Source organism: Hyphomonas beringensis, assembly GCF_000682755.1.
GTDB lineage: Bacteria > Pseudomonadota > Alphaproteobacteria > Caulobacterales > Hyphomonadaceae > Hyphomonas > Hyphomonas beringensis.
On sequence record NZ_AWFF01000013.1, the window covers coordinates 1 to 55,412 of the forward strand.

The 55,412-nt window shown below is 57.4% G+C and carries 58 protein-coding genes and 1 tRNA gene (1 of these 59 running past the window's edge); 21 read left to right on the forward strand and 38 right to left on the reverse strand.

Going from position 1 to position 55,412, the window contains the following annotated elements; genetic code table 11:
* The 4 genes from HY29_RS01990 to HY29_RS02005 all read right to left on the reverse strand — a co-directional run.
* Positions 1-2,258, reverse strand: a 2,258-nt coding sequence (locus HY29_RS01990; RefSeq protein ID WP_051601051.1) for a sensor histidine kinase, incomplete at its 3' end; no start/stop codon positions are given.
* Between the two features lie 108 nt (positions 2,259-2,366).
* Positions 2,367-3,743 (reverse strand): sigma-54-dependent Fis family transcriptional regulator, encoded by a 1,377-nt coding sequence (locus HY29_RS01995; RefSeq protein WP_034791190.1) that lies wholly within the window; start codon positions 3,741-3,743, stop codon positions 2,367-2,369.
* A 4-nt stretch (positions 3,744-3,747) separates the two neighbouring features.
* Positions 3,748-4,809: a two-component system sensor histidine kinase NtrB gene (locus HY29_RS02000; RefSeq protein ID WP_034791213.1), complete on the reverse strand. Its 1,062-nt coding sequence runs from the start codon at positions 4,807-4,809 to the stop codon at positions 3,748-3,750.
* Positions 4,809-5,798 carry a tRNA dihydrouridine synthase gene (locus HY29_RS02005; RefSeq protein WP_051601052.1) on the reverse strand — a complete coding sequence of 330 codons (990 nt, stop codon included), beginning with the start codon at positions 5,796-5,798 and terminating at the stop codon, positions 4,809-4,811. The genes HY29_RS02000 and HY29_RS02005 overlap by 1 nt, the downstream gene beginning before the upstream one ends.
* A gap of 117 nt (positions 5,799-5,915) precedes the next feature.
* On the opposite strand from HY29_RS02005, the gene HY29_RS02010 reads away from it, so the two are divergent.
* Both HY29_RS02010 and HY29_RS02015 read left to right on the forward strand, forming a co-directional pair.
* The gene (locus HY29_RS02010; protein ID WP_034791215.1) at positions 5,916-7,052 is read left to right on the forward strand and encodes a bifunctional 2-C-methyl-D-erythritol 4-phosphate cytidylyltransferase/2-C-methyl-D-erythritol 2,4-cyclodiphosphate synthase; all 1,137 of its coding nucleotides are present in this window, start codon (positions 5,916-5,918) and stop codon (positions 7,050-7,052) included.
* Positions 7,053-7,120: 68 nt separating this feature from the next.
* A complete protein-coding gene (locus tag HY29_RS02015) occupies positions 7,121-7,612 on the forward strand; it encodes a CinA family protein (RefSeq protein ID WP_034791217.1) in 492 nt (163 codons plus the stop codon).
* Here HY29_RS02015 and HY29_RS02020 read toward each other — a convergent pair.
* Entirely contained in the window at positions 7,605-8,066 is a 462-nt protein-coding gene (locus HY29_RS02020) for a type II toxin-antitoxin system RatA family toxin (RefSeq protein WP_034791219.1), read from the reverse strand. The two genes, HY29_RS02015 and HY29_RS02020, sit on opposite strands and share 8 nt — an antisense overlap.
* Before the next feature lie 2 nt (positions 8,067-8,068).
* Positions 8,069-9,043 (reverse strand): lipoyl synthase, encoded by a 975-nt coding sequence (gene lipA, locus HY29_RS02025; RefSeq protein ID WP_034791221.1) that lies wholly within the window; start codon positions 9,041-9,043, stop codon positions 8,069-8,071.
* A 150-nt stretch (positions 9,044-9,193) separates the two neighbouring features.
* Between lipA and HY29_RS02030 the strand changes: the two genes are divergently transcribed.
* Positions 9,194-10,771 carry an AMP-binding protein gene (locus HY29_RS02030; protein WP_051601053.1) on the forward strand — a complete coding sequence of 526 codons (1,578 nt, stop codon included), beginning with the start codon at positions 9,194-9,196 and terminating at the stop codon, positions 10,769-10,771.
* Here HY29_RS02030 and HY29_RS02035 read toward each other — a convergent pair.
* Positions 10,768-11,106, reverse strand: a complete 339-nt coding sequence (locus HY29_RS02035; protein ID WP_034791223.1) for a winged helix-turn-helix transcriptional regulator — start codon at positions 11,104-11,106, stop codon at positions 10,768-10,770. The genes HY29_RS02030 and HY29_RS02035 overlap by 4 nt on opposite strands.
* Positions 11,107-11,166: 60 nt before the next feature.
* Between HY29_RS02035 and HY29_RS02040 the strand changes: the two genes are divergently transcribed.
* On the forward strand, positions 11,167-11,772 hold the full coding sequence (locus tag HY29_RS02040) for a 2-hydroxychromene-2-carboxylate isomerase (protein WP_034791225.1): 606 nt from the start codon (positions 11,167-11,169) through the stop codon (positions 11,770-11,772).
* Here the strand turns inward: HY29_RS02040 and HY29_RS02045 are convergent.
* Complete coding sequence (locus HY29_RS02045; protein ID WP_034791227.1) at positions 11,763-12,761, reverse strand: adenosine kinase; 999 nt, start codon at positions 12,759-12,761, stop codon at positions 11,763-11,765. The genes HY29_RS02040 and HY29_RS02045 overlap by 10 nt on opposite strands.
* Positions 12,762-12,843: 82 nt before the next feature.
* On the opposite strand from HY29_RS02045, the gene HY29_RS02050 reads away from it, so the two are divergent.
* Positions 12,844-13,728, forward strand: a complete 885-nt coding sequence (locus HY29_RS02050) for an ATP-grasp domain-containing protein (RefSeq protein ID WP_034791229.1) — start codon at positions 12,844-12,846, stop codon at positions 13,726-13,728.
* Here the strand turns inward: HY29_RS02050 and HY29_RS02055 are convergent.
* Both HY29_RS02055 and nth read right to left on the reverse strand, forming a co-directional pair.
* Positions 13,725-14,495: a DUF481 domain-containing protein gene (locus tag HY29_RS02055; RefSeq protein WP_081811183.1), complete on the reverse strand. Its 771-nt coding sequence runs from the start codon at positions 14,493-14,495 to the stop codon at positions 13,725-13,727. The genes HY29_RS02050 and HY29_RS02055 overlap by 4 nt on opposite strands.
* 120 nt (positions 14,496-14,615) lie before the next feature.
* Positions 14,616-15,344, reverse strand: a complete 729-nt coding sequence (gene nth, locus HY29_RS02060; protein WP_034791232.1) for an endonuclease III — start codon at positions 15,342-15,344, stop codon at positions 14,616-14,618.
* 54 nt (positions 15,345-15,398) lie between these two features.
* Between nth and HY29_RS02065 the strand changes: the two genes are divergently transcribed.
* The 4 genes from HY29_RS02065 (at position 15,399) to HY29_RS02080 (ending at position 18,710) form a co-directional block, all read left to right on the forward strand.
* Entirely contained in the window at positions 15,399-15,890 is a 492-nt protein-coding gene (locus HY29_RS02065) for a DUF2244 domain-containing protein (RefSeq protein WP_051601054.1), read from the forward strand.
* A gap of 100 nt (positions 15,891-15,990) precedes the next feature.
* A complete protein-coding gene (locus tag HY29_RS02070) occupies positions 15,991-17,322 on the forward strand; it encodes a cytochrome P450 (protein ID WP_034791234.1) in 1,332 nt (443 codons plus the stop codon).
* A gap of 64 nt (positions 17,323-17,386) precedes the next feature.
* Positions 17,387-18,058, forward strand: a complete 672-nt coding sequence (locus HY29_RS02075) for a nitroreductase (protein ID WP_034791236.1) — start codon at positions 17,387-17,389, stop codon at positions 18,056-18,058.
* Positions 18,059-18,101: 43 nt separating this feature from the next.
* A complete protein-coding gene (locus HY29_RS02080) occupies positions 18,102-18,710 on the forward strand; it encodes a DUF1287 domain-containing protein (protein WP_034791238.1) in 609 nt (202 codons plus the stop codon).
* A gap of 4 nt (positions 18,711-18,714) precedes the next feature.
* Here HY29_RS02080 and scpB read toward each other — a convergent pair whose 3' ends face one another.
* The 5 genes from scpB to HY29_RS02105 form a co-directional block, all read right to left on the reverse strand.
* Entirely contained in the window at positions 18,715-19,737 is a 1,023-nt protein-coding gene (scpB, locus tag HY29_RS18765) for an SMC-Scp complex subunit ScpB (RefSeq protein WP_241765111.1), read from the reverse strand.
* A 10-nt stretch (positions 19,738-19,747) separates the two neighbouring features.
* Positions 19,748-20,581, reverse strand: coding sequence for a segregation and condensation protein A (locus tag HY29_RS02090; RefSeq protein ID WP_034791240.1), 834 nt, complete (start codon positions 20,579-20,581; stop codon positions 19,748-19,750).
* On the reverse strand, positions 20,578-21,615 hold the full coding sequence (gene nagZ / locus HY29_RS02095) for a beta-N-acetylhexosaminidase (protein ID WP_081811185.1): 1,038 nt from the start codon (positions 21,613-21,615) through the stop codon (positions 20,578-20,580). Before nagZ ends, HY29_RS02090 begins: the two co-directional genes overlap by 4 nt.
* Positions 21,615-22,478: an SPOR domain-containing protein gene (locus HY29_RS02100; RefSeq protein ID WP_034791243.1), complete on the reverse strand. Its 864-nt coding sequence runs from the start codon at positions 22,476-22,478 to the stop codon at positions 21,615-21,617. The genes nagZ and HY29_RS02100 overlap by 1 nt, the downstream gene beginning before the upstream one ends.
* Positions 22,479-22,611: 133 nt before the next feature.
* Complete coding sequence (locus tag HY29_RS02105) at positions 22,612-23,784, reverse strand: deoxyguanosinetriphosphate triphosphohydrolase (RefSeq protein ID WP_034791245.1); 1,173 nt, start codon at positions 23,782-23,784, stop codon at positions 22,612-22,614.
* Positions 23,785-23,811: 27 nt separating this feature from the next.
* Between HY29_RS02105 and erpA the strand changes: the two genes are divergently transcribed.
* Together erpA and HY29_RS02115 are read left to right on the forward strand one after the other, a co-directional pair.
* Positions 23,812-24,153: an iron-sulfur cluster insertion protein ErpA gene (erpA, locus tag HY29_RS02110; RefSeq protein ID WP_034791247.1), complete on the forward strand. Its 342-nt coding sequence runs from the start codon at positions 23,812-23,814 to the stop codon at positions 24,151-24,153.
* A gap of 58 nt (positions 24,154-24,211) precedes the next feature.
* Positions 24,212-25,381 (forward strand): epoxide hydrolase family protein, encoded by a 1,170-nt coding sequence (locus HY29_RS02115; RefSeq protein WP_034791249.1) that lies wholly within the window; start codon positions 24,212-24,214, stop codon positions 25,379-25,381.
* Between the two features lie 304 nt (positions 25,382-25,685).
* Here the strand turns inward: HY29_RS02115 and nusB are convergent, their stop codons facing one another.
* The 7 genes from nusB to glyA are packed head-to-tail and all read right to left on the reverse strand — an operon-like array spanning position 25,686 to position 30,795.
* The gene (gene nusB / locus HY29_RS02120) at positions 25,686-26,153 is read right to left on the reverse strand and encodes a transcription antitermination factor NusB (protein WP_051601055.1); all 468 of its coding nucleotides are present in this window, start codon (positions 26,151-26,153) and stop codon (positions 25,686-25,688) included.
* Positions 26,150-26,578, reverse strand: coding sequence for a 6,7-dimethyl-8-ribityllumazine synthase (gene ribH, locus HY29_RS02125; protein ID WP_034791253.1), 429 nt, complete (start codon positions 26,576-26,578; stop codon positions 26,150-26,152). The genes nusB and ribH overlap by 4 nt, the downstream gene beginning before the upstream one ends.
* Positions 26,578-27,705, reverse strand: a complete 1,128-nt coding sequence (gene ribB / locus HY29_RS02130; protein ID WP_034791256.1) for a 3,4-dihydroxy-2-butanone-4-phosphate synthase — start codon at positions 27,703-27,705, stop codon at positions 26,578-26,580. The genes ribH and ribB overlap by 1 nt, the downstream gene beginning before the upstream one ends.
* A gap of 10 nt (positions 27,706-27,715) precedes the next feature.
* Positions 27,716-28,336, reverse strand: coding sequence for a riboflavin synthase (locus tag HY29_RS02135; RefSeq protein WP_034791258.1), 621 nt, complete (start codon positions 28,334-28,336; stop codon positions 27,716-27,718).
* Between the two features lie 24 nt (positions 28,337-28,360).
* A complete protein-coding gene (locus HY29_RS02140) occupies positions 28,361-29,008 on the reverse strand; it encodes a RibD family protein (RefSeq protein WP_034791310.1) in 648 nt (215 codons plus the stop codon).
* Entirely contained in the window at positions 29,005-29,481 is a 477-nt protein-coding gene (gene nrdR, locus HY29_RS02145) for a transcriptional regulator NrdR (protein WP_034791312.1), read from the reverse strand. The genes HY29_RS02140 and nrdR overlap by 4 nt, the downstream gene beginning before the upstream one ends.
* Before the next feature lie 6 nt (positions 29,482-29,487).
* Positions 29,488-30,795: a serine hydroxymethyltransferase gene (glyA, locus tag HY29_RS02150; RefSeq protein ID WP_034791314.1), complete on the reverse strand. Its 1,308-nt coding sequence runs from the start codon at positions 30,793-30,795 to the stop codon at positions 29,488-29,490.
* Positions 30,796-31,016: 221 nt separating this feature from the next.
* Between glyA and HY29_RS02155 the strand changes: the two genes are divergently transcribed.
* Positions 31,017-31,433, forward strand: coding sequence for a Ros/MucR family transcriptional regulator (locus HY29_RS02155; RefSeq protein ID WP_034791317.1), 417 nt, complete (start codon positions 31,017-31,019; stop codon positions 31,431-31,433).
* 1 nt (position 31,434) lies between these two features.
* Here HY29_RS02155 and hemA read toward each other — a convergent pair whose 3' ends face one another.
* Both hemA and HY29_RS02165 read right to left on the reverse strand, forming a co-directional pair.
* The gene (gene hemA / locus HY29_RS02160; RefSeq protein WP_034791319.1) at positions 31,435-32,652 is read right to left on the reverse strand and encodes a 5-aminolevulinate synthase; all 1,218 of its coding nucleotides are present in this window, start codon (positions 32,650-32,652) and stop codon (positions 31,435-31,437) included.
* A 105-nt stretch (positions 32,653-32,757) separates the two neighbouring features.
* Positions 32,758-33,549, reverse strand: a complete 792-nt coding sequence (locus HY29_RS02165; protein ID WP_034791322.1) for a class II aldolase/adducin family protein — start codon at positions 33,547-33,549, stop codon at positions 32,758-32,760.
* Positions 33,550-33,717: 168 nt separating this feature from the next.
* Here HY29_RS02165 and HY29_RS02170 point away from each other — a divergent pair, with 168 nt between their 5' ends.
* Together HY29_RS02170 and HY29_RS02175 are read left to right on the forward strand one after the other, a co-directional pair.
* On the forward strand, positions 33,718-34,482 hold the full coding sequence (locus HY29_RS02170; protein WP_034791590.1) for an NAD kinase: 765 nt from the start codon (positions 33,718-33,720) through the stop codon (positions 34,480-34,482).
* 47 nt (positions 34,483-34,529) lie between these two features.
* Complete coding sequence (locus HY29_RS02175; protein ID WP_034791325.1) at positions 34,530-35,138, forward strand: Hpt domain-containing protein; 609 nt, start codon at positions 34,530-34,532, stop codon at positions 35,136-35,138.
* On the opposite strand, the gene HY29_RS02180 is transcribed toward HY29_RS02175, so the two are convergent.
* Together HY29_RS02180 and HY29_RS02185 are read right to left on the reverse strand one after the other, a co-directional pair.
* Positions 35,139-35,978: an alpha/beta fold hydrolase gene (locus HY29_RS02180; protein WP_034791327.1), complete on the reverse strand. Its 840-nt coding sequence runs from the start codon at positions 35,976-35,978 to the stop codon at positions 35,139-35,141.
* Between the two features lie 5 nt (positions 35,979-35,983).
* Positions 35,984-37,672: an alpha/beta fold hydrolase gene (locus HY29_RS02185; RefSeq protein WP_034791330.1), complete on the reverse strand. Its 1,689-nt coding sequence runs from the start codon at positions 37,670-37,672 to the stop codon at positions 35,984-35,986.
* 155 nt (positions 37,673-37,827) lie between these two features.
* Here HY29_RS02185 and HY29_RS02190 point away from each other — a divergent pair, with 155 nt between their 5' ends.
* Positions 37,828-38,460: a TetR/AcrR family transcriptional regulator gene (locus HY29_RS02190; protein WP_051601056.1), complete on the forward strand. Its 633-nt coding sequence runs from the start codon at positions 37,828-37,830 to the stop codon at positions 38,458-38,460.
* Between the two features lie 40 nt (positions 38,461-38,500).
* On the opposite strand, the gene HY29_RS18215 is transcribed toward HY29_RS02190, so the two are convergent.
* A complete protein-coding gene (locus HY29_RS18215) occupies positions 38,501-39,424 on the reverse strand; it encodes a phasin family protein (protein WP_162176661.1) in 924 nt (307 codons plus the stop codon).
* 138 nt (positions 39,425-39,562) lie between these two features.
* Here HY29_RS18215 and HY29_RS02200 point away from each other — a divergent pair, with 138 nt between their 5' ends.
* Positions 39,563-40,267 (forward strand): dienelactone hydrolase family protein, encoded by a 705-nt coding sequence (locus HY29_RS02200; RefSeq protein WP_034791333.1) that lies wholly within the window; start codon positions 39,563-39,565, stop codon positions 40,265-40,267.
* Here the strand turns inward: HY29_RS02200 and phoB are convergent.
* Genes phoB through pstC form a run of 5 tightly spaced genes read right to left on the reverse strand, consistent with a single transcriptional unit; the run spans position 40,264 to position 45,485 of the window.
* Positions 40,264-40,950, reverse strand: a complete 687-nt coding sequence (gene phoB / locus HY29_RS02205; protein ID WP_034791335.1) for a phosphate regulon transcriptional regulator PhoB — start codon at positions 40,948-40,950, stop codon at positions 40,264-40,266. The genes HY29_RS02200 and phoB overlap by 4 nt on opposite strands.
* A gap of 25 nt (positions 40,951-40,975) precedes the next feature.
* A complete protein-coding gene (phoU, locus tag HY29_RS02210; protein ID WP_034791338.1) occupies positions 40,976-41,668 on the reverse strand; it encodes a phosphate signaling complex protein PhoU in 693 nt (230 codons plus the stop codon).
* A 10-nt stretch (positions 41,669-41,678) separates the two neighbouring features.
* Entirely contained in the window at positions 41,679-42,509 is an 831-nt protein-coding gene (gene pstB / locus HY29_RS02215) for a phosphate ABC transporter ATP-binding protein PstB (protein WP_034791340.1), read from the reverse strand.
* Complete coding sequence (gene pstA / locus HY29_RS02220) at positions 42,509-44,077, reverse strand: phosphate ABC transporter permease PstA (RefSeq protein ID WP_034791343.1); 1,569 nt, start codon at positions 44,075-44,077, stop codon at positions 42,509-42,511. The genes pstB and pstA overlap by 1 nt, the downstream gene beginning before the upstream one ends.
* Positions 44,070-45,485 (reverse strand): phosphate ABC transporter permease subunit PstC, encoded by a 1,416-nt coding sequence (gene pstC, locus HY29_RS02225; protein WP_081811186.1) that lies wholly within the window; start codon positions 45,483-45,485, stop codon positions 44,070-44,072. The genes pstA and pstC overlap by 8 nt, the downstream gene beginning before the upstream one ends.
* A 133-nt stretch (positions 45,486-45,618) precedes the next feature.
* Here pstC and hslV point away from each other — a divergent pair, with 133 nt between their 5' ends.
* A complete protein-coding gene (gene hslV / locus HY29_RS02230) occupies positions 45,619-46,173 on the forward strand; it encodes an ATP-dependent protease subunit HslV (protein WP_034791594.1) in 555 nt (184 codons plus the stop codon).
* Positions 46,174-46,229: 56 nt separating this feature from the next.
* Positions 46,230-47,534: an ATP-dependent protease ATPase subunit HslU gene (gene hslU, locus HY29_RS02235; RefSeq protein WP_034791367.1), complete on the forward strand. Its 1,305-nt coding sequence runs from the start codon at positions 46,230-46,232 to the stop codon at positions 47,532-47,534.
* Positions 47,535-47,539: 5 nt separating this feature from the next.
* On the opposite strand, the gene HY29_RS02240 is transcribed toward hslU, so the two are convergent.
* On the reverse strand, positions 47,540-48,343 hold the full coding sequence (locus tag HY29_RS02240; protein WP_034791395.1) for an NUDIX hydrolase: 804 nt from the start codon (positions 48,341-48,343) through the stop codon (positions 47,540-47,542).
* A gap of 230 nt (positions 48,344-48,573) precedes the next feature.
* Here HY29_RS02240 and HY29_RS02245 point away from each other — a divergent pair, with 230 nt between their 5' ends.
* Positions 48,574-49,140, forward strand: coding sequence for an EAL domain-containing protein (locus HY29_RS02245; RefSeq protein WP_241765112.1), 567 nt, complete (start codon positions 48,574-48,576; stop codon positions 49,138-49,140).
* On the opposite strand, the gene spbR is transcribed toward HY29_RS02245, so the two are convergent.
* From spbR to HY29_RS02270, 5 genes are all read right to left on the reverse strand, one after another.
* Positions 49,137-50,303, reverse strand: coding sequence for a SpbR family protein (gene spbR / locus HY29_RS02250; protein ID WP_034791399.1), 1,167 nt, complete (start codon positions 50,301-50,303; stop codon positions 49,137-49,139). The genes HY29_RS02245 and spbR overlap by 4 nt on opposite strands.
* 139 nt (positions 50,304-50,442) lie before the next feature.
* Positions 50,443-51,780 carry a trigger factor gene (gene tig, locus HY29_RS02255; RefSeq protein WP_034791595.1) on the reverse strand — a complete coding sequence of 446 codons (1,338 nt, stop codon included), beginning with the start codon at positions 51,778-51,780 and terminating at the stop codon, positions 50,443-50,445.
* A 180-nt stretch (positions 51,781-51,960) separates the two neighbouring features.
* Positions 51,961-52,045, reverse strand: a tRNA-Leu gene (locus HY29_RS02260).
* 65 nt (positions 52,046-52,110) lie between these two features.
* Entirely contained in the window at positions 52,111-53,553 is a 1,443-nt protein-coding gene (locus HY29_RS02265) for a bifunctional ADP-dependent NAD(P)H-hydrate dehydratase/NAD(P)H-hydrate epimerase (RefSeq protein ID WP_034791402.1), read from the reverse strand.
* Between the two features lie 9 nt (positions 53,554-53,562).
* Entirely contained in the window at positions 53,563-54,102 is a 540-nt protein-coding gene (locus HY29_RS02270) for a histidine phosphatase family protein (RefSeq protein ID WP_034791404.1), read from the reverse strand.
* 467 nt (positions 54,103-54,569) lie between these two features.
* On the opposite strand from HY29_RS02270, the gene HY29_RS02275 reads away from it, so the two are divergent.
* A complete protein-coding gene (locus tag HY29_RS02275; protein WP_034791406.1) occupies positions 54,570-54,908 on the forward strand; it encodes a P-II family nitrogen regulator in 339 nt (112 codons plus the stop codon).
* A 61-nt stretch (positions 54,909-54,969) separates the two neighbouring features.
* Positions 54,970-55,412 carry the beginning of a type I glutamate--ammonia ligase gene (gene glnA, locus HY29_RS02280; RefSeq protein ID WP_034791408.1) on the forward strand. It continues 961 nt past the right edge of the window, so only the first 443 of its 1,404 coding nucleotides appear in the window; it begins with the start codon at positions 54,970-54,972; its stop codon lies off the right edge, out of view.

Below are 55,412 nucleotides of genomic sequence, written 5' to 3' on the forward strand. Positions count from 1 at the left end.
AACCCAGCCGATACCGGCGGGTTCTCATTATTTTTATCTTCTGCCGTAAGCTGAGGGATCTCACTGGAGAGGGTATCATGCGGCAGCCATACCCTCACACGCGCCCCGCGCAGTTCGTCGAGACGATTCTGCAGCGATATAGAGCCACCGTGATCGGCAATAATCCTGTTCACAATCGCGAGCCCCAGCCCTGTACCCTTCTCCCGAGTGGTGACATAGGGCTCCAGCAATCTGTCGCGCGTATCCTCAGGGAATCCTGGACCATTATCCTCAATGGTGATTTCGATACCCGCATCATTCTGATCCAGAGTGACCCGAATGTTGCCCTGAACTTCCATGTCTTCAGGCATGCCCTCAATGGCCTCAGCTGCGTTCTTGAGCAAATTGCCCAAGGCCTGACCGATCAGCCTTTCATCGCCCAGATAGCGGACTTCTTCATCATTGCACTCAAAGCTGACATTGATATCCGGCGTCACAACGCCTTGTGAAAAACTAGTCGCCTGCAACAGCGCCTTCATGTCGAACACATCGGCACTCGGCTTTGGCATCCGCGCAAAGGAAGAGAACTCCTCCACCATGCGGCCAATATCTCCGACCTGACGCAGGATGGTCTCGATACAGCGATCAAACACACCATCATGATCATCAATCTTACTGGCATATCGCCTGCGAATACGCTCCGTAGACAGCATGATTGGCGTTAGCGGATTACGGATCTCGTGAGCAATCCGGCGCGCCACATCGCGCCAGGCAAGTTGGCGCTGAGCATTCACGAGGCGGGTCGTATCGTCAAAGGTTAGAACACAACCGCCAGTCGGGTCTGGTGCCGTTTTCAGGCGGAAGTGCCGGATACTACCATTGCGGTTTATATCAATCGAGGCATCAACAGGCGCACCATGTTCCAGAGTGTCCTTCACATAGCGTACAAAATCCGGAGCCACATCCTGCAGTTTCTCACCCGGCATGATTTCATTGATGCTGAGCAGATCGCCTGCTGAGCGGTTGGCCAGCGTGACTATCATCTCCGGGTCCATCCGGATCACACCCGCGCTGACCTCCGCGAGTAGCGTCTCGACAAACTTGCGCCGGTCTTCCTCAACCTCGCGCGCGCTGATCAAGGCGTGGCGCTGCTCAGACAATTGCTCCGTCATCGCATTAAATGAATGACTAAGCGCGTAGACTTCATCCTTCGGGCCTGTAACTGGCACGCGTACCGTCAAATCCCCATCGCGCACAGCATGCGCCGCTGTTGCAAGCCGCCCAATCGGTCCGGTCACGCGGCCTGCAGCTTCAAGGCCGAGACGTCCCGCCAGCAGCAAGACAAGCGCAGCAATCTGCGCATAGCCGATCGCAAAGATCGTCTGCAGACGTCCGCCTTGCCGTTTGGCATTGTTGTATTGAATGATTTCAGCTTCAGCTTCGCGCAGACGCACAGCGGCGTTACGATCAAAGTTCTTCACTGTGTAGATATAGCCGTCGACGGGCTCAGAAATCTTGATGATGGCCGTCGCGATGCCGCGATTCTCGTAAAGCGTTGTCGCAATCTCTCCCTTGTCTGCCTCCTCAAAGGCAGATGCCGGCGGCGGAATCAAAATCGCATCCTGCACGCTTTCCTGAGCAAGCAGTTCAACACCGTCAGCGCCAAGGATTGCAATGGTGATAAAATCCCGGAAGGCAAGTTCGGAGCGAAGCCCCTCCGCAAAGGTCGCAGACGCTTCTGAGGTCAGCGTCAGCTGGCCATCCTCATCAGACATGCGCGCTTCCACTTCACGTGCGAAATTCTCCACATCGAGTGCCGCAAGACGAAGATCAGCGTCGAAGGTCGTCTCGAAATTGTCGACATAATTACGGAAGATTTCCGCGTTCTTCTCCATCACAGAGTCGACACGCTCACCCAGCCATTTATCGATACCCTGCGTAAAAACAGCTCCCAGGAACACAGCTACAATTGCTGAGGGCACAAGCGCCGAGAAGCCAAACAGCATCACAAAACGACGCGCCAGCCGGCCCCTGCCTTCCCCTTCACTACCGGACTGAATCGACAGGTACTCGCGCACCACAATCGTGGTCAGGACGATGATGACAACGAAATTGAGAGCCAGCAGCCAAGGCGTTGCACCCGCAGTCGGATTATCGGGATCAACACCCGAGATCGCCATAAAGGTCGCAAACACCGCCACAAGCGCAGCGATGATGAAAAGGCCTTCGAAAAGAGCCCAACTTGCCTTTGTAGCTTGCTGACTAAGTGTATTCGACAACTACACACCGCTGGAACATGGCCACCCCGGCCCGTTGCATAAGGGAAACACATGCGTGCCCTCAACGCAACAGTGAGGCATTTAAGCCACACTCAGCTGAGTCGTCAATTAGTCTTCTGCAATGCCGAGTGCGTTGATCTTCGCTCTTAGGGTGTTCCTGTTCATGCCAAGGAGTTGCGCCGCCTTCACCTTGTTGCCCGCCGTAACAGACAGGGCCAAACGGATCAGCGGCCGCTCAACCTGATCAATAACGCTCGAATAGACAGACGAATCGTCTTCTTCGCCACTCGCGATCAGATCGCCCATTATGTAGCGGTGCAACAGGGTCTCGATGTCCTTCTCGAACCCGGCGCTGGAGCCCTTCTGCTCGCTGGCACCAGCTCTCAGCTCCCGCTCCACATCGCGCAAAGTGATCGTCTCATCAGGGCATAGGACAGCCAGACGCAAAACCAAATTCTCCAGCTCGCGGACATTCCCTGGCCAGTCATAGGCGGTAAGCAGATCGAGCGCGGATTTGTCAAAGCTCTTGGCGGCAAGTCCCTGACGCTGCGCGCGGATCAGGAAAGCGCGGGCCAGTTCCGGGATGTCTTCTTTGCGCAGACGCAGCGGCGGCATGGTCAAGCGCACAACGTTCAGCCGATAGTAAAGGTCTTCCCGGAACTTTCCATCATCAACCAATCGGCCAAGGTTTCGGCGCGTGGAGGCAATGATGCGTGCCCCACTGGAATCCCGCATCAGCTTGACCAGCTGCGTCTGCGCTTCTGCCGGCAAGTCGCCAATTTCGTCCAGGTAGAGCGTCCCACCCTTCTGGTGCACCGCGCCCTGCTCACCATTCGCGCCGAACAGCTGGCGATTGATTTCGGATGCTGGCAAAGCTGCCAGGTCCAGCGCGACGAACTTGCCCTCTTTGGCATCCCCCAATTGGTGGATGGCGCGCGCCGCAAGCTCCTTGCCCGTGCCGCTTTCGCCTTCAATCAGGACCGTCAGATCTGTATTCATCACCTTGGCGATGATGCGGTAGACTTCCTGCATTGCATCCGAGCGCCCAATGAGCGGCAACCCCGCATCGCTGATGGCCTTCTGCGATTCAGGATTTATCGAGCGCGCAGAAACCTTTGGCTGAGATTTCAAGGCGCGCTGCACCAGTCCCGATAGCATGTCGATGTCGAACGGCTTCGGCAGATAATCAAAGGCGCCATGCTGGGCGGCAGAGGCCGCGGTCAGGATTGTGTTCTGGCCACTCATCACAATGAAGGGCAGCTCCGGCCGAGCCAGTTTTAAAGACGGGATCAGATCAAAGATCGATGCGTCACCAAGATACACGTCCGTGACAACCACATCGCCTTCCCCATTGCGAACCCAGCGCTCAAGCGCTTCCGGAGAGCTGGTTGCACGCACTTCATATCCGGCTGCCACCAATGTCTGGTTCACGATCAGGCGGATGCTTGCATCATCTTCGGCAAGCAAGACGGTCTTTTCAGCCATGAACTTATTCCTCTGTGCCAAGCGGCAGTAAAACTGCAAAACGTGTAGAGCCCGGGACACTGTCGACCCGGATTTGCCCGCCATGGGCGGTGATGACTTCCTTCACAATCGACAGGCCAAGGCCGCGGGCGCCCGACTTGCTGCTCTGGAAAACTTCGAAAATCGTGCTCTGACGGTGCCGCGGAATGCCGCGACCATTGTCTTCAACAGACACCAGCATGGCTCGGCGCAGGCCAGAGCCAAGACGTGCCTGCCGAAAAGAGAGACCCGCCGCATATGAGGTACGAACCGTGACCTTTCCCGAAGCGCCCTCTTCACTGGCCGCCTCAGCTGCGTTGCGGATCAAGTTCTGGAAAGCCTGCTGAAGGTGGTCTGAATCGCCCATCAATTGCGGAAGGGACGGATCGAAATCCCGCTTGAACTCGACCTGCGATCCCATGGCAGCCTGTTCCGACGCCAAGACGCGATCAAGGACAGCGTGAATGTTGAACGGCTCCATCTGTGGCGCTGAGAACAGCTCAAAGGCCGACAGGCGGTTAACAAGGCGCTCTATACGCCGTGCCTCTTCTTTGATGATCTCCAACAGCTCCGCCTGACCATCGACGCCATGGCGTTCCAGCAACTGCGCCGCGCCAATTATGCCACCCAGCGGGTTCTTCACTTCATGCCCCAGAATGCGCCCAAAGCCGGCCACCCCTGCGGCGGAGTCATTGGCGTCACGCGTAGCGGCCTCGCACAGGGCGATCATGTAGCCATTATCATCTGTTGTCCGCACCCAGATGTCGCAAATCTGGCGGGACAATAGCCCAGGACCACTGACCGGCGTGCCTGGGGCGGCAATGTCCCCTACCGTTCTTTGCACACGGTCCAGCAACTCGAATACAGGCGAGTCATGATAGACAATCTCGCTGAGCGGCTTGCCCTTCATTGCGCGGCGAGAAAGTTGAAGCAGGCTCTCGCAAGCTGCGTTCACCTCAATGATGCGCCGCCGCTCGTCTACAAGCATCAACGCAATCGGAGACAAGTCTCCCAGTCTTGGCGGAGAAAGTGTCGTATTCGTTGCCATCACACAGGCTCCATTTCCCGGGACATTGCATAGGCATCCCGCAGGCCAATCACGAGGTCAGTCACATTATCGATCTGACAGAGACGGGACCGGAGCGCGCGGCGCTCTGATAGTTCCATCGACATGTCCAGCGCATCAATTGCCGCAGAGATATGCTTGCGGACCGTTCGAATACCCAACAGCTCTCCATACAGTTCAACACTGTCAAAAACCTGCTCAATCAGGCTGTCCTGTTGATCCGGTAGCGAAGGGGTCTGGTATGCGCGTCCCTCCAACTGAGCCGCGATCTGACCGGGCAGCCAGGGTTGCCCCATCGCCGCCCGGCCGACCATTACCCCATGCGCGCCGGATTGCTCCAGCGCAGCACGGGCGTCCCCCACGGACGCAATATCTCCATTGACGATCACCGGAACTGACACGGCCTGCACAGTGTCAGACACCCGCTTCCAGTCCGCCTGCCCCTTGTAGAACTGGCACCGTGTCCGGCCGTGCACCGTGATCATCTGAACCCCCAGACGCTCTGCCTCGACGGCAAGTTCTGGCGCATTCAGCATGTCATGATCCCAGCCAAGTCGCATCTTCAGTGTCACTGGTATGCCTTCGGCTCCCTCAAGCGCAGCTGAAATGATGTCCAGCGCCAGTGGAAGATCGCGCATCAGAGCGGAGCCAGACTGCCCGCCTGTCACCTGGCGAGACGGGCAACCCATATTGATGTCGATGACATCGACGCCAGTATCCCGCAGCAATTGTGCACCTGCGAACATGTCTTCGGGGCGACGAGCCGCCAACTGCACGATCCAGGAAGCCTCTCCTTCATGCCGGCAAACACGCCGCACCACGTCAGGACGCGCCGTTGCCAGCATCTCTCCAGCAACCATTTCAGAGACAACTGCACGTGCCCCAAAGCGCACTGCCTGCCGACGCATGGGCGCATCGGTGGCGCCGGACATCGGCGCGAGCCATACTCTGGGTGCTCGAAATTTAATCATTTGACCATCTTTCCATTTTTTCATCTTTTCGCAAGTGCACAATATGCGTGCAGGTGCATTCCGAGCCGCCGATTTGCAGTATAGCCACACGTCCAGTCCTCCCCTAGAAGGCGGCGCATGAGCAACACAATCGCGATCATTGTGGCCGGCGGACAAGGCCGCCGTGCTGAGACAGCCCTGCCAAAGCAATGGCAGATGCTGAATGGAAAGCCCGTTATCAGCTGGTCGATTGAGGCCTTCCTCTCTCACCCCAAAGTCGTTGAAGTGATCGTCGTGACGAGCGCAGACATCCCCAAAAATGTGGATATGAGCGGCGTAAAGGTCGCCAAGGGCGGTGACACCCGCACGCTCTCGGTAAGAAGCGGCCTTAAGGCAATCTCGTCGCCAGCCGATGACACGGCCGTTCTGATACATGACGCAGCTCGCCCAGGCCTTACGCATCAGATCATAGATGATCTACTGTCGGCGCTGGAGATATCTGATGCAGCTGCGCCTGCCCTGCCGGTCCAGGACGCATTGAAGCGTCAGACTGGCGATGCACTGGAGACCGTCTCAAGGGAGGCGCTCTACCGCGTACAAACACCTCAAGCCTTCGCTTATGCCATGATTACCAGGGCACTGGAAACCGCAACAGATCTGGTTGACGACCTCGCCGCCGTCGAAGCTCAGGGAGCGAATGTGACTTTGGTGAAAGGCTCAGACCGTCTACACAAGATCACCTATGCCGAGGACTTTGACATGGTTTCACGCTTGATGGACACACCTCTTGCTCCTGTCAGAATGGGGAGCGGCTTTGATGTTCACGCCTTTGAGCCCGGCGATCATGTCACGCTCTGCGGCGTCAAAATCCCGCACGGTGCTCGCCTCAAGGGACACTCCGATGCGGATGCCGCCTGGCACGCCCTGACCGACGCCATTCTGGGTGCAGTTGCGCTGGGAGATATCGGCGATCACTTCCCGCCCAGTGAGGACCGCTGGAAAGATGCCGATAGCGGCATCTTTCTGAAGGAAGCCCAGCGCCTGGCCCTGGAAGCTGGCTATGCCATTGCCAATTGCGATATCACCATCATCTGCGAAGCCCCGAAAGTGAAACCCCACCGGGAAGCGATGCGATTACGAACGGCTGAATTACTAGAGCTCCCCCTCGACGGGATCAGCGTAAAGGCGACCACGACCGAAGGCCTTGGCTTCACCGGTCGTCGCGAAGGCATCGCCGCCGAGGCCGTTGTTTCTCTCGCCCGCGTGCAAAGCTGACCCCATCCATCGCACATTGGCCAAGTTTGCGTCTTCACGCCAAACAGAACTGCCCCTAACCTGTCGTCATGTTTCCAGATCGCCTCCGCAACCTCGCCATGCTTATCCTCGACGACGCCGAACAGGCGCGTCTTCGCATCTGCACCGCCGAAAGCTGCACAGGAGGCCTGCTTGCTGGCCTGCTGACGGACATACCTGGCAGCTCCGCAGTGTTCGAGAGAGGCTTCGTCACCTACTCAAACCGCGCGAAAGAAGAAATCCTCGGCATCCCTGGAGACATATTGGCAGACTATGGCGCGGTATCTGAGCCAGTCGCCCGCATGATGGCAGAAGGCGCGCTGGAGGCCAGCCGAGCGAACATTGCGGTCGCTATTACGGGCGTTGCTGGCCCTGGCGGCGGCACTCCGATGAAACCGGTGGGTACTGTGCATGTTGCCTGCGCGCGTGAGAACCGAGCCGTTGTGCACGAAATGCTTCAGACGGGTGATATCGGCCGCGAACAGATCCGCCTGGCTGCGATGGAATGCGCGCTGAAGCAGATCCAACTACAAATCAGCTAGCAGGCGATCCGTAGCGACGTCCCGCCTCTGCCATGAAGGCAGAGAGTATCTTGCTGACAGCCAGATCATGATTGGCGGCGGCCAGCATTCCGATGAACGGGTTCTTGAAGTCGTAATCTATGTTGAGCGAAATATCGCTGCCATGCTTGTCGGCGGCAAGGATGCGCCATTGCGCCTTCAGCTTGCGGAAAGGCCCCTTGATAAGGGTCGCCGTTACGACCCCCTCTTCGGGATCGCCCTCAACCCGTGTCGAGAACCGCTCGACGAACCCCTTGAAGCCCACGACAGCATCACCCACGCAATCAAAGCCACCATCCGGCTTACGCACCTCATCGGAGACGCGCATGGCGGTGATCCATTTAATGAAATCCGGATAGCGCCGGATATCCGAGACAAGCTCGAAGGCCTGCTCCCCGCTATAGGGGACACGAACGGATTTCGAAAATTGCGGCATGCCTACTCGGCGGCTGCGAGCTGAGCTTCACGAGCGGCACGCAGCTGGGCGAAATCTTCCCCTGCATGGTGCGAAGACCGGGTCAGCGGAGAAGCCGAAACCATCAGGAAGCCCTTCGCACGCGCAATCTCCTCATACGCCTTGAACTCTTCCGGGGAGACATACCGGTCAATCGCAGCGTGCTTACGCGTCGGCTGCAGGTATTGCCCAATGGTCAGGAAGTCGACACCGGCAGAGCGCATGTCGTCCATTACCTGCATGACTTCCTCTTTCGTCTCACCCAGGCCAACCATCAGGCCGGACTTGGTAAACTGGTTCGGATCGCGGTCCTTGACCTTCTGAAGCAAGCGCAAAGAGTGGAAATACCGCGCACCCGGACGAATCGAGAGGTACAGGCGCGGAACAGTTTCAAGATTGTGGTTGAACACATCCGGCTTGGCGTCGATCACTCGGTTTTCCCAGCCATCCTTACGCAGGAAGTCCGGCGTGAGGATCTCGACCGTTGTCCCTGGAGCGGCAGCGCGAATCGCCTCGATCGTACTGACGAAGTGCATGGCTCCGCCATCTGTCAGGTCATCACGGTCCACCGAGGTGATCACGACGTGCTGAAGCCCCATCTCGGCGACAGCTTCGGCTACACGGCGTGGCTCGTCTTCATCAACGCGGCCAGGCGTCAGCGGCTTGCCTGTGGAGACATTGCAGAAACTGCAGGCGCGGGTGCAGATCTCACCCAAAATCATCATGGTTGCGTGCTTTTTATCCCAGCACTCACCGATATTAGGACAGCCCGCTTCCTCGCAGACTGTGACGAGCCCATTGGACTTCACAATCTGGCGCGTCTCCGCATAGCCTTGAGAAGTCGGCGCCTTCACCCGAATCCATTCGGGTTTGCGCATCACCGGCGTATCAGGCCGGGACTGCTTTTCCGGGTGGCGGTGTTTGCGACCCGTGGGGGTAAGATCAATCAGGTTTGCCATGGCGCGAAGATGGACTTGAGAGACTGTTACATCAAGGGAAATACACTGCAGAGTGTATATGCAAACTTGCAATATAGCTTGCGGCATAGTCCTTAAGTGACAAAATATTACAGAAAGTGAGGCGCCGCCTCGGAGGAAACAAAGGCCAACATGACCGGACACACCATCCCTGCGCCCCTGCCGTACAAGCCATCTCGCACACGTACAGACCTTTTCAACGCGCTGTATCGCGCGAAAAAGGAGTTTGGTGGCGACAAGGCCATCATTATTGACGGCGATGAGCGTGAACTCACCTATAATGAGATCATCCGCGCAGCCTTCGCGCTCGGATCAGCCCTGCGCAAAGGCACAAAGCCTGGCGAATCTGTCGGCATCATGCTGCCAACTGGCGCGGGCGCTGTTATCGCCTTCTTTGCCCTCACGGCCTTTAACCGCATCCCTGCCATGCTCAACTTCACGGCAGGCTCAAAGAACCTCAAGGCCGCCATGCAGGCAGGCCAGGTCAAGCGAATCATTACCGCCCACCGCTTTGTTGAACTCGGTGAGTTGGGTCCATTGATCGACGAACTCTCCAAAGAGTCTGAAATTGTCTATCTGGAGGATGTTCGCGAGAACCTGTCCCTGGGCGACAAGGTAGCCGGTGCAGTCGGCCCTCTACTTCCAAGTCTGGTGCGCAAGCAGTCGCGGTACAAATCCCCCGGTGTTGTGCTGTTTACGTCAGGCACGGAGGGCGAACCCAAGGGTGTTGTTCTCAGCCATGAGAATGTCATTGCGAATGTGGAACAGGTGCGGGCGCATATCGGCCTGGACCCGGACACGGACAAATTGTTCAATCCTCTCCCCACATTTCACTGCTTCGGACTGACCGTGGGCGCTGTTTTACCCCCGATCGCGGGTATCCCTGTTGTGTTCCACCCGTCCCCGCTTCAGCCGCGAGAGATCGTCAAGCGCATCCGCGCCACGGCGTCCACCATCCTGCTCGCCACGGATACATTCATCTCCCAATATGCCCGCGTCGGTGCAGATGGAGACATGAGTTCCATCCGCCTGGCAGTGTGCGGTGCGGAGCGCGTGAAAGACGAGACCCGCGCATTGGTGCGTCGCAAATTCGAGATCGAGATCCTGGAAGGCTATGGCGCGACAGAAGCCTCTCCCGTCGTAGCCGCAAACCAGTGGGAGCGGAACAAGCCTGGCACGGTTGGTCTCCTTATGGCCGACATGGAATCCAAGCTGGTGCCGGTGGACGGAATTGAGCATGGCGGCCGGCTGCACATACGTGGGCCCAACATCATGATGGGCTATCTCCGCCCCTCCAACCCGGGCATTCTTGAGCGCCCTGATGACGGTTGGCACGACACGGGCGATATTGTTGCCATCGATGAAGAAGGCTTTATTCGCATCATGGGGCGCGTAAAGCGTTTTGCAAAGATTGGCGGAGAGATGGTGTCACTTGCCGTCGTGGAAAACTGTGCCAGCGCGATCTGGCCGGACAATCTGCATGCCGCCGTGACCTTGCCGGATCCTCGCAAAGGCGAGCAGATTATCCTTCTCAGCGACAGCCGAGCCTGCAACCGAGATGATATTCTGGCTTGGGCCAAGAACCACGGCGTGCCGGAACTTTCCGTGCCTAAGCGGGTCTACCATGTCGAGGATATCCCTGTTCTGGGAACGGGGAAAGTTGACTATGGCGCAGTGCAGAAAAAGGCCGAAAGCCTTTTGAACGATTAAGCCGACGTCGCCCGGCGTACCGGCATGTGCTTCTTGCCCCAGTCGCGAAGCGTCAGCAGGGCCGGCGCCAATTCCTGCCCCTTGTCTGTCAGCACATAATCATACCGTTTCGGGCTCGTGCTGTAGGCCTTGCGCTCCAGAATTCCGGACTCAACCAGCCTCTTGAGACGGTCCGCCAGAATGTGACGCGTCATGCCACTCGATTCGATGAATTGCTCGAACCGCGACATTCCCAGGAAGCAGTCACGCAAGATCAGCAATGTCCAGCGGTCGCCTACAATGGACAGCGTCCGAGCGACTGGGCACCAATTATCGGAGAGATCAGACCATTTCATGCTGACAAGCCTATCCTGATTTGCCATAGTTCCAAAACGAAACTTACCTTGAGGGTGGACATGTCAGGCAAGCTCGAATTCTTTTTCGACTATATCAGTCCTTTTTCATATGTGGCGAATGCGGCTGTAAAGGAACTCCAGGTAAAGACAGGCACGGAAATCGTGTTTCGTCCCATGTTCCTTGGGGCGGTCATGCGCGAGACAGGTAATCGCCCGCCAGGCATGGTCCCTGCGAAGGGCGCTTATATGCTCAAGGATCTCGCCCGATGCAGCGCGCGCCATGGCGTCACGTTCAGGATGAATCCCCACTTCCCAATGGTCGACACACGAAAGCTCTTGAAGGCAACCTGTGGGATGGCAGCAGACCCAATTCGCCAGCAAGCCTTCATAGACACCTGTTTCCATCACATGTGGGCGGCGGAGCCTGCGCTTAATCCGGCGGACGAAGCTTCAATATCTGCCATGTGCGAGACGGCAGGCATCAGCTTTGATGACGTCACTGCCCTTGCAGAAGATGCAGCCAATGGCACGGCGCTGAAGACCAACACTGCAGAGGCCATTTCACGTGGCGCCTTTGGAGCCCCCACTTTCTTCACGGGTGAAGAGATGTTTTTCGGCCATGACCGCCTGGATTACGCGGTCGAAGCGCTGGCCGATCAGGCGTAAATGCCAGCCTTTTCGGCCAGAGACTTGTAAGGCGTCTCGGGGCGCGGACCGAAATGGCTAATGACCTCCGCCGCAGCGATATGACCGAGATGCGCACAAGTCGCCAGAGGCAGACCGCGTGAGACCCCATACAGGAATCCTGCCGCATACTGATCGCCAGCTCCAGTCGTATCCACGACTTTTTCAACAGGCTCAGCCGATACAACAATCGGCTCTCCGTCTCCGATGACCACGGAACCCTTTTCGCTACGCGTCACAGCGGCAATGGCCGTATCGGCCTGCAGCGCGTCCAGCGCCTTGTCGAAATCATCGGTTTCGTAGAGCGCCAGAAGCTCTTCCTCATTAGCGAACACGATGTCCACATTATTGCGTACCAGCTGCAGGAAGCTTGCCCGGTGACGGTCCACACAGAAACGGTCTGACAGGGTCAGTGCAACCTTGCGGCCTGCCGCCTTGGCGACTTCAGAGGCGAAGATGAAGGCTTCCTTGGCCTCATCCTTGTCGAACAGGTATCCTTCCAGATAGAGAATGCTGCCTGCGCGAACCACCTCTTCATCGACATCCTCTTTAGAAAAAAGAACGGACGCCCCCAGAAATGTATTCATGCTGCGGTGGCCATCATCAGTCACAAAGATGATGCTTCGCGCGGTCGCCGGGCCGGTCTCGAGCGGCTTGGTCGCAAAAGGCACACCGCCTGCCGTCATTTCCCGCGTGAACTGGCTGCCCAGCTCATCCTTGGCGACCTTGCCAATATAGGCCGCCTTTGCGCCAAAGCTGGCTAGGCCAGCAATCGTGTTCGCGCCGCTTCCACCGGATGTGTAGAAAGGTTCAACCGCCGCTTGGGTCAGAGCTTCCGCTCGATCTTCCTCGATCAGGTTCATCGCATTCTTGTGGATGCCCCATTCTTCCAGAAACGCATCTGTCGCGCGGGACAGAACATCGACGATAGCGTTGCCGAGACCAACAACATCATAGCGGGCTTCAGTCATCTAGGTATTCCCCTTCAAGCAGCCTGCCAATTGCCAGACAGACCCGCTGGACGCAACTGGCAGACATGCTAAAGCACGCCACATGAAAATCGCTTATCTCAGTTCGGTCGTCACCCAACCTGGCTCGCCAACCCGCCGCCCCGACGCTTTCGAGCATGACTACATGATGCGGGCGCTGCGCCCGGAATTTGCTGAACGCGGCATGCAGATCGAGGATATCTGCTGGGATAATCCCGATGTCGACTGGACAGAGTTTGCCGCGGCAATGATCGGCACAACCTGGGATTACTGGGACAGACAGGAAGAGTTCCTGACAACACTGGAAACAATCGAGCAGTCAATTCCGCTGTTCAACCCCTCTGCGCTGGTGCGCTGGAACAGCCGGAAATCCTATCTACGCGACCTGGAAGCGAAAGGCGCTCGTCTAATACCAACTCTGTGGATCGATCAGGTTACGGATGAGTCCTTTGCAAACGCCTTCGACCAGTTGGGCAGCAATGATCTTGTCTTCAAACGTCAAATCGGCGCGGGCGCATCAGGCCAGTACCGCCTGTCGCCTTCAGACGCAAAACCTGACATGCCCCATCCGATGATGGTGCAGCCCTTCCTGCCGATGATTCAGGAAGAAGGTGAGCTTAGCTTCATCTTCATTGATGGGGAGCTGTCGCATGCTCTCATCAAGCGCGCAAAGGCGGGCGATTACAGGATCCAATCCGCCTATGGCGGCCAGGAAGAGAAGATTACGCCGAGCGTTTCCGACCTGGAAGCCGCCAAAGAGATCATGCAGACGCTCGACAGCACGCCGCTATATGCACGCGTAGACATGCTGCGGAATACTGATGGCACCCTGTTCCTGATGGAACTCGAAATGATCGAGCCCTATCTCTATCCGGAACAAGGCCCCCAGCTGGGCGGACGACTGGCCAAGGCTGTGGCCAGTCGCCTGAAGGCCCCTGCCGAGCTTTAGTGCCCCAGCTTGTAGACGATTGAAAATTTGGTCGCCGTGTCCGTTGCCTCGAACTCAGGCTGCGGATCGGTATCGTGGCGCACATCAAAGGAAATGCGCGCAGAAAGATGCCCGTTCAGGGCCGCAGTCAGAGCAAGGCTGTTCGTCAGCTGCGTGGATTCTTCGCCATAGACGACACTGCTCTTGTTGGAGAGAGAGACCGCATCATTGAATGCAAGAAAATAGTCGGACTGCGCGACCGCACCTAAGGAACGTTCCGTCATGGCCGGAATGATCAGCGCAGCGCCATTCTGATCTACAGTGATACGGCGCTTCACTTCATCAATTTTCATACCGGGCCCCCCGCGGACCGTCCAATGATGCTCTTCCTTGTCCAAGACATGCCAACCGATACCCCCACCGATGAAGCTGCGGCTATCAAAACCGGTGAACTGGTCAACTTCATAAGACCCGCGGGCGAAGGCAAACATCGTGTCGTTGAAGTCATGGTCCAAATCGGCAGCAACCATGTAGCGGTTACGGCTCTCGATGCCGTCTTCCTCACCATAATCTCCTGAAAGCTGCAGACCAAAAGTCCAGTCACCATCATTGCGATCAACATCTACTCCGAGACCGGCCTGTGTGGTCTCGGTATTGCCGGTTGTCATCCCGGCACTGATGGATGCTTCACCAACCCATCCGTCCTGGTCTCCCTCTGCGAAGGCCGGCGCGCTGGTCAGCGCAGCAATTACGGCGGTGCCAAGGATCATCTTATTGTAGGCGGTCATCAATACGCTCCATATTACACACTGTCGCCCTGTAGGGCGCGCGTGGCAGCTCTTTAGCGAAAAAAAGGCAGACTGAAGGCAACTGTGATTCGGTGTAACAACGCCACACTCGGCCTGATGCTAGCCGCCTTTTGGCCCCAGCGAAGAAACCTTTGCAGGATCAGGGGTCTTCGGCTTGAACTTGCAAAGATCTGAAATCACGCAGTGCCAACATTCAGGCTTTCGTGCCTTGCAGACATAGCGGCCATGCAGAATCAGCCAGTGGTGTGCGCCTTTCTTGAACTCCTCCGGGGTCGCACGTTCAAGCCCGGCTTCCACCTCATCAGGCGTCTTGCCAGGGGCGAGACCCGTTCGGTTGCTGACACGGAAAATATGCGTATCAACCGCGATGGTCGGATGACCGAAAGCCTCATTCATGACGACATTGGCAGTCTTGCGCCCCACGCCTGGCAGGCGGGTGAGTTCATCACGCGTTTCCGGGACTTGCCCGTCAAACTCTTCAATGATCATCCGGCTGAGCGCGATCACGTTTTTGGCCTTGTTGCGCCATAGGCCAATCGTCTTGATGTGCTCGGCAACGCCCTCTTCCCCAAGCGCGAGCATCTTTTCCGGCGTGTCCGCAATCTTGAACAGTTTCGCGGTTGCCTTGTTCACGCCGACATCTGTTGCCTGAGCAGACAGGGCAACTGCCACCACCAGCGTATACGGGTTTACGAAATCCAATTCAGTTCGCGGGTCAGGGCGATCTTCCGCCAGAGCGCTGTACAGTTGCGCAGCCTTTTCCTTGCTGAAAACGCGCGGTGACCGCTTGCGGGATTTGCTTGAGGAGGCAGACGAGGTTTTTTTCATGGCTCCTGTCTATAGTCCCCTTTCCTGCATACAAGAGCGTGATAGATCTGTTCTGTGTCTGACCTGCAGGAAATCATCTATATGGACGCCGTGCTGCGTCCCAACCGCTCGCTCAGCCAGCGCGGCTTTACGATTGTCATGGCGATCGTTGGCGGCGTCAGCTTTCTGACAGGCATGGCCTTTATCTCTATGGGCGCCATCCCTGTGATCGGCTTTTTCGGTCTGGACGCTCTGGCCTTCTATTTCGCCTTTCGCCTGTCCTTTCGCCGCCAGCGTGAAGAAACCCATATCCGCATCAGCGCCCGGGAAATGTGCCTGACTCATACCAAGGCGGATGGTTCGCGTAAGGAGGCCAAACTTCCGACCGCATTTGCTCGCGTGGAGTTGGAAGAGCCCCTCACCCCAAATAGCTGGCTGCGCATCGAATATGGCAAGACAGCCTATGTGATTGGCCGGTTCCTCACCCTTCCAGAACGAAAGTCCCTGGCAAAGGCTCTTAGACGCGCACTTCACGAAGCCCGGTTGGAGCGAAACCCGGCACAATAAAAATGACGCAGGCGTCATGGTTTTTTCATAACAGCCATGCTATATCTATTTCCGTAGTCAGAAATCGACCTCGAAGAAGGTCACTGCCGGAGGAATAGACATGGCTGCCGATACGGCCCAAACAATTGATCACCCCGCCTTGCAGCGCCCTAAAGTCACGGAGCGCGAGCCCCTTCATCCGGGCTATCTGCGCCTTGGTGAGGAAGTTCCGCCTGCAAGCGAACTGGATATGGAAACGCTGGATCTGGTCGACCCTGAAGTCTGGCGCCAAGGGAAATATTGGGACCGCTTCGCACGCCTGCGTAAAGAAGACCCGATCCACTTCACTCCGGATTCCTTTGTCGGCCCATACTGGTCCGTCACCCGCTATGAAGACATCATGGCCGTGGATACAGACCACAAGCGCTTCTCCTCCAGCTGGGAATATGGCGGTATCACGCTCGGCAGCCCACCACCGGATTTTGAACTTCCCATGTTCATCGCCATGGACGAGCCGCGCCACTCCGAACAGCGAAAGACTGTTTCACCGGCCGTAGCCCCGAACATGCTCAAGGAATTCGAGCCGCTGATCCGCGAGCGCACCGCAAAAGTGCTCGACAGCCTTCCGGTTGGCGAACCCTTTGACTGGGTGGATCGCGTTTCCATCGAGCTGACCGGCTTGATGCTGGCAACCCTGTTCGACTTCCCGCAGGAGCGCCGCCGTGAGCTGACCCGCTGGTCTGACATTGTTACAAACATGAACAATCCTGACATTTGTCCTGGGGGTGAAGAGCAGTGGAAGCAAGAGCTTCTGTCATGCCTCACCGTCTTCATGGGCATCTTCCAGGAACGTCAGGCCATCCCGCTGAAGAATGATCTGATCAGCCTTCTGGCGCATGGCGAGAAGACCAAGAACATGACGCCGATGGAATTGCTCGGCAATGTGATCCTGCTAATTGTCGGAGGCAACGATACGACCCGGAACTCGATGACCGCGTCTGTCTATGCTCTCAACTCTTTCCCCGATGAGTACAAAAAGCTGAAGGCAAATCCGTCCCTGATTCCAAACATGGTTTCAGAGACGATCCGCTGGCAGACCCCACTCGCCCACATGCGCCGCACTGCGGTTGAGGATGTCGAACTGGGCGGCAAGCTCATCAAGAAGGGCGACCAGGTCGCCATGTGGTATGTCTCAGGCAACCGCGATGAGGAATTCTGGGACCGCCCGAACGACTACATCATTGATCGCTCGAATGCCCGCCGGCACCTCTCCTTCGGCTTCGGCATTCACCGCTGCGTCGGCAACCGTCTGGGCGAGCTGCAGCTGCAGATCCTGTGGGAAGAGCTGATGAAGCGCTTTGAGCATATTGAAGTTCTTGACGAGCCATCCCGCACCTCTGGTGGCTTCGTCAAAGGCTACACCTGGATGCCAGTGATCCTGCACGGCAAATAAGGCTTTGGCTAACGCAGCGCCAAGACGATAAACCTCCTGTCAGAGCATGACAGGAGGTTTTTTCATGGATGTCACTCAGGCTGTCGACCAGCGCATTTCCACGCGCGCCTACTTGCCGGATGCCCTGCCTGAAGCGGAAGTCCGCGAATGGCTGGAACAGGCACAGCGATCCCCATCCGGCGGCAATCTTCAGCCATGGCGAACAATAGCCGTGACCGGTCAGGCCCAGGATGACGTGATTGCCATGGCGGCGCCGATCCTCGCAGCAGATCCGCGCGGCCAAAAGACAGACTATCCCATCTACCCCAAGGATCTCTGGGACCCCTACGAGGCCCGTCGACGCCAAGTTGGTGAGATGATGTACGAGACACTGGAAATCCCCCGCGAAGACCGCGCGGCCCGAATTGCCTGGTTCTCCAACAATTTCCGGTTCTTTGGCGCGCCGCTGGCCCTGTTCATCGTGATTGATGAGCGTATGGGCCACGGCCAGTGGGGCCATACCGGCATGTATCTGCAAACGCTGGCGCTGCTAGCGGAAGAACGCGGCTGGGGCACGTGCATGCAGGAGTGTTGGGGTGTCCTGCGCCCTGCCTTGAAGGACCATTTCAAGCTCGCGCCTTCGGAAATGGTCTGGTGTGGCATGGCTGTGGGCAAGCCTGACCCTGAACATCCGGTCAATCAATTGCGCAGCACCCGCGCGCCCCTCTCAGAAGTGGTAGAGTTCCACGGTTTCTGATTTCCGCCGCAAAACGGACAAATCTGCGTGGCGTGCTGGCTTGATGCTGACACGCCGCTCAACTCTTTTTGGCTGCCTTGCCCTGCCTTTGGCGCCCAGTGTTCTAGGCGAGAAAAGCCTGCCCTGGCCAATACGACTTGTCTTGGCGGCGCGCCAGCAGATCGGCGTCACACTCACCTACGATCCCGCCTATGCCAGCCTCGCCTATCCGATGGGCGATGTACCCCGCGACAGAGGGGTCTGTACGGATGTGATCATTCGTGCCTATCGCGACGCCTTCGATGTGGATCTTCAGGCCATTGTTCATGAGGACATGAAGACCGCCTTCGCTGAATATCCAGCCAATTGGGGGCTCAGCCGTCCCGACCGGAATATTGACCACCGTCGTGTCCCAAATCTGGAGCGCTATTTCGAACGTAGAGGCTTGGATAAACCCTTGCCAGCAAGTCCTTCAGGTTGGGAAGCCGGTGATCTTTATACGATGCGATACAATGGCCGACTGCCCCATATTGGAATCGTCTCTGACAGAAAAACACGCATGGGCAAACCGCTCGTCATTCACAATATGGGCTGGGGCACATCAGAAGATGACATCATAGGGCGGTTCGAACAGGAACGGCGTTTCCGGTACGAACCAGATAGCCAGATTTAGCGATTTATTCGTCGTCGCCCCATTCATCCATTTTTTGCTCAGGGATGCGTGTCTGGGATTTCAGCTGGATGACGGCATTCTTGATGTCGGCACTGTCGAACTCATCACGCTCGGCATCGCTGCGTTCCGGTGCGCGCGTGTATGAGAAAACACTGACCGTACCTTCGTCTTCATCGATCTCATCAGACGCCACGTCCAACTCGGCATCAGCAGAGAGTTCGTCTTCCGTCTCAACCTCATCTTCATTCCCGACGGACGTTTCGCCATCAGCCTCATCCAGTTCGTCACCCTCTTCCATGAAATCAGTGACAAAGGATTCGGTTTCATGGCTCTCATCCATGTCGTCGATCAGCGTGTCTTCTTCGGTCAGCGCTTCTTCATCCGGCATCTGGAACCCATCGGGAATGACATCGGACAACAGGCCCTCGGCTTCCAGATCAGCCTTGCCGGGCAATGTGTTCAGATTCTCCAGTCCGAAATGCTCCAGGAAAGCATCTGTCGTACCATAGGTAAGTGGCTGGCCGGGTGTCTTGCGGCGGCCCTTGATCTTCACCCATCCGCTTTCAAGCAGCGTATCAATGGTCGTCTTGGACACAGCCACGCCGCGAACAGCCTCAATCTCGGCGCGCGTCACGGGCTGGCCATAGGCGATGATGGCCAGAGTCTCCATGGTGGCCTGGCCCAGTTTCTTCTGAACCTGACGCTCTTCCACGAACAAATAGGAAAGATCCTGCGCCGTCTGGAAACGCCACTTGCCGGCAACTTCCACAAGGTTCACGCCGCGATTGGTGTACAGAGCACGCAGCGCCATTAGAACTTCAGGCGCCTCAACGCCGTGCGGCAGAATTTCGGCAATCTGATCCGCAGACAAAGGCTCACCTGCAGCAAACAGAATGGCCTCAGCGCGGCGAACCCCTTCAGCCAGCGCCTCATTCTCATTGTTCAGCAGGGCCTCTTCCGAGCGCCGATAGGCGAACGAAAGTTGTGTTACCGGATCGTTTTCCGTTTCCGGATTTTCATCAGTCATCTGAAGCTTCTCAAGCGGTTGCATTACTGCCCCCCTCTGGGCTGGTCCCTGCACTGCGCAGGTATAGCGGCGCAAAGTGTTCGTCCTGCCGCACATCAACTTCCCCATCGCGGACAAGTTCAAGCGCAGCAGAGAACACACTGGCCGTTACGGAACGCGGTGGCAGTTCCGGGTCCACAGACGTCATGGTCGTGCGGATTTCTTCCAGACTGTGCCACTGTTCCAGTTGCTGGCGTAGGGCGCGCAGGCTGGTGCGGGCAAGCTCAAGTGGCAGCACCATCTGCTGTTCGATTGTGTGCGGGCGTTCCTTTTCACGGCGATCGCGGATGGCACCAAAGGCCTGCGTCAGCTCGTAAAGGCTCGCGTTGAACTCGGTATGCTTGACAACTTTAGGCTGCTCCGGAGAACCGCGTAGGAAAATGACATTATTGAGGACCGGCCCGGATTCCAGCTCTTTCACAGCGCCGCGCATTGCTTCCAGCCGCTTGAGTCGGAAGGCCAGCCGCGCAGCCATTTCCTCGCCACTCGGCTCATCCTCTTCGGCCTTTTCAGGCTTCGGCAGAAGCAAGCGGGACTTCATGAACGCCAACCAGGACGCCATCAGCAGATAGTCGGCCGCCAGATCGATTCGCTTGGCTTTGGCATCCTCGATAAATTCGAGATACTGCTCAGATAGAGACAGCATGGAAAGGTGCAGCAGGTCGACTTTCTGCTTTCGCGCCAGCTCCAGCAGCAGATGAAGCGGCCCTTCATAGCCGCCGACATCTACGGTGAAGAGATCGCCAGCCTCAGCGTCTTGCGCGTCAGCAGACAAGGCATCGATTGAGATCACATCAGCGCTCATGCAGCCCCCTGCAATTGCGGGAAATACTCATGAAAGCGCTGCCAGCCTTCCTGAACATTGAACTCCTGCTCATGCGTAGACATCGCTTCAGCGCGCACGGCCCGCTCAAGGGCCTTGCCCTCCAGTTCAGGAGATGCCGCCGCGATCTCGGCCATTTCGGCCAGGATCGCGTCAGGATCTTTCAGGAAACCGGAGCAATGAAGCAGCACGTCGCACCCCGCAGCAATTGCCGCAGTGCCCCGCTCTCTCAGGCTTCCGCCCAGCGCCCGCATGCCCAGATCATCCGTCATTAACAATCCATCAAACCCGATTCGGCTGCGGATCACGTCCTGAATCATCACTTTTGACAGAGTCGCAGCTACACCGGCGTCAAATGCGTCATAGGCAATGTGTGCGGTCATCGCCATGGGGGCATCGGCAAGGCGGGAAAAGGCATCAAAGTCCTTGGCCAATTCATTGTCGCCCGCTGTAACGCGGGGCAGCTCCATATGGCTGTCAGACATGGAACGGCCATGCCCTGGTATATGCTTGATGACCCCCGCTACGCCGCCATCTGCAAGGCCCTTGAGGGCTGCGCCCGCAAGGTCGGCAACCATCTCAGGCTCAGTCCCGAAGGCGCGGTCCCCGATAACGTCATGCGCGCCTGGTACAGGCAGGTCGACAACGGGGGCACAATCGGCATGAATGGACATGGCAGACAGTTCCGCCGCAATCAGGCGGTGCCCCAGCCATACAGCCTCTCTCCCCGCCAGACGGTCCTTTGCGTAAAGGTCTGCATAGTCATGCCCGCGCGGGAATAGCGGCCATTCCGGCGCTTTCAGACGGGCAACCCGGCCACCTTCCTGATCTATGAAGATCAGGCACGGGCGATCCATGGCATTCCAGATATCATCTACCAGCCGGCGAACCTGCCCCCGAGAGACACAGGAGCGGCCCATCAGGATCACACCCCAGGGCTGATGCGCGGCAAATAGCGCGGCCTCATCTTTCGTGAGCACAGGCCCCGAAACGCTGAGGATGCATGCCTTCGCCACTATCCGGTCACCACGATACAATTATCGCCGCTGGCCTTGACCGCGTCGCAGAATGCAGACGCCTCGGCCCGCTCAACAAAGCTGCCGACACGCAGCCTGTAGAACACACCTTTGGCGCCCAGGTCAGCACGCTGAACATACTTGCGGGCTCCGCGATACAGATCTGGTCTGGATGTCGTCGCCTTGCCCCAGGCCGTCTCCGCTGCATCCTGAGACCGGAATGCTGCCAGCTGTACCAAATAGGTGCCGCCATCGGTAAACGCGAATTGCGATGTAGGCGCAGCAGGTGCAGGCGGCAGTTGCCGCGTGGCGGGCAGCGTGACTGGCGCATTGGAGGCAACTTCAACACTGTCTCGGGGGTCTTCTGGACGATCATCCAGTTCCGCAAGGGCGCGAACCTGGTCGGCCACGGCATTCGGCATTCCATTTTCCGGGTCCGAATCATCCATTTCACGCTCTTGGCCGGGCCGCAGCTCTATTGGCGGGCCACCCTGAAGCATCTCCCCGCTTTCTTCATCCTGGTTACGATCTGCGTAATCGCGCACCTCTTCTTCGGGGCGGTCAGAGGCATCCATCTGATCATAAAAACGCTTATCGACGTCCGGCACAGCAACGCCGCCCCGGTCTTCCGGCGCGCGCTTGTAAGGCTGCTTTTCTGCAATAACGCTTGGGATTCCGGCACCATTGGACCGCACGCCCTGACGATAGGTGTTCCACACCACCGCGCCAAAGACGAGGAGAACGCCAATCGCGAGCGCAAGGATCAGCGGCCCCCGCGCGGTATCATCCTCCCGGATTTCAAATCCGCGGTAATCGTCTTCGAAGGGGGAGTAATCACCCCCGCTTTCCCGATATCGACCCATGGAATCGCCCTTCAGAATGCTGTCACAGAGTTAATATTACGGGGCGTTTCGTTAACGACGCTTGAATGGAACTGCGCTTTCCCGCCTGAACAGGTGATGAAGCGCTTAATGCCCGTAAATCATACCCTGCTGACTAACGCAGAGCCTCGGGGTCATACAACCGGCGATACTCATCCATCGCAAATCCGTCCGTCATACCGGCAATATAGTCACACACGATACGGGCCCGCTTGGCCTCGGTGGCCTGTGTGGCATCCATACGCCAGGGCGATGGCAGTGTATCCGGCTCCTGCAGGAAGATGTCGAACAGATCCTTGAGCATACGCTTGGCTTTGCTGCGCATGCGATTGACCTTGTAGTGCTTGTACATACGCTCATACAGGAAGGCCCTCAGTGCGCGTTGGCGCGTTTCCAGCTCCTCGGAGAACGCGACCAGTGGCACATCCATCGCCCGCACAGCCGCCGCGCTCTGTGGATTGTACTCCTTCACCCGGCGCATGGTTTCGCCGGTGAGATCATTGATCCACAGGCCAATCAGACGCCGCACGGCTTCATAGGAAACCATCCGGTCATTCAGGTGCGGATATTCGACCCTGACACCCCGGAAAACATCTCCAACAATCGGCAGGTCCATCAATTCGTCAATCGTGAACAGGCCCGCTGCGATGCCGTCATCAATGTCGTGATTGTTATAGGCGATATCGTCTGACAGGGCGGCGACCTGCGCTTCCGGCCCGGCAAACTGTTCCGGCTCCAGATCCTTCAGATAGGGAAACTCCCGAAAAGCCGCCGGCAATGACTCGAAAGGCGTGTCCGGACCGACAACCGGCCCATTATGCTTCACCAGTCCTTCCAGCAATTCCCAGGTCAGATTGAGACCATCATGATTGGGATAGCGCACCTCCAGCTTTGTCACGATGCGTAGGGTCTGGGCGTTGTGGTCAAAGCCTTCATACTCGGCCATGCATTCGTCCAGCTGGTCCTCACCGGCATGACCGAAGGGCGGATGGCCCATATCATGAGCCAGAGCCAGTGCCTCAGCGAGATCCTCGTCCAGACCAAGCGTGCGGGCGATACTGCGGGCAATCTGTGCGACTTCCAGAGAATGCGTCAGGCGCGTGCGGAAATGGTCCCCCTCATGCGCCACAAAAACCTGTGTCTTCTGCTTCAGACGGCGGAAGGCCGTAGAGTGGATGACCCGGTCGCGGTCGCGCTGGAAAGGCGTGCGCGTGGCTGACGGGGCCTCGTCATAATACCTGCCCCGGCTGTCTTCATGCCGCGTTGCATACACTGCTCTCTTTTCCATTGGCCGGAGAATCCCTATCTATAGATTATGAGCACGATGACGGCCCCTGATGTGACCCTTACAGCCTCTGCTGCCAAGCGGATTAATGCGATTCTGGCAAAACAGGACGGCGTAGACTATCTGCGCGTGTCAGTTGAAGGAGGCGGCTGTTCCGGCTTCTCCTACAAGTTCGACTTTGACACGGCCGCCAAGGAAGATGATCGGGTCATCGAACGCGACGGCGCGAAAGTGCTGATCGACGAGATGAGCATGGAATTCCTCGCAGGCTCCGAGATCGACTTCACGACGGAGCTGATTGGCGCAGCCTTCAAGATCAACAACCCCAACGCCACAGCGGCGTGTGGCTGCGGAACCAGTTTCTCGATTTAACTTGCATGGCCCGGCGGCAGGCCCCCTAAGATGATCCTTGTCTTAGGGAGGGACACCCATGTCTAAAGCTCAGCCGTTCCGCATAGAGGTGCCACAGGAGAAGCTCGACGCCATTATGGCGCGCGTTAAGGACTATGAGTGGTTCCCCGCCCCGGCCAATGAGCAGGGCTTTGCCTATGGCATGTCCACCAGCGTGATGAAGGACATCCAACGCTACTGGATAGCCGGTTATGACTGGCGCAAAGCCGAAGAGAAGCTGAATCACTTCGCCAATTATAAGGCCAAGGTGGACGACATCGACATCCACTATGTTCACGTCGTTGGAGAAGCTGGCGGCCAGCGTCCCCTTCTGATCACCCATGGCTGGCCTGGCTCCGTATTTGAATTCTGGGAATGTATCGGCCCCCTGGCCTTTCCGTCCAAATATGGCGGACGCAAGGAAGACGCGTTCGATGTGATTATCCCCTCGCTGCCCGGCTATGGTTTCTCGGGTAAGCCCAAATCCCCCATCGGGCCACGCGCGACGGCGGCCCTGTGGGACAAATTGATGAGGGAGGTGCTGAAATATGACACCTATCTCGCGCAAGGCGGAGACTGGGGCGCGATGGTCACCTCATGGCTGGGTATGAACCACGGCGCGTCAGAGGGCAAAGGCGGCTGCAAGGCGATCCATCTGAACATGATTGGCTTCCGCCCCTCTCCTGCGACACCGCAAAACGATGAAGAGGCCGCATGGCTCACCCGCATGCGGGAAGCGATGCAAAGTGAAGGCGCCTATTTCATGGAGCAAACCACTAAACCGCAAACGCTCGCCATGGCCCTGATGGACAGTCCCGTCGGCACGGCAGCCTGGATCATCGAAAAGTTTCATGGCTGGTCAGACCTCTCGGATGGGGGCCTGCTGGATACCTATACCAAGGACCAGTTGATCACCAATGTGATGATCTATCTGGTGAATGACGCCATCGCGACCAGTGTCTGGTTCTATAATGGCTTCATGCAGGAAGGCGCCAACGTGCTGCCGGAGGATACACGTTGCGAAACGCCGACCGCTTTTGCCAGTTTCCCTGGAGAGTCCGTCTATACACCCGCCCCACGCAGCTGGATCGAACGCGCCTACAATCTCACACGCTGGACAGACATGTCGCGCGGAGGGCACTTTGCCGCCATGGAAGAACCTGAGCCCTTCGTGGAAGAGATCCGCAGCTGGGCGAATGAGGGGGAATAGATCCAGCCTCTCCCCCTGGTTTCAGTAACAATGCCACTGGATACGGAGCCCCCAATCCATTGGGGGTCAAGTCGCCTTAGCTTGTAATTGTCGCCGCAGCACCAGCAAAGCGGCGGCAGGTCCGGAAAGGCGCTGAGTGCCCCACCACTCCTGTCTTTCCACGCGGGTGGGAACGGGCCCCAATGCATGGGGGCACCAGACTATCCAATACAAATGAATAAACGTCCTCATGCCCGGGAAGCCTGGCTTCCATCCGCAAGGACTGCATCAGCTAGCAAAACCGGATGGCTCCAGGCCAGTCCGGCTATTGGCGCAGATCCTTGGCCAGATTGTCGAGCACGGCGTTTGCGAACTTGGCTTCCTGCTCTTCGAAGAAGTCATGCGCCAGAGAGACATACTCATCCAGAATGATCGCATTGCTGAGATGGGTGTGGGCGATGAACTCCCCCGAACCGGCACGCAAAAGGGCGCGCATCGTGGCATCCAGACGGGTCAGCTTCCAGCCTTTGGCAAGGCGCGCCAGGATGGCTTGGTCAATTGCGGCCTGATGGTCGACCACAGACAGCACAATGGATTTGAAGAGGTCCGGATCGGCCTCTTCTACGGGCTGTTCGTCCGGGCCGATGCCCAGACGGTCTTCCATGAAGGCCCGCACGGTCGCCTTGGCGGATTTGCCGGTCTGCTCCATTTCATAGAGCGCCTGAACGGCAGCGAGGCGTGCACCTGCCCGCCTCGCCCGTGTAACCTCAAAAGGAATATTCTGCTCGTTCACCGAATGAGTTCCTTGCGAAACTTGATCATGGCGAGACAGGCTTCGGCCGCATCTGCGCCCTTGTTGCCGCGCTTGCGGTCGGCGCGAGCCAGTGCCTGCTCTTCATTCTCGACTGTCAGGATGCCGAAACCAATGGCCTGACGGCGCTGCACGATCAGATCCATCAGGCCCCGCGCGCTCTCACCGCAGACATAGTCATAGTGCGTGGTCTCGCCGCGAATGACGCAGCCCAGCGCAATAGCGCCGTCAAAGCGGCCGCTGTCGGCTGCCATGGCAATCAGGCCTGGCAGTTCGAATGCGCCCGGCACTTCCATGACGGTGATCTTGGCACCGGCTTTTTCCAGCACTTCCAGCGCGCCAGCTTCCAGCTCGTCAGCGATGTGTTTGTAATATCTAGAAACGGCGACGAGTACGCGGTCCACCATTATTCAGTCTCCTCATTAAGACGGCGCCACCCCTCTATGGTCAGGCCGTATCCGTCAAGTCCTGCAACGCGGGTCGGCTGCGTATCGGACAGGTAAATCATGCGGCGAACGCCCAGCTCGCGCAGCATCTGAGCGCCAACGCCATACTCACGCAGTGGTGCAGTCGGATCGACCGGAGCAGATGTTTTCAGGCCCAGACGCTCGGCAATGATGTTCGGGCGCATCGTATTGACGAAAACGACAACGCCCGGCTCCTCCGCCTCGGCAATGATACGCATCGCCCGCTCGACCAGCCCCTGACGCGGGCCCGTCTCTCCCAGCACATCCGCCAGAATATCGGTGCGGTGGACACGTACCAGTGTCGTGGAGTCCGGCGTGATGTCACCATGGACGATGGCAATATGCTCGGAATTGTCGAGGGCATTGCGGAAGCAGACCGTTTTGAAGCCTTCACCGAAGGCAGAGGTCAGCGTGGCTTCCACGCGCCGCTCCAGGAAGCGATCATTCTGGCGGCGCCAAGCAATCAGGTCTGCAATCGTGCCGATCTTCAGATTGTGTAACTGGGCAAAGCTGACGAGTTCCGGAAGACGAGCCATGGAGCCATCTTCATTCATGATCTCGCAGATTACGCCTGCCGGGAACAGCCCGGCCATGCGGGAGATGTCCACCGCAGCCTCAGTATGGCCAGCGCGCACCAGCGTGCCACCATCGCGCGCCACCAGCGGGAAAACGTGGCCTGGCGAAACGATGTCGTCATGATCCTTGGTCGGGTCGATCGCCACGGCAATCGTGCGGGCGCGGTCATGGGCCGAGATGCCGGTCGTTACACCCTCTTTGGCCTCAATGGAGACCGTGAAGGCGGTGCCCATGCTTTCCCGGTTGTTACGGGTCATCATGTCCAGATTCAGCGTGTGGGCACGCTCCTGCGTCATCGCCAGACAGATCAGGCCCCGGCCATGACGCGCCATGAAGTTCACATGCTCCGGCGTCGCGAAATTGGCAGGGATGATCAGGTCGCCCTCATTCTCCCGGTCTTCCGCATCGACCAGGATGAACATCCGGCCATTGCGGGCATCCTCGATGATTTCATCAATAGAGGAAATTGCGTCGTGAAATTCGCTCGACATAATCTGGTGCCTATCGCCCTTCCGGCGCGTCTGCGCCAATCATCCGCGCCACGTAGCGCGCCAGCATATCAATCTCAAGATTGACCCTGGAGCCGGGCTGCAGATCGCTGAGTGTGGTGACCTCCCAGGTGTGCGGGATAATGGCCAGTTGAAAATCGCCATTCGGCAATGCGGCTGCGACAGTCAGCGACACGCCATTCACTGCTGCGGAGCCCTTCGTCGCAAAGTATCGAGCAATCTCTTCAGGCGGGCGGATCGTCAGGCGGTAGCTCTGGCCCTCCGGCTCAATTGAAACCACTTCGCCCACGCCGTCGACATGGCCAAACACAAAATGCCCGCCCAATTCGTCTCCCAGCTTCAGGCTTTGCTCAAGATTGACGCGAGCGCCCTCTTCCCAATCGCCAAGCACTGTCTTGGAAAGTGTCTCCGGCACAGCCTCAACGGCGAACCATGCGCCGCGCTCAGCCTCGCCCATATCGACGACGGTCAGGCAAACGCCAGAATGCATGATGGACGCACCCATGGCGATGTCTTCCAGCGGATAGCCGCTCTCGACCTCAAACCGGCGCAAACCGTTGCGATCTTCGGCCTTGCGTACGCGGCCGACGTCAGTGACGAGTCCTGTGAACATCTTTTGTTGCCCTCAAAAACCTGCTCAGGCCCGTACATAGGTATCGAAGACGTCATCCCCAATCCGTTCCGTTGCGACAGCGCGCCACCGTGACGCTGCGCCAAGGTCGGACAGGCCAAGAGAGCCGAGCGCTGGCAGGCCGTCCCCGCCAATCAGGATTGGTGCGCGGAACCAGGCGATTTCATGTACAAGGTCTGCGCGAATGAAGCTGGCCGCCAGCGTACCGCCGCCTTCCAGCAGGATAGATGTAATGCCTTCGGCCTCTGCGCGGCGGACAAGTTCTTTGACGTCAACACGGATGCCTTTACCGCAACGCCAGATATCAACACCGCTCGCCGCCAGAATATCCTGCGGCTGGCCATTCGTGGCGACGACAACGCGGCCGCTTGAAATGGATTGCACCAGACGCGAATTGCGCGGCGTGCGACCATGAGAGTCGGCAATGATACGGACAGGCTGGGTTTTAGGCAGCGGCACCGTGCGCGCCGTCAGCAGCGGATCGTCTGCCAGAACTGTCCCGATGCCTACCAGTACAGCATCATGCGCAGCCCGCAATTCATGTGCCTTGGCGCGAGAACCGCTGGAGGTAATCCACTGGCTGGTGCCATCAGCCAAGGCAATGCGGGAATCCAGAGACGTCGCAATCTTCAGGGTGACCTTCACCCCACTCATTCCTCGTTACCTTCCTCGTCAAAGTCGAGGGAGGTTTTCTCGATGAAATGCGCGAAATCATTGGGATCGCGGAAATCCTTGTAGACGCTGGCAAAACGCACATAGCCGACCGGGTCGACCATGCGCAGTGCTTCCATGGCGAACTCGCCAACATCATTCGAAGACACTTCCGTTTCGCCCGCACTTTCCAGCTTCCGAACGATGCCGGAGACCATCTGGTCGATCTGCTCCCGGTCCACCGGGCGCTTGCGCAAGGCAATGGTGATCGACTTTGCGAGCCGCTCCCGGTCGAACGGCACGCGCTTCCCATCGCGCTTGACCACGGTGATCTCGCGCAGCTGAACGCGTTCGAATGTCGTGAAGCGGGCTCCGCAAGCTTCGCACACCCGTCTGCGGCGCACAGCGGTGTTGTCTTCAGCCGAGCGGCTGTCCTTCACCGATGTGTTCTCGGAACCGCAGAACGGGCAGCGCAAGGTCTATCAGCCCCCCAGTCCGTTATAGATCGGGAACGCCGCTGTGAGAGCTTTGACTTCCTCACGTACCTTGTCTTCGGTCGCGGCGCTGTCGCCGCCTGCAACTGCGTCAACAATCTCGCCGATCCAGTTACCGATCTGGGTGAACTCGTCTTCGCCGAAACCGCGTGTCGTACCGGCCGGAGAGCCAACGCGAATCCCGCTGGTGATGGTTGGCTTCTGCGGGTCGAACGGCACGCCATTCTTGTTACAAGTGATATAGGCACGCTCCAGAGCGTGCTCAGCGTCACGGCCGGTCACATTTTTCGGACGCAAATCAATCAACGCAACGTGCGTGTCGGTACCGCCAGAGACGACATCCAGACCGCTTGCCTTACAGGCTGCGGCCATGGCCCGCGCATTTGCGACAACTTGCGACGCGTATTGTTTGAATTCAGGTGTCAGCGCTTCGCCGAACGCGACAGCTTTCGCAGCGATCACATGCATCAGCGGACCACCCTGAATGCCTGGGAAGATCGCAGAGTTGATTTTCTTGGCCAACGCCTCGTCATTGGTCAGGATCATGCCGCCACGTGGGCCGCGCAGCGTCTTGTGCGTGGTCGTGGTCGCAATGTGCGCATGCTCGAGCGGGTTCGGATGGGCGCCACCGGCAACGAGGCCAGCAAAGTGCGCCATGTCCACCATGAACAGCGCGTCCACTTCATCCGCGATTTCACGAAAGCGTTTGAAGTCAATCTCACGCGGATAGGCAGAGCCACCGGCGATGATCAGCTGCGGGCGGTGTGCCTTGGCCAGACGCTCAACCTCTACAAAGTCGATCCGGTCGTCTTCGCGGCTAACACCGTATTGTACGGCGTTGAACCATTTTCCGGACTGGTTCGGACGCGCGCCATGGGTCAGGTGGCCACCGGCATCCAGGCTCATGCCCAGAATGGTATCACCCGGCTTCAGCACGGCATTGAAGACACCCTGGTTTGCCTGGCTGCCTGAGTTCGGCTGAACATTGGCAAAGTCGCAATTGAACAGCTTTTTCGCGCGCTCAATGGCCAGCTCTTCGGCAATGTCGACAAACTCGCACCCGCCATAATAGCGCTTGCCCGGATAGCCTTCGGCATACTTGTTGGTCAGGATCGTCCCCTGAGCCTCAAGCACCGCATTGGACACGATGTTCTCGGACGCAATCAGCTCAATCTGCTGCTGCTGGCGCGTGCGTTCCTTCTTGATCGCTTCGAAGAGTTCCGGGTCACGATCTTCCAGGGACTGGCTGAAGAAAGCCGTGGTATCAAACCGGGCCGGTTGCGCTGTATCTGCCATAGGCGAATCTCCTGCTGGGTTCCCGCGGTGTTTACGCTCAGGCGGGCCAAGCTGCAACCATCACAGCGCCTTAGCAGCACAATAACATATCGCTTTTGCTTAGCTCAGAGACATCTTCAACTATTTGATGCAAATACTTGAAGAAATATGATATTTCAGAGATTAGGTGGCGATAATCAGTAAAACTAAATTCTTTTACGTGCTGGATTCTTGGGGAACGCATGAGTGAAACACAGCAAACAGATTTTCTGACCATGACTAGCCGGATTGTTTCCTCCTATGTGGCAAACAATACATTGGAGGCTGAGCAGCTGCCGGAGCTGATCCGGAAGGTGTATGAAACCTGCACGACCCTGTCGGAAACGGCCGCACCGCAGGCCGAGTCACTGGAGCCCGCCGTCCCCGTCTCCAAATCCATCACGCCGGATTTTCTGATCTGTCTGGAAGATGGACGGAAGCTGAAAATGCTTAAACGATATCTGAGGTCACGCTTTGACATGACCCCGGATGAATATCGCGCAAGATGGAACTTGCCGGCGGACTATCCGATGGTTGCTCCGAACTACGCAAAGCTCAGATCGAAGCACGCCAAGCAAATCGGGCTTGGCAAGAAACCACCGGCGAAAAAGTCCAAATAGGTCAGGCGGCCTTGTCGAGGCCCAGCTGCTTCCAGACGGCAAGGATTGCGGCGATCAACTCGTCCATCATCACCTCATCGTGCACGGGGCTCGGCGTGAAGCGCAGACGCTCCGTGCCGCGCGGCACTGTCGGATAGTTGATAGGCTGAACATAGATACCGAAATCGAAGAGCAGCGTGTCGGAGAGCGCCTTGCAGCGTTCCGGATCACCCACCAGCAACGGCACGATGTGGGAGGGTGAATCCATCACCGGCAGGCCCGCATCACGGAATTTCTGCTTCAGCATGGCCGCATTGGCCTGCTGCATGTCACGCAGCTTGCGGCCTTCGTCTGTACGCAGCTTGCGAACACTTGCCAGCGCACCAGCCGCCATCACGGGACAGGTGGATGTCGTGAAAATGAAGCCTGACGCCATGGAGCGGATCGCGTCAATCACCGTTTCGTGGCTGGCAATGTAGCCGCCCATCACGCCGAATGCCTTGCCAAGCGTGCCTTCGATGATGTCGATACGGCCTGCGAGACCGAGCTTCTCGGCAACGCCAGCGCCATTGTGGCCGTACATGCCAACAGCGTGCACTTCGTCCAGATAGGTCAGCGCATCGAACTCATCTGCCAGATCGCAGATCTCTTCCATGCGGCCGAAGTCGCCATCCATGGAATAGACACTTTCGAACGCGATCACTTTCGGACGGCCAGGATCGTCGTTTTCCATAAGGGCGCGCAGATGATCCACGTCATTGTGACGGAAGATACGGCGGTCTGCACCGGAGCGGCGAATGCCCTCAATCATGGAAGCGTGGTTCAGCGCGTCGGAATAGATGATCAGGTTCGGCAGGATTTTGCCCAATGTAGACAGGGTCGCGTCATTGGAAACATAGCCGGACGTGAAGAGCAGTGCTGATTCCTTCTCGTGAAGGTCAGCCAGCTCCTGCTCCAGATCCACGTGGTAACGTGTCGTACCGGAGATGTTGCGTGTGCCGCCAGAGCCAGCCCCAAAGCTGTCGATCGCATCATGCATCGAATTGATGACGTGATCATCCTGGCCCATGCCAAGATAGTCATTCGAGCACCAGATGGTGACTTCGCGCTCGCCATCCTCAAAACGTGCTGTCGCCTTCGGGAAGCGTCCCTTATGGCGTTGCAGGTCAACGAAGACGCGATAGCGGCCTTCACCATGGATTGCGCTCAATGCGTCTTCAAAGGCCTTGAGATGTTTCATCTGCACATTTTCCAAAATTACATGCCGCTCTACATAAGGGCGTGAGGGAAATTTGATAATGGTCCCTTACGTCACACCCTGCGGGAAGCGCATACGTATATTTCCTTAAGCATCATACCCTGGCAACTGCCGATCCAGTTTTCGCATCAGAGCCGGCCAGATAAGTCTCTCTGTCAGCACGCTCATACCCGAGGAATGCTCCGTCAGGCCACCCTGCCCGGCCACTTTCTCCTGCAGATCATTTCCACACTCCAATACGCCATCACGGCCAGCTGACAGGGCCATGATCTGCATGTTGCAGGCACGTTCGAGGAAAAACATGCGGGTAAATGCCTGCGCAGGGGTTTCGCCAATGGTCAGCGTGCCGTGATTGCGCAGCAGCATGGAGTGCTTTTTCGGGCCGAGGTCTGCAACCAGACGCTCGCGCTCATCAAGGTCCAGCGCGATGCCTTCATAGTCGTGATAGGCAATGTCCTCACGCACAACCATCGCCGTCTGGCTGAGCGGCATCAGCCCCTCTTTCTGTGCAGAAACGGCCACGCCCTGATCGGTATGGACGTGAATCACCACCTTGGCATCGTCGCGCGCATCATGAATGGCGGAGTGAATCGTGAAGCCCGCCGGATTGATAAAGTGGTCTGTCTCCTGGACGATATTGCCTTCCAGATCGACTTTCACGAGCGAAGACGCCGTGATCTCTTCAAAGAAATGGCCATATGGGTTGATCAGGAAGTGGTGGTCAGGCCCCGGCACACGATGGGATATGTGTGTGAAGATCATGTCATCCCATCCATGCATCGCGACAAGACGGTACAAAGCGGCCAGGTCGACACGGGCCTTCCACTCATCTGCCGTTACGGATGATCGAATATCAACTTTCTGCGCGCCGTCGGCCATGTTCCGGGTCTCCCTCCATATTATTTTCTAAAGAATATCCGAAAACACCTTGAGACGCCAGCCAATGATGACGCGGGCGTCACCTTCCCGCTGCGGCAGATATTGTAAGAACATTCGCCGCAGTGCTTATCCTTGACGCCTGTAGCAAACCCAAAGCAGATGGCTGCCATGACCGGCATGAAACTTCATTTCTTCGCCTCCAAGCGCCCTGAAGCTCAGGACGCGCTGCCGAAATTCATTCAGATGTATGGTCAGTGCGACGAGGAAGAGGCCGACGTGATCGTGGCGCTCGGAGGTGACGGCGCCATGCTTGATTCGCTGCGTCGCCAGTTTGATGTAGGCAAGCCCGTCTACGGCATGAACCGCGGCACGGTCGGCTTCCTGATGAATGAGTATCAGGAGAAGAATTTGCCCGAGCGCATCAATGCCGCAGAGCGCGCGGTGATATCTCCCCTGCGTATGACGGCGAAGGATGTTCACGAGAACGAACATCATGCCCTTGCGATCAATGAAGTCTCTATCTTCCGTCAAACCGCGCAGACTGCCCGCCTGAAGATTACCGTCGACGGCCGGGTACGCATGGAAGAACTGGCCTGCGACGGCGTCATGGTTGCCACACCAGCCGGATCAACCGCCTACAATCTCTCGGCACATGGCCCGATCCTGCCGATCGGCGCCGGGCTGCTGGCGCTCACACCTGTCAGCGCATTCCGCCCGCGCCGTTGGAAAGGCGCGCTCTTGCGCCGGGACGCCTCCGTGCAGATCGAAGTGGTCGCACCCATGCTGCGCCCTGTCGCAGCCGCTGCCGACAATCAGGAAGTGCGCGATATTGTCAGCGTTCACGTCCAGGAAGACCGCAGGCGCCTGACCATGCTGTTTGACCCCGGCCATGCGCTGGATGAACGCATTCTGCGCGAACAGTTCGGATTTTAGAGCCTTTTCAAGACGGTGCGTCAGCACAATGTTAAGTCTTAGGATATATGGTTAACCCGAATTATCGGGGAACCATGATGCTGAAAGACTTGCTGGAAAAGCTGAAGCCCTCATCCAAGGGCAAGGGTACGCAATCAACAACAATTGCGACTCCTGACATCAGCCGCGTCATCAAGATGCCAAGGCCAGACACCGTCACACCGGAAGCATCATCTCCCTCTCCCCAGGCAGCTGCCCCAAAGACCCATGATCCGGAAGAAATGGGCGCCCTTGCCGAAGCGGCCGTCGATGACCTGTCAGGCCAGTTTGAAGCCTGGATGCAGATGGATCTTAATCGCCTGAAAGATGCCTGGGCGCTTGCGCAGCAACCGGTTGCCACACCGGAAGACTATCGCAGCCTTTATACGTGTGCACACAATATTCGTGGCGTCGCAGGTTCCTATGGCTATCCAGCCATTTCGCGGCTTTGCGGCTCTCTCTGCACCCTGCTATCTGATACCACGCCGGGTGAGAATTCCGCTCTGATCAATCTGCATGTCGAAGCCTGCCGCGCGGCACATACCTCTATAGGCCGGGGCGAGTCCTCCCAGTCCGTTGCCGATGCCGTTTGCGATGCGCTGGAACAGCGCGTGGCGCGTAAAACGTCCAATAGCTGATCAGGCGGCCCTTTCAGCCTCCTCATCTTCCTCATTGAGGAAGTCCTGTATGATGGCTGCAGTCTCTTCCGCCTGCGTTACAAGAAACAGGTGACCGCCGCCTTTCATAATATGCAGGCGGGCGTCTGGCAGACCAAACTTCAGAATGTGACCATTCGCAACCGGCACGATTGTATCCTGATCGCCCATCAGGATCAGTGATGGCATGCTCAGGAAACGGATGAATGGCAGACTGGACCAGCCGAGAAATGCCAGCAATTGGTAGACATAGCCTTTCGGGTCCGGCGCCATCAGATTGTTGATGTGCCGGCCGGCCTCCCCTTCAACGGCATCACCGTAGAGCGTCTCGAAGCTCTCGCGCATGAAATCCGGGTCAGAATACCGGCGCGCATCGACCATCTTGGACAGGGATTTTGGACGACCTGGCACCATGGTCATGCCAGCCGTTGTCGCACACAGGATCAACTTGCCAACACGTTTGCGATACTGAAACGCATATTGTTGGGCCAGCGCCCCGCCCCACGAAACGCCCATTACATCCACATCTTCGATGCCGTAAATATCCAGCAGCTTGCGGGCCCAGCGGGCCAGCATCCAGGGCCGGTAAGGCCATTGGGTTACCGGGCTTTTGCCAACGCCGGGCACATCAAAGGTGATGATATCCCGATCCGTGAACATCTCACCCAAGCCTGCAGTCAATTCCAGATTGGCGCCAATGCCATTGAAGAACAACAAAGGCCGGTTGCCCAAATCTGTTTCAGCCTTCCAGAAAGCTGTGCGCAGCTGGATACCATCGACATCCTGCATCAGGATTACGGGCGTTCTATCTGTCTGGGCCATATTGGTTACTCATCAAAAACATATCTTCCGGGAGCATTATAGAGAGGCGGAAAGCTCTCATTTCCGCAAGCTTTTGGCGCAGTCTTGAGTGCTCCCGATCTCTGCTTCAGCCATTCTCCCCAGACGGGCCACCAACTGCCCGCCTCTTCCGTTGCACCCTCGGCCCATTCTTCGGCTGTTGGCGCAATATCAGAATTGCGAAACATCTTGGCCTTGGGGTTACCAGGCGGGTTCAGCAGGGATTGGATATGACCACTAGAAGACAGGACAAATTCGACATTCTCAGACCCCAGAAGACCCGTCGTACGGTAACAAGCCTTCCACGGCGTAATGTGATCCGTCAGGCCTGCGACCACAAAGGCATCTGCCTTGACCTGCGTCAGGTCCAGCTTGTGGCCGGCGACATCATATTCGCCGGGATGATCAAAGGGCTGGTTGAGACCAAGGTCAAGATAGTCGGAATGCAACTGCGCCGGAAGATTGGTTGAATCATTGTTCCAGTACAGAACATCAAATGGTGGCGGATCTTCCCCCATCAGATAATTGTTCACGACATAGTTCCAGACGAGATCATTCGGCCTCATCCAGGCAAACATGCGCGCAAGGTCATCCCCTTTCAGAATGCCCTTGCGGCGGGAATATTTGCGCGCCACTTCGAGGCTTGCATCAGAGACGATCTGACCAAGCTCGCTATCTTCACGCTGAGGGTTCAGCACACAGACCATGAAGGTGAGCGTATTGATACGGTCATCGCCGGCCCCAGCAAGCAGGCTGGCCAGCGTTGCTGTCGTGATACCACCTGAACAGGCGCCAGAGATGTTGATCTTCCTGGACTTGGTAACACGCCGGACCACTTCGCTCGCCTGGACGAGACTGTCGATATAATCCGACAGGCCCCAATCCTTGTGCTCTTTGGTCGGGTTACGCCAGGACACGACGAAGGGCTGCATCTCCATGGCGAGCAGGAATTGCACCATGGACACCATAGGCGAAAGGTCCATGGCATAGAATTTGTTGATTTGAGGCGGAATAATGAAGATCGGTGTACGGTGAACCTTGTCCGTCAGCGGCTGATACTGGATCAGCTCCATCATCTCGTTCTTCCAAATGACGGAGCCCTTCGTTGTCGCGAGGTTTTCACCGACCTTGAACGGCCTCTTGTCCACCTGGCTCGGCAAACCGCCATTCTTCGTCAGATCCGTATAGGCGTTTTTCAGACCCTTCAGCAGCGATAAGCCACCGGAATCAACAACACGCTTCGTTGCTGCCGGATTGCCGAGCAGCGTGTTCGTGGGCGCCATGGCGTCAGTGATCATACTCATGACGAACTTAGCTCGGGCATGCTCCAGCTCTGTCATGCTCAGCTCAGCCACCCAGTCGTTAAGGTGCTCCTGCGTCGCCAGATAGGCCTGCATACCGCGCCTGTAGAACGGGTTGTGCTGCCAGGCGGGGTCCTTGAAACGACGATCCTTCGGGTTGGCCGCACGATCTGACTTTCCGAACAGGATCTTTGTGTGCTCTGCGGTGATCTTCCCGGCAGTTTTGGCCGTAGTCACCGGGTTCGTCATGGTAGAGCGCAGCATCATCGCGACCGCGCCCAGTAATTCCTGTCTGTTAAAGCCCGCCATCAGCGGATTCATGGCATTCGTGGCTTCGGCCGCATTTCGGGCGATTTCATCCTTGGCGCCTGGCATTTCCCTTATTCCTCCACATGCCGGTCTTCTCTGGCACAAGGGCCAGGCGCCGACTTCGTTCCCCACTTCTTTCCATGATGGAAAGAGTAATCATGAAACTTTGAAATAAAATTCGTTCCATAGTCAGAATTGCGTGTCAAACTACTTCGCAAACCATGAAGACCCGAGAGCGCATCCTTCACGTCAGCCTGCTTCTCTTCAATGAAGAAGGAGAAGCCCCTCAAACGGCTGTCGATATTTCGAACGCGCTGAATATCAGCCCGGGCAATCTGTACTACCATTTCAAGGGCAAGGACGCGATTATCCGAGCCCTTTTCGACCGGTTCGACGAGGAGATGCGGATCATCCTGCGTGGCTCCCGCGGCGGCGTAACCTCCATTCAGGACAATTGGGTCTACCTCTACATCATCCTCGAAGAGATCTATGACTTCCGCTTCTTCTATCGGGATCTTGGCCTGTTGCTGGATCGCTACCCGGACCTTGCCGTGCGCTTCCGCGCCATGGTGGCCGAGGAGAAGAAAACGATCCACCGCGTGCTGGACGAGTTGACACGGGAATCCGTCCTGAACCTTGATCCGCGCCTGAAGGCTGCACTGGTGGACCAGATCATGATGACGCTGACCTTCTGGCTGGCAGGAGACAGTCTGTCTTCTGAGCATCATGACGGCCCTGCCCTGATCCATAAAACTGTGTTCCAGGTGATGTGCCTGATCGTACCCTATATGGGCGAGGCAGGCTTTGACACGCTGACGCACATGATCGCCCATTACGAAAAGGCGACCTCCTAAAAAAAGGGCGGCTCGTTGAGCCGCCCTGTCAAAGTGCTGTCTAGTTCTTGAGAACCTTGGCCTGTTTGACCCATTCGTCACGCAGGACACGCCCGCGTGCTGCAATGGTTTCATCCAGCTTTTCCGCTTCTGCCTTTGTCATGGCCGCGATCTGGGTAAAGCTCGTGACGCCAGCTGCCTTCAGCTTTTTCGCCAGAGCCGGGCCAACGCCTGTCATCAGAGTGAGATCGTCAGCCGTCGTTGCTTTTGCAGGCGCTGCCTTCGCGGCGACTGGTTTGGCCGGTGCGGCCTTCTTGGCGGAGGCAGGCTTGTCTGCCTTCTTCGCCTTTTTGGCTTTTTCCGGTTTGGCCATGGCGTCCTTCACGGCCTTCGTCGTGCGCTTGGCGACCTTCTTGGTTGCCTTGGCATAATCAGCCGTTGCTTCTCCAGCCACGGACTCAATCTCTGCTGTCAGACGGCTGATGCGGTCTTTGAGGTCCGAATTGCGTTCCTTGGCCTTGCCGCGCGCCTTGGAGACGGTTTCAGCGACTTCGTCTTCCAGCTTGTCGATCTTGGCGGCGAGCTTGTTGCCCTTCTTGCCGAGATCCTTGACGCCCAGAAGATCACGCATACGCTCCATGCGGGCCTCGAACTCGTCACGGGCCTGCGCCTGAAAGTCACGTGCAGCTTCCGCATATTTGGAAACGGATTGCCCCGCCTTTGCAACGGTTTCATTCGTCGCCAGGCGTTCGCGGACTTCGTTTTCAATTTCTTCGCCGCGCTTGACCAGATCGTCAAAAACGTCCGAGGACTGTTTGTTGAACTTGTTGGCATTCGCCAGCGCCTTGTCATAGGCCTTGCCATAGGCGCCGACGCCAGCAAGCCATATCTTGTGAGCCATATCAGCTGTGTTTGCTTCAATGGCCTTACCGACGGTCTCGGCCTTTTTACGGGCCTTCGTCTTTTCTTTCTTGTTCTTTGCCATGAGGGGCTCCTTCAAAGATGTCTCATTGCCCCTGTAGATAAGGATAAAGTCTAGAATCTGCATACTAATCGAGATCGCCCTTGAAACTGGGGGGCGAATGCCCTGTATCTGTTAGAGACACATCAGGAGGATATATCCATGAGCGCAGTTGATTACACCGTCGATGGCAAGACTTATGAAGGCTATTACCTTCGCGCCAAGGGCAAAGACGTTGCCCCTGTCGTGGTGATTGCCCACGCCTGGGGCGGTCTGGGCGATAATGAAATCGAAAAGGCTGAGCGTGTTGCAAATGAACTCGGCTATGCTGCGTTCGCAATGGACGTTTACGGCAAGGGAAAGCGCGGCACGACCGTTGAGGAAAACCAGGCACTCATGAATCCACTGGTTGAAGACCGCGCGGAATTGCAGAAGCGCCTTGCTGGCGGGCTGGCCGCAGCAAAGCAGCAAGTCGGCGTTGACCCTAAGAACGCAGCAGCCATCGGCTTCTGCTTTGGCGGTCTATGCGTGCTGGACATGGCGCGCGCCAATATGGACGTCGCCGGCGTTGCCTCTTTCCACGGCCTGTTCAGCCCGGCTGACAACATTCCGTCCCCGAAGATCAGCGCCAAAGTCCTGATGGAGCATGGCTGGCTGGACCCTATGGCCACACCAGAGGATGTCATGGCCATCACTAAGGAAATGGGCGAGGCCGGCGCAGACTGGCAGATGCATGTGCACGGCCAGTGCCAGCACGCCTTCACGACGAAGGGTGCGAACAACCACGACATGGGCACAGTTTATAATGCCGATGCGGACCGGCGCAGCATGGAAAGCCTCAAGGCCTTCCTGGCTGAACTGTTCTAGTCAGCGCGCAGCGCATACCCGGCGGAGCGGACGGTCCGGATCGGATCGTCCCCGCCTTCCTGACGAAGGGCCTTGCGAAGACGGCCGACATGAACGTCCACCGTCCGCGCTTCGACATAGACGTCAGACCCCCAGACGGTATCCAGCAATTGCTCGCGTGAGAACACGCGCCCCGGGTGCTGCATGAAGTAGTCCAGCAGGCGGAATTCCGTCGGCCCGAGGTGAATTTCGACATCATTGCGGATCACTTTGTGCGCCACACGGTCGATCTCTATATCGCCGACGACAATGCGATCATCCTTGAGGCCAGGCCGAATACGGCGTAGCACGGCGCGCACCCGCGCCATCAGTTCGGTCGTTGAGAAAGGCTTGGTGACATAATCATCCGCGCCGGTATCCAGCCCGCGAATACGGTCGCTTTCCTCGCCCCGGGCCGTCAGCATGATGATCGGCAGATTAGGGTTGGTTCCGCCGCTGCGAACCCGGCGGCAGACTTCAATGCCGCTGATCTTGGGCAGCATCCAGTCCAGTAACAACAGGTCCGGCGCCCGCTCCTCGATCATCAGCAGGGCTTCCTCACCATCTGCAGCGATTGCCACCTCATAATCCTCTTTCTTGAGGTTATAGAACAGCAGTTCGGAGACGGCGCTCTCGTCTTCGGCGATGAGCACATAGGGCTTCATGTCAGATCCTCTCAACTAGACCTATTCAGATACCCGTATTGGGTGTTTTCGGGCGCTCATGGGGAATGAGATATTCGCCAGTGATCTGAAAGTAAATGAATTCTGCGATGTTGGTACAGTGGTCGCCGATGCGCTCAAGGTTCTTGGCCATGAACAACATATGCGCGCCAGCGCTGATCGTGCGCGGGTCTTCAATCATGTAGGTGAGCATTTCCCGGAACAGGGAATTATAGTGCTGATCGATGTCGTCATCGCTCTCCCAGACCGTCTTGGCGGCCTCGGCATTGCCGGTCGCATAGGCATCCAGCACCATGTGCAGCTGCAGCGAAACCGGGCGCGCCATGCGGGCCACACCGTGGCGCATGGCGACCGGCACGGACTCATCCAGCATCAGCGTACGCTTGCCGATATTCTTTGAGAGATCGCCGATCCGCTCAAGTTCGCCTGCTGTCTTGAGGGCCGAGAAGACAGACCGCAAATCATGCGCCATAGGCTGGCGCCGCGCGATCAGGCTGACGATCTGGCGTTCGACCTCCTCCTCCAGGCGATCGACTTCCGGATCGCGCGTGATCACGTCTCGCGCCATGTCGTGATTGTTCCGGTCTACGGCCGCGCAGGAATCCAGGATCATGGTTTCCACGATCCCGCCCATACGCATCAGGTCTGCGGCGATCTTTTCAAGTTCGTCTGTGAAGGCGGAAACAATATGTTCTGACATGTGAAACCTATCAGCCGAAACGGCCGGTAATGTAGTCCTCTGTGCGGCGTACGCGAGGATTGGTGAATATCTGGTCGGTGTCTCCCATCTCCACGAGATTACCAAGATGGAAGAAGGCTGTGCGTTGGGACACGCGGGCGGCCTGTTGCATGGAGTGGGTCACGATGACAATGCAGTAGCGCTTACGCAGTTCGTCGATCAGTTCCTCGATACGGGCTGTCGCAATCGGATCCAGGGCGGAACAGGGTTCGTCCATCAGGATAACTTCCGGACGCACAGCAATGGCGCGGGCGATGCAGAGGCGCTGCTGCTGACCGCCTGACAGGCTGGTGCCGGGCTGGGTCAGGCGATCCTTGACCTCATCCCACAGGCCTGCACGACGCAAGCTTTTCTCCACGACGGCATCGAGATCGTCCCGTCCGTCCACCATGCCATGGATACGCGGACCGTAGGCGATGTTGTCGTATATACTCTTCGGAAACGGGTTCGGCTTCTGGAACACCATGCCTACTCGCGAGCGCAGCAGCACCGGGTCGACGTCTGGCGAGTTGATGTTCTCGCCTTCCATGAAAATGTCACCGGTCACTTTCGCGCCCTCGATCGTGTCATTCATGCGGTTGAGACAGCGCAAAAAGGTCGACTTGCCACAGCCAGATGGCCCGATGAGAGCCGTCACGGCCCGGTCATGGATCGCGAGAGAGACGTCGAAAACGGCTTGTTTGTCATCGTAGTAGACGCTGACATTCTTACAATCGATGCGCGGATAGGTCAGCGCCTGCGTATTGTCAGCGCCTTCCCCGGTCAGTGCCAGGTCTGCTTTTGCCGGTCCGACCGTATCCATCACCATCTCCGTTCGAACCTGCGGCGCAGGAACACAACAACGACATTCATGATAACAAGAAGCGACAGCAATATGACAATCGCTGCTGCTGTCATGGGCTCCCACGCTCTTTCGGCGTTTGATGCCCAGCTATAAATCAGCACGGGAAGTGCTGTGGCCTCATCTGTAGCAGAGTTTGGCACTTCCGCCACAAAGGCCACCATACCGATCAGGAGAAGCGGTGCCGTCTCTCCCAGGGCCCGCGCCATGCCCAGAATTGCCCCCGTGAACATGCCAGGCGCGGCAAGGGGCAGCACATGGTGAAACACGGCCTGCATACGCGAAGCCCCGACCGCCAGCGCGCCACTGCGAATGGAAGGCGGCACGGATCTGAGCGAAGCGCGTGAGGCAATAATCACCACAGGCAGGATCAGCAGGGCGAGCACAAGCCCGCCTACAATGGGGGCAGACCTCGGCAACCCGAACGTCCCAAGCAAAAGAGACGCCCCGAGCAGACCAAACACAATAGACGGCACTGCCGCCAGATTGTTGATGTTCACTTCGATGAGATTGGTCAGGCGATTACGCGGCGCGAATTCTTCCAGATACACGGCGGCGAAGATGCCCATGGGAATGGCCACACAGGCCGTCACCATCATGGTCAACAAAGAGCCGACAATGGCGGCCAGCGTGCCGGCGAGTTCTGGATAGGTGCTGTCTGTATGGGTCAGCAGGCTGGTATGCAGCACCCTGCGCGCATTGCCCGCCTTTTTCAGCGCGATGGCCCAGGCGATTTGCTGGTCCGAAATCGGGCGCTCAGCCTCAGGCAGCGGAATGATATGAGCAATAAGAGGTGTCTGTGTCAGATCTTCCAACTCACCCGTCAGCAAGGTTAGCCTGGCGGCATCCGCCGTGAGGGCTTCGACGCGGGCAACGGCATCCCCTCCTGCGAGAAGGACAGAACCGGTTGTCTGCCCCTCTTCCAGAAGGCTGCGAGTGCTGACCACTTTGCTGAGGCCAGGTGTGCCCGTGAGATTTATGCTTCCCTCTGCATCTGTCTGAACCTTCCCGGCAGAACCAACACGAACAGTCACATCCTTCGGTGAGCTGCCTTTGAAGTAGAGGTCCAGATCGTCAGATAGCGGCACCCGCACCTTGATTGACTTGCCAATCAGGGTCGGATTGGCCGCAACGCGCTCGGCCAGAGGCAACACGGCAAGACGGTTCACCAGTTCACTCAGTTCCTGGCGCGTCGCTTGTGACTGGGTCGCCTCCGGAAACTCTGTAAACAACTTATCGCGGACGAGTGTGTAGAACCCCTCGATGTTACGCGTGATCTCTGCCTCGCTCGTCTCACCTTCTGGCGCGACGAGGTCGGCCTGCAGCAGGACCTCCGTCTGATAGACATATTGCGTCGTGGCCGAATAGGCGCGCGTACCGATGGCAATGACCAGCAGAGCCAATGCAGACAAGGCGAATACAATTGCCGCAATCCCATACAGCCGGAACCGGGCATCCGCGGCCCGGCGCTTCTTGAGATGCTTCAGCGCCTTGGGTGTAATAAGTGAGGAGTCAGGCATCTTACTCATATTTCTCCCGATAGCGTTGGACGACGCGCAAGGCGATCAGGTTGAAGCAAAGTGTCACCAGGAACAGGACCAGGCCCAGCGCGAAGGCAGACAGGGTTTTGGGGCTGTCGAATTCTGTCTCCCCGGTCAGAAGGGCCACAATCTGCACCGTAATCGTGGTGAGATCAGTTGAGGGGTCAAAGGATATCCGCGCGCGCTGTCCAGCCGCCATCACGACAATCATCGTCTCACCGATCGCCCGTGAGACCGCCAGCAACAAGGAGGCGACAATCCCCGGCAGAGCGGCTGGAAGAATAACCTGCTTGATCGTCTCTGACTTGGTCGCCCCCATGGCAAAAGCCGCGTCACGCAATGTCTGTGGCACGGCATTGATCACATCATCGGACAGGGACGAGACAAAGGGGATCACCATAATGCCCATGACCAGACCTGCGGCGAGCGCGCTCGTCGGCTGCGCCGCAAACACGGGGCCGTTCGCCAGTCCCACATCAATCAGCGTCGCATTGATCCACAGCGCGATACTTCGCACGCCCGGCGCAACAACGAGCAAGGCAAAGAAGCCGTACACAACCGTCGGGATGCCGGCCAGCACCTCCAGCAAGGGCTTCACATAGGCGCGGGTTTTGCCGGAAGCATATTCGGAAAGATAGATCGCCGCGAAGAGGCCTACTGGAGCAGCCACGAACATCGCGATGAGCGCGATCATGAATGTGCCGAAAAATAGAGGAACAGCGCCAAACTCGGCATTAGTCTGCGCATTCCAGCGCGTGCCGAACAAGAAGTCCGTCACGGGCACCTGGGAGAAGAAGCGGATGCTCTCATAGAATAGTGAAGCCACGATGCCGACAGTCGTCGCAATGGCAATCGCCGCGCAGAGGAACAGGAAAAGCTCTGCGCCTGATTCCACCCGTTGCCGTGCCCGGAAATCCGGCGATACATGCGAGCGCGCAAACATCACGCCCAGCACCGCACTCAGCAGGATCATCGCCAGCGTGGTGATCTTGAGGCTGCCTGACAGTTCCAGATAGCGGTGCGTGACCGCTGTAAACACACGATCCGATCCATCATAGGCGCCATGAGCAGACACTGCGGAGACGGCATCAAGATAGGAGACCAATTCTGCCTTGGGCAGTCTGTGGAACGCTGCCGGTAATTCTCGAGTCAGCAGGTCTCTGGCAAGTGGTTCAGCCAGCAAGAGGTAAGCCAGCGCAAGAATCAGCGCCGGTGCCAGCCCCCACATGGCGACGTAATAGCCATGATAATTGGGCCGGGAGTGAAATTTTCCCGACGAGGACAGCGAGTAGCGCTCAGCCCGGATGCGGCCAATGGAAAATCCTGCCGACACCACAAAGAGCAGCAATGCGGTCAGCAGCCACCCCATCGGTAATTGGCCGAGCTGTTGCAACATTCAGGAGGAACCCCTTCCAGTGGCGCCCACATAGCCGGGCAAAGCTACAATAATGTGACATATCCTTGTTTGCTTGCAGACAACAGGTGCTGACTTGCACACGGCCCCCTGATCCTCCACATCAAAGCTCATGATGAACGACAAGAACAGTGACGCCATTTGGCACGGCACAACCATTCTGGCCGTGCGTAAAGGCAAGAAGTTGGTCATGCTTAGCGATGGCCAAGTGTCGATGGGACAGACCATCATGAAGGGCAATGCCCGCAAGGTCCGCCGGATTGCCGACGGTGACATTCTTGCAGGCTTTGCCGGGGCGACGGCGGATGCCTTCACCTTGTTTGAACGGCTGGAGGCCAAGCTGGAGCGCCATCCCGGCCAGCTGCAGCGCGCCGCTGTGGAACTGGCCAAGGACTGGCGGACGGAGAAATACCTCCAGAAACTTGAAGCCCTGCTGATCGTAGCCGACAAGGAATCGACGCTGGTGATCACCGGCGCAGGTGATGTGCTGGAGCCCGAACACAATGTCGTGGCTGTCGGCTCTGGCGGAAACTATGCGCTCGCTGCGGCACGCGGCCTTTATGAGTATGAAGAGGATTCCGAAGTCATCGGACGCAAGGCGATGCAGATTGCCGCAGATATCTGCGTCTACACAAATGCCCACTTCACGCTTGAATCGCTGGACCTCTGAGGGTGGCCTCACCGCCCTGTTCCGCCCCCTCCTCTGACACGCTTTCGGAAAGATACATGAAAGACCTTACCCCCCGCGAGATTGTCGCAGAACTCGACCGCCACATTGTCGGCCAGACTGGCGCCAAGCGCGCTGTTGCCATTGCCCTGCGCAATCGCTGGCGTCGTAAAAAGGCGCCGGACAACATCCGCGCAGAAATCACACCAAAGAATATCCTGATGATAGGGCCCACGGGCGTCGGCAAGACTGAAGTCTCCCGCCGTCTCGCACGCCTGGCCAACGCCCCCTTCCTGAAAGTGGAAGCCACCAAGTTTACTGAAGTCGGCTATGTTGGTCGGGACGTTGAACAGATCATTCGCGATCTTGTTGAAGCAGCCATTGGCATGGTGCGTGAGCAAAAACGCGCAGGTGTCAGCAAACAGGCACAGGACGCCGCTGAAGAGCGCCTTCTGGATGCGCTGGTCGGAGAAGACGCGCAATCTTCAACGCGTGAAGTTTTCCGCACCAAGCTGCGCGCCGGTGAACTGGACGACAAGCCGGTAGACCTGGACGTGGCCGAAACAAACAACCCAATGCAAATGATGGATATTCCCGGCCAAGGCGGCTCCATGGGCATGATCAATCTGTCGGACATGCTGGGCAAGGCCATGGGTGGACGCACCAAGCGTGTACGGACGACTGTGCGCGAAGCCTACGAACCTCTGACAGAGGAAGAGGCCGACCGTCTGCTGGATGAAGACGCCATCATTCGTGAAGCTGTTTCCGCTGTGGAAGAAGATGGCATCGTATTCCTGGACGAGATCGACAAGGTGGCCGCCCGTAAGGAACGCGGCGGCGCAGATGTCAGCCGCGAAGGCGTTCAGCGGGACCTGCTGCCCCTGATCGAAGGCACAACAGTTTCCACAAAGCGCGGCGCGGTTAAGACGGACCATATTCTGTTTATTGCATCTGGCGCCTTCCATGTTTCAAAGCCATCAGACCTTCTGCCGGAACTTCAAGGGCGTCTGCCTATCCGCGTGGAACTGGAAGCCCTCACCCGTGACGATCTGCGCCGCATTCTGGTCGAGCCGGAAGCCAGCCTGATCCGTCAGTATGAGGCGCTTATGGCTGCGGAGAATGTCACGCTGGAATTTGAAGACGCAGCGATTGATCGCCTGGCAGACCTTGCCGAAGCTGTGAACAGCTCGGTCGAGAATATTGGTGCGCGGCGTCTGCAGACAGTGCTCGAACGCCTGCTCGACGAAATCAGCTTTGATGCTCCGGACAAGACCGGAGAGACCATCACGATCACGGCTGATTATGTGGATGAACGCGTCGCCAGCCTGGCCGGCAACGCAGATCTTTCCAAATTCATCCTCTAGCCTCGCTACACGTTCACGCGTGACAACAATTCAATTGTCTGGCCGTAGCCTGCCTCTTCCGGAATGACGAGGCAGGCTTCGCCTTTTTCGGTCTTGTCCTGACGCGGCAGGACCGTGACGACCGGCTCAGCCGCAAAACGCCTGGCAGCGTCCGCAACCGAGCTGGCCTTTGCCAGCTTCTTCAGATTCATTCGTGTCGGGAATATTATGACCGACTCACCTGCCTCTTCCGAGTTCAGAGCACCCTGAGCGGTGATCCAGACCGAGTCTGTCGTCTCACGCCCATCATGTGCAGCAATCTGGTCTGGTGGCGCAGGTGCGATGTAAAAATGCGTATCGAAACGCTTCGGCATCATGTCCGGCGTGATCCAATGTCCGAAATGGACGAGGCTGTCGAGCGCGAGGACGAGGTCATGTTCACGGATCAATTCCAGGAAGCTCTGCTCGCCCCGGTCCACAGCGGCGCGGAACGGGTCCAGTTTCTCGGCCACATCCGGCCCAACCAGAGGCATGTCTGTGCCCCGCTTCTGCCTGGGGCGTGCCAGTAGCAGTCCTGATTCCTCATACGCCTCTCTTACCGCAGCAATGCGCGCATCCTGTTGTACTGGGCCGAAATCCCCATCGGTATAGGGATCCCAGCCTGAACTGGAATCTTCTGTCGTTGCCTTGCCGCCCGGAAAAACGAGCGCGCCGGCAGCGAAATCTATCTGATAGTGACGCTTCACCATCAGCACTTCAGGCGCTGTTTCACCGTCCCGCACGATCAGGACGGTCGCAGAGAGTTTTGGCTGGGTATTTTCTTTATTCATTGTGTCCTCCCCCATTTGTTCAAATTTATTCGAAATCCAAATGGATTTGTCCGCGTGATCTTCAGTCCTGTCCGTTAGGTAAAGCAATAGGCACGGTCAGAAAGACGGGAAGAGTGATGCGGGAATTGCTACAAACAAGAGTTGTCGCTCACACTGGACAGAAGGTCCAATTCCGCTTCCACCCGGTCATGCATCTGCTTGACGGGGATTCGTTCGGTGCTGTTTGTGAGATGTCGCAGACTTTTGAAGAGTCCGCATCTTTTGGCCCGATGAGTACTGCCAGCAGTGTCTCAGATCCGGCCAAATGGCTTTCAGACAGACTGTCCGAAGTTGCCAGCGCCGCGCACCATATGGACCAGCGCATGCGCCCCATCATTGTGCCCTCCCCTATGGCAGCGCTCTCTCACGCGAATACGGCTATCGCCTGCGATGCCGCTATTCGCAGGACGACACTCTGCCAGCAGGAAATCTGCCTGGAGTTTGAAGACTCCGCTTTTGCCGGCTGCCCGAGTGATATTGTACGCCATGTAGCCCATCTGCGGCGTCACGGCTTTCGTGTGTCCGTCGACATGCGCAAATCCTGGCAAACGCCGATTGGCGAGGGCCTGCGCCTGCTGATCGACAGTTTGCGCGTCGATGCACGTGATTTGGAGATGAATGAGACGCTGATGGAGATCTGCGAAGTCGCATCCGCCTCAGGCATGCTCGTGATCGCAGAAAATGCAAACTGGCGGGATGGAGAGTTCCTGAACCGCATTGGTATCCATGCGGGCTCAAAACTTCGCGCGGATTCCTAAGCGGCTCCGAAAGACGCGTCACCGCCGCTCTCTTCCATGGCGGCCATCTCGGAATAATAATCCAGTTTTTCCAATAGGTATTCCAGGTCTTCCCGCGGAATAGCCTGGAACTGGGTCAGCACACGCTCGATCATACGAGCGCGGAAACGTGCGCGGTCGTTCGGCCCGCCATCATGGCTCGTCTCATGAAACACGTTCACAGCTGCGCGGAAGGCCGGCAGCATCTTGCGCGGCATTCCGGCCCGATCAAACACAGCCTGCAGGCCCAATGGCCCGGCGTCGTGGATCATCAGCCAGACACGCTGGTGACCGACGCCCGAAAGCTCAGCCAGCGCATGCTCAACAAACGGCATCTGGCCGCAACATAGGGCGCGCATGATCAGCGAATGCGTCAGGCGGCCATTAAGGTTCAACTGGGTTACAAAGCGCGGCAAATCGTGGGAGCGGCCCGCCTGCTCAACCAGATCGATCGTCGCGCGTTCCCGTGCACCTGATGCCAGATCGATCGCAAGCTGCGCTGGCAATTCGTGGCGATTGACCAGCATGTCGAACAATTGCCCGGAGACGAGGCTGACCATCTTTTCGGCGATATGTGTTGGGATGTACTCACGGCTTATCAGCCCGCGCTGCACACCTTCATCTGTTCCGTAGCGCCGCATGGCATCGTCATATGCCTTGTCGCTCCAGTCCGCGCCCTCATTTCCGGACAGCGCGCGAACGGCTTCCAGAGCGCCATGCTCCGTAAGAACTTCTGTCAGAGTGAGCGATAGCGAATCGCGTGACGCAATCGCGACTTGTTTTGCCGCCGTTACAGACAGCGCCAGCTCGATCAGATCCTCATCTGTGAAGACGGGCGAGTCCTGAAGCACCGGAATCGCCACGGCCTCAATATCCTGAGCCAGCTTGAACGCGATCTCGCGCGGGAGGATGGGCGAATTGCGAAGCGTGACAGACAGGGTGCGGCGAACCAGGTCTGCGGCATCCTCGGCCAGAATGCCCATGATTTCCTGAGCGTAGGCACGCTCTTCGTCGGTCAGGACATCCAAGGCGATTCGGCGGCACAGCCTGTGCGCCACGGAAGCACGCTGTTCTGGCGTATCCCCCTTCATCAGGCGATGAATATCGTCTTCGGTCAGTTGCGGGCGTATGCTTTGGACGCTCATCTTCTGATGCCTTTGCTTAATGATTCCCTGCAATTTCGCGATGTGCGGTTAACATGCAGTTTACCTATTCGGCTTTGCGGCATCAAAAAAGCCGGCCACTGCGGACCGGCTTTCTTTAACTGGTATTTTCTGTGGAGACTTACTCTTCATCTTCCTTGAAGAGGTCTTCACGGGAAACGGTCTCATCGGACACTTCGGCAACGCCGAGAATGTGATCGACGACCTTGTCTTCATAGATCGGTGCGCGGAGCTGAGCCATGGCGCCCGGATTCTGCTGGAAGAATTGAACGACCTGTTGCTCTTGGCCAGGATACTGACGCGCTTCACGGATCAGGGCCTGATTCACTTCCTGCTCGGAAATGCGGACATCATTAACCCGGCCGATTTCAGCAAGCACCAGACCGAGACGCACGCGGCGCTCTGCGATCTTGCGGTACTCTTCCTTCAGCTCGTCCTCGGACTTGCCCTTGTCTTCTTCAGCGGTGCGGCCGGCATCCATTTCAGCCTGCAGCTGCTGCCAGATCTGATTGAACTCCTGCTCAACCATATTCGGCGGCAGGTCGAACTCGTGCGCTTCGTCCAGCTTGTCCAGCAGGTCACGCTTTGCTTTGGAACGCGAAGCGGCGTCATGCTCACCCTGCAGCTGGTCTTTGACCAGGCCGGTCAGCTGTTCGAGGCTTTCAAGGCCAAGACCTTTGGCAAACTCATCATCGACTTCCGGGGTCTTCGGCGCGCGGACTTCCTGGACTTTCACCTCGAAGGTCGCTTCCTTTCCAGCAAGATCCTCAGTCGGATACTCCTCAGGGAAAGTGACGGTGATTTCTTTTTCTTCACCCGTCTTCACGCCGACGAGTTGTTCCTCAAAGCCCGGGATGAAGCGGCCGGAGCCAATCACAAGGGTCTGCTGCTCGGCAGAACCACCCTCAAAAGCTTCACCGTCGATCTTGCCAACAAAATCCATCACGACAGCATCGCCGTCCTTGGCCTTCGCAGTTTTGCCGCGAGGCTCGAACTGGGTGTTCTGCTCGGCGATGCGACCAAGAGCTTCTTCAATCTGCTCTTCAGAGACTTCGGCAACAGGGCGGGTCACTTTCAGCTTGGAAACGTCAGCCGGCTCAAATTCTGGCATCACGTCGACATGCATGTGATAGGAGAGATCTGCCTCGCCCGTCACAACTTTCTCAACGTCGCCGTCCATATGGACGTCCGGCTGACCAGCAGGGCGCAGTTCGTTTTCTTCCAGGGCTTTCTGGTTGGTTTCATCCACCAGCTTGTTGATCAGCTCGCCCATCAGGTCTTTGCCGAACATCTTGCGCACGTGAGAGGCAGGAACCTTGCCTGGACGGAAGCCTTTGAGCTTCATTTGCGGGCGGATTTCTTCGATCCGCTCATCCAGCTTCGCCTTCAGTTCCGATGCCGGCACTGTGACGGCGAACGTACGGCTGAGACCTTCTGCCTTGGTCTGGGTAACTTCCATCGGTTCAATCATCCGTTTTATTGGGTCACGGGCGCAAATATCTGCGCGCGGGCGCCCTGTGAATCCTGTCTGAAGGGGCGGCTTATGTCATAGCCGAAAGCCCCTGTCCACGCAGGACTCGGCCTGTTTTACAGCATAGAGATCCGCCCCGGATGCCCGAGCCGGATTCCCATGCCTTGTTGGTGCGGATGAGAGGACTCGAACCTCCACGCCTTGCGGCGCTGGAACCTAAATCCAGTGCGTCTACCAATTCCGCCACATCCGCTTGTGGCGAGTTCCTACGCGAGCGTTTTCAAGGCATCAACCAGAAAGCTGCGACAGACTGCCAAATCAGCGTTTTTCGCCGTGCAGGGCGCTCAGAATTTCCGGCAATTGCTTCTCGAGATCTTCGGAGATCAGGCCAGCCCCTACCCGGCGACCTGACTCGCCATGCAGCCAGCTCGCCATTGCGGCTGCTGTGAAGGCATCAACACCCTGAGCAATCATGCCACCGGCGATACCCGCCAGAACGTCTCCGGAGCCTGCCGTTGCGAGCCAGCGTGTGGCGTGTGTATTCACAATGGCTGTTCCATCTGGCGACGCGATCACAGTATCCGCCCCCTTCAGCAAAACAACACACCCCGCAATTTCTGCAGCTTTGCGAGTCGCATCCACCTTGTTGCTGGATGTCTCCAAAAGGTCTCCGAAGATGCGCGTGAACTCACCAATATGGGGCGTGATCAGGTCAGAGGGCCGCAGCAGCTTGTGCAGGGCTTCGCTATCATCACCGAAGACCGTCAGCGCGTCAGCATCCAGTACAGCCTTGGTTTCAGATCCGAGCAGGCATTCCACATTCTCACGCGTAGTGGAACTGACACCCGCCGCTGGGCCGAGAATCGCGACGGTAGCTGTTTCCAGCGCGTCGCATACATCTTCACGCTTCGAGAATTCCTTCAGCATCACGGCCGTCAGGTGGCTTGCATTCACCTGAATGGCATCCGGAGGCGACAGCACCGTCACGAGACCCGCCCCTGCTCTTAATCCGGCCCGGGCTGCCAGCCTGGCCGCACCCGTTGCATGCGCAGGCCCGCTAACCACCGCCAGATGGCCACGCTGATGCTTATGTGTGCTCTGACCTGGCTGCGGCAGTCTCTTCCCCCACAGAAGAGGACTGTTCTCCAGAAGGCGAGATTTCACCGGCACACCAATGTCGGCGACAAACACGCCGCCACAATATGCAGCAGCCGGCAGCAGGACGTGCGCTGGCCTCAAAGCCGCAAAAGTGATCGTGCCCTCAGCGCGAAAGCATGGCCCAAGCGGCTCGGCCGTGAAACCATCGATACCAGAGGGTACATCAATCGAGACAACCCTGCCCCCACGCTGAGACAATGCAGCAACGGTGCCCTCGAGGGCACGGGACAAGCCGCCGCCAAACAGCGCATCCAGAACGATATCATGGGGGGCCTCCAGCGCGTCCTCCAGTGGTCTGATGTCCTTCTCCCAGAGAGCCGCTGCCTTAGCTGCGTCGCCTTTCAGATCCTCCCGAGGAACAAGACAGAAGACATCGACATCCCGCCAAAGCTTTGCGAGCTGGCTGGCCGCGACAAAGCCGTCACCACCATTTCCACCCGGTCCACATAGAACCTGAATACGGCCTTCGGGCCAGTTGGCATGAAGGAATTCCGCAACGGCATTTCCCGCGCGCTGCATCAATTCAAAACTATCGAGCCCGCCAGAGAATAAGGCCTGCTCGGCGTCACGCATTTCCTGCGGTGTAAGTATCGGTCTGCCCATAGGGCGATCTCATAGCACGCGGGTTGCGGATTCGCTGCCCAGTTCCTTGACTTTCAACAGCCCGTTTTCGCGCACCAATTGGGTGACCGAGCAATGACCAGGCCGAAACACGATTGTCTTGGCATCATTTCTGAGTGCACTCACGATCGCATTGATGGCTACGAAGTGAGAGAAAACCACGGTCCCGTCTTCAGCCTTCGCTAGACGTGCCATCATTCGGTCACGCCAGGGCAAGTGTTCGCTGCCTTCTGCAGCCCATGTCCCATCCATGTATCTCTTCAGCCAGGTTACACGATCGGTGACATAGCTCGGTGTATCGATCTCAGAGACCTCTTCCACGACGGGAGCTGTCACGCCCAAGGCACGCTCAAAGGGCTGCGCTGTTTCGCGGCAACGTTGCATCGGACTGGTAATGGCCTGAGTCGCGCCGAGCGTTTGCAATTGTTCTGCAACAGCTTCGGCCTGTTTGCGCCCGAGTTCACTCAAGCCCGGATCGGGATGGTTCCCCCATGCTGCGGCAGCTTCTCCGTGGCGAACAAGAAAGATCATTACTGAGCCCCTGGCTAGTGTGACTTTAACGTGTCCCGACCAGAATTGGTCGGGCATTATCTGCTGCCTGCAGGAGATGCGCCTTTCCTACGCACACGTCACCTCTAGACGACGTGGCTGCATCGCCCCAGGCGTGCACCGACACGATGCACACGAAACCATGGTCTGGGCAGACCCTCTCCACGCAAACAGAGCAATGAAGAAAGCCCCAGAGCAGATACCTGAAACCTGTGAGTTACGCTGTATATACTGCAAAGCGCAGTCCGCGCACCCCCGAAAATGACGCGCATGTCACGGAATACGTGATAGCCCCGCGCAGTCGGCGCACAAAAAACGTGCAGTAAAGTCCAAAAAGCAACCAGCAGTCCGTCAGCTACCGTTAAGAACCCATATGGGTCTCGCTTCGGCGCCAGAAGACGCATACCGCTTGGCTTATACGTGACTTCAACGGCTGGGAGACAAGGGCCATGAAAAAAATTGAGGCAATCATCAAACCGTTCAAACTGGATGATGTTAAGGAAGCCCTGCAAGAGATCGGTCTGCAAGGTATGACCGTGATCGAAGCCAAAGGTTTTGGTCGTCAGCGCGGGCATACCGAGCTTTATCGCGGCGCTGAATATGTCGTTGATTTCCTACCTAAACTGAAGATCGAAATCGTCCTGGCGGATACGGCCGTCGAAGGTGCTGTGGAGGCGATCAAAAAAGCCGCACACACAGACAAGATTGGCGATGGTAAGATCTTCATTTCTGATATCACTGATGCGGTGAGAATCCGCACCGGCGAGACAGGCGACGCGGCTCTCTAGCACCGGCGTCCTGTAACAAGGTTACCCATGAATTCTGATTTTTACTGGAGGGCAAATTCCAATGGCTGAGAACCTAATGAAGCTGATGAAAGACGAAGACGTACAATACGTCGATCTCCGCTTCACCGATCCACGTGGCAAGATGCAACACGTGTCATTCCACAAGGACATGGTTGAGGATGATTTCTTCACCGAGGGCCAAATGTTCGATGGCTCCTCGGTTGCTGGCTGGAAAGCCATCAACGAGTCCGACATGGTCCTGATGCCGGACACCAGCACAGCCATGATCGATCCATTCTTCCAGCAGACCACGCTGGCAGTGATGTGCGATATTCTCGATCCGATTTCCGGCCAGGCCTACAATCGTGACCCGCGCACGACCGCAAAAAAGGCAGAAGCCTATGTGAAGTCCAGCGGCGTTGGCGACACCGTGTTCTTTGGTCCTGAAGCCGAATTCTTCGTCTTTGACGATGTGCGTTGGTCCACTGAGCCGCACAAAACCGG

Excerpts from the sequence above, each read along its gene's own strand:
- HY29_RS02140 (WP_034791310.1), bottom strand. The coding sequence starts at position 29,008 with ATGAGTGGGGTGAAGGTCACCCTGAAGATTGCGACGTCTCTGGATTCC.
- HY29_RS02100 (WP_034791243.1), bottom strand. The coding sequence starts at position 22,478 with ATGGGTCGATATCGGGAAAGCGGGGGTGATTACTCCCCCTTCGAAGAC.
- HY29_RS02105 (WP_034791245.1), bottom strand. The coding sequence starts at position 23,784 with ATGGAAAAGAGAGCAGTGTATGCAACGCGGCATGAAGACAGCCGGGGC.
- HY29_RS02245 (WP_241765112.1), top strand. The coding sequence starts at position 48,574 with ATGTCGCAGACTTTTGAAGAGTCCGCATCTTTTGGCCCGATGAGTACT.
- spbR (WP_034791399.1), bottom strand. The coding sequence starts at position 50,303 with ATGAGCGTCCAAAGCATACGCCCGCAACTGACCGAAGACGATATTCAT.
- HY29_RS02240 (WP_034791395.1), bottom strand. The coding sequence starts at position 48,343 with ATGAATAAAGAAAATACCCAGCCAAAACTCTCTGCGACCGTCCTGATC.
- HY29_RS02030 (WP_051601053.1), top strand. The coding sequence starts at position 9,194 with ATGACCGGACACACCATCCCTGCGCCCCTGCCGTACAAGCCATCTCGC.
- HY29_RS02055 (WP_081811183.1), bottom strand. The coding sequence starts at position 14,495 with ATGACCGCCTACAATAAGATGATCCTTGGCACCGCCGTAATTGCTGCG.
- lipA (WP_034791221.1), bottom strand. The coding sequence starts at position 9,043 with ATGGCAAACCTGATTGATCTTACCCCCACGGGTCGCAAACACCGCCAC.
- HY29_RS02265 (WP_034791402.1), bottom strand. The coding sequence starts at position 53,553 with ATGGGCAGACCGATACTTACACCGCAGGAAATGCGTGACGCCGAGCAG.
- HY29_RS02135 (WP_034791258.1), bottom strand. The coding sequence starts at position 28,336 with ATGTTCACAGGACTCGTCACTGACGTCGGCCGCGTACGCAAGGCCGAA.
- HY29_RS02170 (WP_034791590.1), top strand. The coding sequence starts at position 33,718 with ATGACCGGCATGAAACTTCATTTCTTCGCCTCCAAGCGCCCTGAAGCT.
- pstA (WP_034791343.1), bottom strand. The coding sequence starts at position 44,077 with ATGAGTAAGATGCCTGACTCCTCACTTATTACACCCAAGGCGCTGAAG.
- HY29_RS02020 (WP_034791219.1), bottom strand. The coding sequence starts at position 8,066 with ATGCCGCAATTTTCGAAATCCGTTCGTGTCCCCTATAGCGGGGAGCAG.
- hslV (WP_034791594.1), top strand. The coding sequence starts at position 45,619 with ATGAACGACAAGAACAGTGACGCCATTTGGCACGGCACAACCATTCTG.
- HY29_RS02040 (WP_034791225.1), top strand. The coding sequence starts at position 11,167 with ATGTCAGGCAAGCTCGAATTCTTTTTCGACTATATCAGTCCTTTTTCA.
- HY29_RS02010 (WP_034791215.1), top strand. The coding sequence starts at position 5,916 with ATGAGCAACACAATCGCGATCATTGTGGCCGGCGGACAAGGCCGCCGT.
- HY29_RS02050 (WP_034791229.1), top strand. The coding sequence starts at position 12,844 with ATGAAAATCGCTTATCTCAGTTCGGTCGTCACCCAACCTGGCTCGCCA.
- HY29_RS18215 (WP_162176661.1), bottom strand. The coding sequence starts at position 39,424 with ATGGCAAAGAACAAGAAAGAAAAGACGAAGGCCCGTAAAAAGGCCGAG.
- HY29_RS02115 (WP_034791249.1), top strand. The coding sequence starts at position 24,212 with ATGTCTAAAGCTCAGCCGTTCCGCATAGAGGTGCCACAGGAGAAGCTC.
- HY29_RS01995 (WP_034791190.1), bottom strand. The coding sequence starts at position 3,743 with ATGGCTGAAAAGACCGTCTTGCTTGCCGAAGATGATGCAAGCATCCGC.
- HY29_RS02155 (WP_034791317.1), top strand. The coding sequence starts at position 31,017 with ATGAGTGAAACACAGCAAACAGATTTTCTGACCATGACTAGCCGGATT.
- HY29_RS02015 (WP_034791217.1), top strand. The coding sequence starts at position 7,121 with ATGTTTCCAGATCGCCTCCGCAACCTCGCCATGCTTATCCTCGACGAC.
- phoB (WP_034791335.1), bottom strand. The coding sequence starts at position 40,950 with ATGAAGCCCTATGTGCTCATCGCCGAAGACGAGAGCGCCGTCTCCGAA.
- HY29_RS02080 (WP_034791238.1), top strand. The coding sequence starts at position 18,102 with ATGCTGACACGCCGCTCAACTCTTTTTGGCTGCCTTGCCCTGCCTTTG.
- HY29_RS02175 (WP_034791325.1), top strand. The coding sequence starts at position 34,530 with ATGGTTAACCCGAATTATCGGGGAACCATGATGCTGAAAGACTTGCTG.
- HY29_RS02035 (WP_034791223.1), bottom strand. The coding sequence starts at position 11,106 with ATGAAATGGTCTGATCTCTCCGATAATTGGTGCCCAGTCGCTCGGACG.
- ribB (WP_034791256.1), bottom strand. The coding sequence starts at position 27,705 with ATGTCGAGCGAATTTCACGACGCAATTTCCTCTATTGATGAAATCATC.
- glyA (WP_034791314.1), bottom strand. The coding sequence starts at position 30,795 with ATGGCAGATACAGCGCAACCGGCCCGGTTTGATACCACGGCTTTCTTC.
- HY29_RS02185 (WP_034791330.1), bottom strand. The coding sequence starts at position 37,672 with ATGCCAGGCGCCAAGGATGAAATCGCCCGAAATGCGGCCGAAGCCACG.
- tig (WP_034791595.1), bottom strand. The coding sequence starts at position 51,780 with ATGGAAGTTACCCAGACCAAGGCAGAAGGTCTCAGCCGTACGTTCGCC.
- pstB (WP_034791340.1), bottom strand. The coding sequence starts at position 42,509 with ATGGATACGGTCGGACCGGCAAAAGCAGACCTGGCACTGACCGGGGAA.
- HY29_RS02180 (WP_034791327.1), bottom strand. The coding sequence starts at position 35,978 with ATGGCCCAGACAGATAGAACGCCCGTAATCCTGATGCAGGATGTCGAT.
- HY29_RS02045 (WP_034791227.1), bottom strand. The coding sequence starts at position 12,761 with ATGACTGAAGCCCGCTATGATGTTGTTGGTCTCGGCAACGCTATCGTC.
- HY29_RS02090 (WP_034791240.1), bottom strand. The coding sequence starts at position 20,581 with ATGAGCGCTGATGTGATCTCAATCGATGCCTTGTCTGCTGACGCGCAA.
- HY29_RS02270 (WP_034791404.1), bottom strand. The coding sequence starts at position 54,102 with ATGATCTTTCTTGTTCGCCACGGAGAAGCTGCCGCAGCATGGGGGAAC.
- HY29_RS02075 (WP_034791236.1), top strand. The coding sequence starts at position 17,387 with ATGGATGTCACTCAGGCTGTCGACCAGCGCATTTCCACGCGCGCCTAC.
- pstC (WP_081811186.1), bottom strand. The coding sequence starts at position 45,485 with ATGTTGCAACAGCTCGGCCAATTACCGATGGGGTGGCTGCTGACCGCA.
- nth (WP_034791232.1), bottom strand. The coding sequence starts at position 15,344 with ATGAAAAAAACCTCGTCTGCCTCCTCAAGCAAATCCCGCAAGCGGTCA.
- ribH (WP_034791253.1), bottom strand. The coding sequence starts at position 26,578 with ATGGTGGACCGCGTACTCGTCGCCGTTTCTAGATATTACAAACACATC.
- hemA (WP_034791319.1), bottom strand. The coding sequence starts at position 32,652 with ATGAAACATCTCAAGGCCTTTGAAGACGCATTGAGCGCAATCCATGGT.
- HY29_RS02070 (WP_034791234.1), top strand. The coding sequence starts at position 15,991 with ATGGCTGCCGATACGGCCCAAACAATTGATCACCCCGCCTTGCAGCGC.
- scpB (WP_241765111.1), bottom strand. The coding sequence starts at position 19,737 with ATGACTGATGAAAATCCGGAAACGGAAAACGATCCGGTAACACAACTT.
- HY29_RS02200 (WP_034791333.1), top strand. The coding sequence starts at position 39,563 with ATGAGCGCAGTTGATTACACCGTCGATGGCAAGACTTATGAAGGCTAT.
- phoU (WP_034791338.1), bottom strand. The coding sequence starts at position 41,668 with ATGTCAGAACATATTGTTTCCGCCTTCACAGACGAACTTGAAAAGATC.
- HY29_RS02000 (WP_034791213.1), bottom strand. The coding sequence starts at position 4,809 with ATGGCAACGAATACGACACTTTCTCCGCCAAGACTGGGAGACTTGTCT.
- HY29_RS02190 (WP_051601056.1), top strand. The coding sequence starts at position 37,828 with ATGAAGACCCGAGAGCGCATCCTTCACGTCAGCCTGCTTCTCTTCAAT.
- HY29_RS02005 (WP_051601052.1), bottom strand. The coding sequence starts at position 5,798 with ATGATTAAATTTCGAGCACCCAGAGTATGGCTCGCGCCGATGTCCGGC.
- HY29_RS02275 (WP_034791406.1), top strand. The coding sequence starts at position 54,570 with ATGAAAAAAATTGAGGCAATCATCAAACCGTTCAAACTGGATGATGTT.
- HY29_RS02165 (WP_034791322.1), bottom strand. The coding sequence starts at position 33,549 with ATGGCCGACGGCGCGCAGAAAGTTGATATTCGATCATCCGTAACGGCA.
- erpA (WP_034791247.1), top strand. The coding sequence starts at position 23,812 with ATGAGCACGATGACGGCCCCTGATGTGACCCTTACAGCCTCTGCTGCC.
- hslU (WP_034791367.1), top strand. The coding sequence starts at position 46,230 with ATGAAAGACCTTACCCCCCGCGAGATTGTCGCAGAACTCGACCGCCAC.